Here is a 57,369-nt window from a genome sequence, read left to right on the forward strand (position 1 = left end):
GCTGCTGGCCGATTTTTAGAGATGGGTTCAGGGGTAGGCCGTTCCAGGCTTCCAGGTCGCGGGGGCTGATGTGGTAGAGGCGGGCAATACCGTAGAGCGTTTCCTTGGTGCGTACCGTGTGTAGGCCGTTCGGCGGAATGGCAGCAGGTGTGGCAGGCGCCGCCATCACGGGGTAGGGGGCAGCGGCCGGCGCAGCGGGAGCCTCCTCAGTAGCTGTTGCCGTAGCAGGGGTAGGGGAGTTGCTGGCTACCGGCGCTGGAGTGGTAGGGCGGGCAGGAGCCGGCCGGTATACGTTACGCGGGGCTGCCGGAGCTGCTGGGGCTGAGCTGGCTGCGGCGGGCATGACCGCGGTATCTGCTACGCCAGTGGTAGCAACTTCGTCGTTCAGCATAGCAGCCGTGTCGGCGGGAGCAGACGCAACTACGGGTGCTGGTGCTGGAGCCGGAGCGGCGGGCTGGGTAGAAGGTGGGAACGTTTTGGTAGACGGCACAGGGGCTGGACCAGGTGCGGCCAGGGTAGCGCGCGTTGGGCGGGCAAAAGCTGCCAGTGCCGCTTCGTTCTGTACCGTTTTGTACTCCACGGGCACGTCGCGGGGGCGGGTGTGCTGGAGCCACAGCACACGGCCAGGGCGCAACTCCTCGTTGCGGGCCATGCGGTTTTTGCTCAGAATAGAACGCACCCGTATGCCGTATTGCTGCGAAATGGTGGTGATGCTCTCGTTGGGCTGCGCTACGTGGTATTCTACGGCCGCTTTATCGCGCTTTTTCTGCACGAAGTAGGGCTGGCCAGCCACCACATTATCAAACGCATAGAGGTCATTATAACGCATGAAGCGGCGCAGCTTCATATCGGCACGCTGAGCCAGGGTCTCCTTGGTTTCGCTGGGTAGGGCAATGAGAGCCCGCAGCCCGTTGATGAGCACAAAGCCGGGGTGGCGCGGGTCGGGGGTAGGCTGGGCCGAAAGAGGGGCCGTGGAGGCCACCGGCTGCTGGGCGGCCAGGGTAGCCAGCTGGGTAGGGTCGGTGATGGGCACCAGCACGGTATACACTTTGTCCGACGGCACGGCCGAGGCTAGCAGCCAGCGGTTGTGCTTGGCTAGTTCCTCGGGCGTAGTCTGAAAGCTGGCGGCCATAGCAGCCAGCGGCTGACCCGCAACAGCCGGAAACTCCTGCAACGCCAGCGCGGGGTTGCCATTCAGCCCCACGGCCTGCTCAAAGGCTATCTTATGCGCCAGAAACGTGATGATGTACGGGTGCGAGCGTTCAGTCACCTCCATCTCGGTGGCTGCGGCGTCGGTGGGTAGGGTATAGGGCTTGGTGCCTCCAATGCCTAGGTTGTAGCTCAGCAGCACATCCAGCCAGTTATGGAAAGCGTTGTGGCTGCGTTTGAAGTACTTGGCTGCCGCGTGCGAGGCCGTGACAATGTGCTTGCGCTCGTCTACCTGGTCATTCATCAACAGGCCGAAGTCCGTGGCTGCCTCGCGCTTGAACTGCCAGTAGCCCACCGCGTCGTGGATGCTCTGCGCATCGCCCTGCAAGCCGCTTTCCTGCAACGCCAGGTAGCGAAAATCCAGCGGCACGCCTTCCTCCTGAAATACCCGGTCGATGATGGGAAAATACGCATCGGCCAGCAGCACGCGGGCCTGAAACGAGGCGGGGTGGCTGCGCAACGCATCTACTTTCTGCTGCACGGCGCGCTGGCCGCCGTTGCTGAGGCGCAGGGTAAGGTTGGCAAACGGTAGGGTAGCGGGCACCGAAGGGCTACCCGACTGTGCCGCCACCAGCAAGGGCAACAGGCACAGCAACAAAGCAAAAAGTCGTTTCATGGGCTACTACAGGGGCGCGCCGGACTGGTGGCGGCCCATCCAACCCCAAAATAGGCGAAAAAATCCGGGTTGGATGCAGACAATGGTAGTGCCTGTATCGAAGCAAGCAGGCCCGAAAAAAAACGGTGGTCATACAAACCACCGTTTTTCACGCAACTATTAGTTCGATGGCCTGCCACCACCGCCGGGCGGCCGACCACCAGCAGGACGACTACCGCCACCCGACGGACGACCACCTCCGCGGAAATCACCTCTACCCTCGCGGCCGCCCTCAGTAGGCATGTTCACGTTGCCACGGCGCAGGTTGTAGGTAAACATCAGCATGAAATACTGTTGCAGGTTGTTGGTTACCACCCGCTCGTTGTAGGCCACCGTGATGTTGTTTTGAATGCTCTGGTTTTGCTTCAGAATATCAAAGGCATACAGCTTAATCTCGCCGCGCTGGCCGGGTAGGATGCGCTTGCCGATGCTGGCATTCCAGAGCAAATACTGCTGGCTGGCCGCCGACAACCCCTGGTTGTACTGATGCGTCACGTTGGTTTGCAGGTTGATGCCCGGCCCAAACGTCCAGCTCAGGCGCACCGAGCTATTTTGCACATAATAGTTGGTGTTGAGGCGCACGTTGGTAGTGTTGCGTGCATACGTCAGCCGGCCATCCGTCGAAACCGTGAAATCGAGCGTGGTGCTGATATTGCTGCTCAGCGTGATGCCCAGTCCTACGTTCGGCGACTTTGAGTAGTTCAACACCCCGTTGTTGATGCCCGGCGTGCGCGAGTAGCCCACCGAGCCGTTGAGGTTCAGGTTGGTTTTGATGAAGTTCAGCGGCAAACCATAATTGCTGAACGCCCGCACCGAAAATTGTTGACCCAGGTTCACGGGGCGCGTGAGCTGCCCGCCCAGGGGTAGGGCCACCTCGCCACCGTTGATGGTCAATACCGTGTCGCGGGGCGTTACGAAGGTGCTGTTGGTGATGTAATCGTCGGTAATGGTGCCAAATATGCCAGCAAAAAAGGAGGTCGATTTTTCGGGCTTCGAGGCTGAGTAGCGTAGCGCCAATACGTGCTGGTATTGCTGGCGCAGGTTGGGATTACCGGTGGTCAGCTGGAGCGGATTGGCGTTGTTTACTACCTCCTGTAGCTGCCCAATGCCAGGCGCCGACGTGCGGCCGTTGTAGTTCAGGCGTAGGTTTTTCTCCCGCGAGAAGCGATACCGCACCTGCGCGTTGGGCAGAATATTATAGAACGTGCGGTTGATGCCCGGCCCGGCCGGAAACCGCTGGTCGCTGTCGAGGTCGGCCTTCTGGGCCGTTACGCCCGCCGAGGCTTGCAGCGTTTCGGTCTGGTGGCGGTAGCTGGCGCCTATTCCCTGCGTGAGGTAGGTATTGGTGAAAACGTTGCTCAGGCCTGCATTGATGTCGGAGTAAGCATTGTCGGTCTCCGAGAAATCGTAGGTTTTCTTGTCCGAGTCGTTGGGCGTGTAGGCCACGTTGTAGTTGAACTGCAACAGGTCCTTTTTGCTCAGCGGCTCCGTGTATGATACGCCCGAGTTTAGCTCCCAGCCTTGCTGGTTGAGGGTAGCATACTGGTCCAGCACCGTCGTATCCGAGAGGGAGTAGAGGTTGCTGTTGCCGTCTTTGCTGTTATAGTTGGCGTTGAGGTCCAGCGAAATCGTGCGACCGGCCTTGGCAAAGCGGTGGCGATACAGCAGTTGGTTGGATGAGTTGATGCCGGTGAGGCGCGAACGATAATCCGTCGATACCACGCCCCGCGGCACGTCGCCTACCAGGGTCTGGCCGTCCAGCGTACTATTGCCGGTGTTCTGCTGAAACGACAGGCGCGGAATAAACAGAATAGAATTGGCTGAGTCGATCTTGTGCTCCAGGCGCAGGTTTGCGCGGTGGTTGATGTTGCGACTGTTGACGAAAGAGTTTTCGAGGTAGCGTTGGTTTTGGGTAGCGTACTGGCGGTCGGTGCTGCTAGTAATGCGGTTATTAGTCTGATTGAAAAAGTAGCTGCCCGTCACCTGCGTTTTCTTACCCCATTGGTCGGAGTAGTTGAGGCCCACCGCATTAGTCGTGGAGATGCCCCCGCCTTGCGGCACCAGAAAATTTCCCCCGCCACCACCGCCGCGGCCCCCACGCCCGCCACCGCCGGCCCCTACCAGATCGGCCGAGGCAAAGTTCTGCATGTTGATGTTGTTGGACTGCGCCACCAGCGAAATGCGCTGGTCGCCGTTAAAGCTGTTCACGCTCACGCTGGCCTGGTAGCGCTCCGGTCCGGCCCCCAGCACTAGGCGTCCAAACTGCCCCTTGCGGTACTGCGGCTTGGTTACGATGTTGATGGTTTTCTGCGTGTTGCCGTCGTTGAAGCCCGAAAACTGCGACTGCTCACTCTGGCGGTCAAACACTTCAATCTTATCAATAATCTCAGCCGGAATATTTTTCATGGCCGCGTCGGGGTCGGTGCCGAAAAACTCCTTGCCGTCCACCAAAATCTTCTGCACCTGCTCGCCCTGCGCGTTCACCTTGCCATCTTGCACCGTAATGCCGGGCATTTTGGTCACTAGGTCGCGGGCGTCAGCGTCGGGGTTGGTCTTGAAGGCGTTGGCATTGTACTGGGCCGTGTCGCCTTTTTGCACGGCGGCGGGCGTTTTGCCTACCACTTCCACGCCCTTCAGCGTAATTCCACCGGCCTGTAAGGGTAGCGTGCCCAGCGTCCGGTTTGTTTGCGTAAGCTGCACCTGCCGCCGGATGGTCTGATAGCCCAGAAACGACACGGCCAAAATGTAGCGCCCGGCAGGCACATCGGCTATGCTGAAGTTGCCTTCCGTATCTACGGCCGCGCCGCGCCGCACCGAGTCGGGCACCTGAATCAGCACCACGTTGGCCCCAATCAGCGGTGATTTGTCGGCGGCATCTTCCACTCGGCCGGTTACTGGCAAGGTGGTCTGGGCCAAGGCGGAGCCGCTGAGCAGCAATAAGATAACGAAGAGAAAAAGTCGTTGCATATAGAGTAGGTAGCGGCTTATTGGACGAAGGTAGAGGGGGCGGGTTTAAGCCTTTGGCCTGTACTCTGCTGGAACTCTGCGGTTCGCCCGGAAATATCTATTAACTGGCAAAAGAGGCCGACGAAATATTCTGCTGAAACATCAGTGCTGAAGCAGACTCCGAAGCGTGCCGGAAGTTGCAGAGCGGTTTCTTCGAAGCACTCCTTTACTTTACATCTATGCCCGATTTTCGCCTTCGCGTTTTCCTGACGGTTGCCCGCCATTTAAGCTTCACCAAGGCTGCCCAAGAGTTATTTATTTCTCAGCCTGCCGTTACTAAGCACGTGCGGGAATTGGAGCGTGCCTATGGGCAACGATTGTTTGAGCGGCGCGGCAGCCGCATTCGCCTCACCGAGGCCGGCCAGGCGCTGCTGACCCATGCTACCGCCGTGGAACAGCTAGACGAACAGCTCCATCAACCCCTCCTAACCCTGCGCGATACTGAAAGTGGCCGCTTGCGCCTAGGCGCAAGCACTACCCTCATGCAATATGTGCTGCCACGCCTGCTGCCCAGGTTCCAGGCGCGCTACTCCAATGTGATGCTCAGCCTGCGCAACAGGAACGCCGAGCAGATTGCCGAGGCCCTACTCGATGGCCAAATTGACCTGGGCTTTGTGGATGGCCGCAGCAAAAGCCGCGACCTACATTTATAGATGCCTGATGCGCTTGTGCTGCACGAACACGCTTGCTTTAGAATAGCATAATGGCACTCAGCAACTACCTGTTTCAACAAATTCCTTTTTCTAAAACGTTGGTAAGCAGGGGTATTTGCTTAATGAGATTGTCTGCCAGTCTGAAATAGAACAGGGCCTTTTCGGTCTAGTCCTGTCTTGCAGAAAGGGGCCAACTTCTGTGTAGTAAAGTCGTTATAGTCTCTACTGTGTTATATTTGTATAATAATGGTTATAAAAAATATAATTATTACATTAATTCACCAACGTTGGCATTTGAACGAATCCAGCGTTGCACCAGCATAGAACAAGCATAAGCATCTTCGGATAGAAGAATTCCTGTTTTGCCTGCTGGTTGAAAAAACTCCTACATGATAAATGTTACAAAGCCTTTTCTGCCGCCTCAAGAGGAATACGACCACTACCTGCGGGGAATTTGGTCGAGAAAATGGCTGACTAACAATGGTCCGTTAGTCAATGAGCTGGAGCTTACGCTAAAAAACTATTTTGGCGTGCCACACTTGTTCTACGTGACCAATGGCACCATTGCTTTGCAGCTGGCTATTAAAGCGTTAGATCTGCAGGGGGAAGTTATTACCACCCCGTTTTCTTTCGTTGCCACCACCAGCAGCATTGTGTGGGAGGGGTGTACCCCGGTCTTTGTCGACATCGACCCCGCCACGTATAATATTGATCCAGCGCTGATTGAGGCCGCCATTACGCCCCAAACCACGGCCATTCTGGCTACGCACGTGTTTGGCAATCCGTGTGCCGCGAAGGAAATAGGCGCAATAGCCGCCAAGCACAAGCTGCGCGTGATTTACGATGCAGCCCACGCGTTTGGCACCCAGTATCAGGGGCGCTCTGTACTGCATCAGGGCGACATCAGCACCTTGAGCTTCCACTCCACCAAATTGTTCCACACCATTGAAGGTGGCGCGCTCATCACGCACGACGCGGGCTTGGCCAACAAAATTGCGCACATGCGCAACTTCGGCTTCCATGGCCCCGAAACGTTCCAGGGGGTAGGCATCAACGGCAAGAACAGCGAGTTTCACGCCGCCATGGGTTTGTGCAACCTTAAGTACGTGCAGCAAATCCTGGATCGGCGGCATGAACTGACCGAGGTCTACCACCGCATGCTGAAGTCTTTGCAGGTAGGCAAGCCTTTCCTGCACCCCAATGCCGGCTTCAACTACGCCTACTACCCGGTTGTGTTTGAAAGTGAGGCGGTTTTGTTGCGAATGATTGATGCCATGCACGGCGTGTACGTCTACCCCCGGCGGTATTTCTACCCCTCCCTGGAAAAGCTGAGCTACGTGCGGCCCGGCCAGGAGATGCATGTATCTTCCGATATTGCCTCCCGCGTGCTGTGCCTCCCGCTGTACCACGAGCTATCGGTGGAGGAAGTGAAGATGATTTGTCGGGCCATTCTTCGCGCTGAACGGTATTGAGGGCGGCCTACCCAAAACGGCGGCGGTTAGCTAGGCCAACTTCCCCGGCGCTTTTACTGGTTGGTAGCAAACTTTCCGCGGCTTTATGAAGGAAAAAACCCTAAAAGACCGCGCGGCCGTCAGCATGGTATGGCTCACGGGGGAGCGATTCGGGAGCCTGATCAGTGATTTTCTGATTTCCGTTTTCCTCGCCCGAATCCTGGGGCCCAGTGAGTTCGGCCTGATAGCCATGGTAGCGGTTTTCATTGCCCTGTTGCAGCCGTTTACGGATGCGGGCCTGGGTAGCGCGCTGCTTCGGAAAAAAGACGCCACTCCCGAAGATTACGACACCGTGTTCTGGAGCAATCTGGGCTTGTCTGTTGCCGCCTACGCCATTGTGTTTGCCTGCGCGCCGCTGGTGGCGCAGTTTTACAAGCAGCCGTTGCTCACGGACATTATCCGAGTATTGGGCATCAGCTTGATGCTGAACTCGTTGAACATCGTGCAGAACATCCGGCTGACGAAGCTGCTGGATTTTCGCACCATCAGCCTCCGCTCGCTGGTCAGTAATATTCTCTCCGGCGGTATTGGGTTGTATTTGGCCTATCGTGGGTGGAGCTACTGGGCACTGGTGATGCGGCAACTGCTCAACGCGCTCATTACCAATGTGCTGTATTGGGCGGCGCGGGCGTGGTTTCCGTCGTTTAATTTCTCTACGGCTTCGTTCAAGGATTTCTTCGGGTTCGGCTCCAAAATGCTGCTTTCCAGCCTGCTCGATACGGGTTTTCGCAACATATATCCGTTGCTGATCGGTAAGTTCTACTCGGCTTCTGCGCTGGGGTTCTACAACCGCGCCGTGAACCTGAAAGACATTCCGCAGACCCTGGTTTCGCAGGTCACCGGCCGGGTTTCCTACCCCGTTCTGATTGAGTTGCAGGACGACCCGCCCCGGTTGACGCAAGCCTACAAGCGCCTCATGCAGCTAGTGTCGTTTGCCTACTTCCCGATTCTGATGGGCCTGATGGGCCTGAGCAAGAGCGTGATACTGGTGCTGTTTACGGACAAATGGGCCAGCGCCATTCCCCTGCTGCAAGGCCTTGCGTTCGTGGGCTTGCTCTACCCCATTCACGCCCTGAACCTGAATATCCTGACGCTCAAAAAACGGTCTGATTTATTTCTCGTTCTCGAGATAATCAAGAAGGCATTGACGGTGGTGTTCCTGCTGCTCACCTATCGGTGGGGCGTGATGGGCCTGATCTACGGGCAAATTGCCTTGTCATTCGTGGCCCTGATAATCAATACGCATTACTCCAAGCAGCTGATTGCGTACGGCTTTGCGCATCAGCTGCGCGACTTGCTACCTAGTTTCTGCACATCGCTTGCTATGGGCATGGCCCTGCTGTGGGGTAGTGAGCAGCTACAGGTTTTCACTTGGTGGACCTTACTGATGTGGGTCGTAGTGGGCGGGGCCATTTACCTCACGCTGTCGGCCATCTTCAACCGGAAAAACCTGCGCTACCTATACGATTTCTCCAGGGAGAAGTACCTCACCATGCGGATGGCCGGTTGAAGGCTGCTTCGCTCCACCGCCAGAAGTCGCCCGCCTACCTACCCAGCCCAAATTAGTCTAGCCTATGAAAGTCGCCATCATGCAGCCGTATTTATTCCCCTACATCGGGTACTTCCAGCTGCTGGCCGCGGCCGACTTATTCGTGGTGTACGACGACGTGCACTACATCAAAAAAGGGTGGATCAACCGCAACCGCATTCTGCTACACGGAGCCGAGCATCTATTTACGTTGCCCTGCCTGAATGCCAGCCAAAACAAGCTCATTAATGAGGTAGAGGTAGACTGGGCAAGCAAAGAGGTGCGCAAAGTGCGCCTGACCATGGAAACGGCCTATCGGAAAGCGCCTTTTTTCGAACAGGTATACCCGTTGGTGCAACACGTATTGGAGGGTAGCGGCCCCGCTACCATTGCGGAGGTAGCTACCCACAGCATCCGGGCTGTGTGCGCCTACCTTGGCATTGATACGCCGATTGTCACCAGCTCGCAGCAGCCCTACCACAACACCCACCTCAGCAAAGGTGCCCGGCTGGTGGATATCGTGCAGCAAGAGGGCGGCGACCAGTACCTGAACCCCATCGGCGGCGAGGCGCTCTACACCAAAGAGTTATTTGCTGAGCACGGCATTGCGCTGCACTTCGTGAAATCCCTACCTATCCGGTACGCGCAACCCGTGCCAGACAACGGGTTTGTGCCCTGGCTTTCCATCCTGGATGTGCTGATGTACAACGAGAAAGAGACAGTTACAGCCTTTATACAAGACTACGAACTCCTATGAAAAACGTACTAATACTAGGCGGGCAGGGTAATGCCTCCGTTATTGGCAATGCCATATTGGATGCGGCCCAGCGGGGTAGCCAGGAATACCAGTTTTGCGGCTACGTAAACGACCGGGACGGTTGCGAAGAAATAGAAGGCTACCCCGTGAAGGGCGGGCTTCAGGACATTCCGCGTCTGCTGGAAGAAGGCTACTATTTCCTCAACACGATTTATAAGATAGACGGGCAGCGCGAGCGAATTGCGTTGTTCGAGTCGCTGAACATACCGGATGACCGGCTCGCTACCTTCGTGCACCCGACGGCTTATATCGCCGCCAACGTAGAGTTGGGGCCGGGGTGCGTGGTGATGCCCCACGCCATTATCTCGACCAGCGTGAAGCTGGGCAAGTGCACCCGCGTGATGATTGGGGCCATTGTCAGTCACAATTGCACCATTGGCGCCCACACGTTTGTGGCGGCCGGCTCTTGCTCGGGCTCCAACTTGCAGGTAGGCGAAGGCGTGCACATCAGCATGAACGCCACGGTGCGGGAGTTTCTGACCATCGGCAATTACTCTACCCTGGCCATGGGCAGTGTGCTGCTGAAGGATGTAGGCGAGCTGGAAATCTGGGCCGGTAACCCAGCTAAAATGCTGCGCAATGCACAGTGAGGTGCCGCTGGTAAGCGTGCGGGTCATTACCTACAACCACGGGCGCTTTCTGCGGGAGTGCCTGGATGGGATTATGGCCCAGGAAACGTCCTTCCCCTTTGAAGTGGTAATCGGGGAAGATTGCAGCACCGACAACACCCGCCAGATTTGCCAGGAGTTTCAGGCGCGTTACCCTGATACCATCAGGCTGCTGCTGCACGCGCAAAACGTAGGTGCGCAGGCCAACGCCCGGCTGGCCCGCGAGGCCTGTGCCGGCAAATACATTGCGTTCTGCGAGGGTGATGACTACTGGACCGACCCCACCAAGCTCCAGCAGCAGGTAGACTTCCTGGAGGCAAATCCGGCCTACGTGCTGTGCTTCCACAACTGCTGGATGAAGTTTGAGCAGCAGCCAGACCGGGAAATGGAGCTGTTTCATGACTACACCAAAGCCGACTACGCCATTCCGGACCTCATTGGAAAGTGGCTTATCCCTACTGCTTCCGTTGTATTTCGCAACCACCTCTTCACCGAGTATCCCGAGTGGCTGCGCAACGCGGTGGTAGGCGACACACCCTTTTATATTCTACTAGCTTCTTTTGGCTCGCTGAAACTAGTACCAGGTATTATGGCTGTATACCGTCGGCACGATGGGGGCGCCACTAACTTGCTACACGGATATCGCTACTGGGAGCGTATGATAGAATTGTATTGTGCTATAAATGAACATTTTAAACATCGGTACAGTAAAGAGATAATACCCGTTCTAAAGTGGTTTCACTACAAGCTAACTCAACTGGCCTTGCAAGACAACGACTTTGAAAAATATCGACATTATGCACAGCGCTCTTTGCTCTTTAACACAAAGATGTTGCTACGTTACCAGCATATCGGCATATTTCACTATCGTATTGCTTTCATGGGCCTGACAGCTATAAGTCCTCTATTTTTCAAAGTACGTGTCCAGCGACAAGTGCAAAATAAAGCGTAATAAAAGGCCTGGAATGCTCTGAAAGCAGTGATAGTCAGGACTAACTTTCATTGCTAGAGCTGACCTCAGGTTTCGACCTGCTTTTACGTCCATAAACTACCGCTTGCGCACTAGCAGGAGCCCGTCGCGCAAGGGTAGGAACACGTTTTCCACCCGCTCGTCCTGCTGCACCTTATCGTTGAAGGCACGCACGGCCCAGGCGTCTTTGTCGCCGGCCTTGATGGGGTAGGAGGATAGGACCTTGCCGCTCCAGAATACGTTGTCGATCAGGATAAAACCGCCCGGCCGTACTTGTGGGAGCACCAGCTCGTAATAGGCGTCGTTATTGATTTTATCGGCGTCGATAAACACCATATCCCACTCGCCGGGTAGGGTAGGGAGTATTTCCAGCGCTTTTCCGATGTGCAGGTGTACTTGGTTGCTGAGGCCGGCCTCGGCCACGTAGCGCCGAATGCGAGTTTCCAGCTCGGGGTTTTGCTCCACGGTGTGCAGCTCGCCGTCGGCGGGTAGGCCCTCGGCCAGGCAGAGAGCCGAGTAGCCCGTAAACGTGCCCAGTTCCAGCACCCGCTGCGGCCGGATCATGTGGCTGAGCATACTCAGCAACCGGCCCTGCAAGTGGCCTGACAGCATCCGGGGAGCCAGCACCTGCACGTGTGTTTCGCGGTTGAGGCGAGCTAGCAAAGGCGTTTCGGGGGAGGTGTGGGCTTCGGCGTAGAGGTCGGTTTCGTCGGTCATGAAGAAGGATAGGCGGTTTGCTCGGCGGGCCAGTCGTTGCGGAGTAGCCGTACGAAGGCCGAAGTAAGCACCACGGCCAGCACACTCGCGCTGATGCTTCCCACCAGCCCCGAAATAATGAAATTCATGCCGTAGTGATGGTGGCTGTACCAGGCAAAAATCAGCACAAACATACTGAACAACGTAGCGGTAATCAGCCAGAAAACAGCTTGCTGGCGGGTAGACACGCGCGGCGGCCGACGCGTAACCGGCAGCTGCCACACAAACCACAGCACTATCAGCACGCCTACCAGCGACGAGCCGTATTGCAGCCACACAAACAGCGGCCGGTTGTGCACAGTATCAATCAGAAAGGGGAGTTGGTGGGCAATGCGACCCCGCGTGTGTGTCACGCCATCCCACACCAGGTGCGACCCGGCACCAGTAATAATAGCCAGAAGCAAACGCAGACTCCATAGGTTGCTGAGCGGCCAACGCTGGGCGGCAAAGCGCCCAAATCGGCGGCGCAGAAAAACCGGCATGCTGCGTACTAGCGGCCGTTTCACCAACCCATGAAATAAGCTGGTGAGCACCAGCGCTAAGGGCAAGTCAAGCACAAAAATGCCCACCGTAGAGTGCCCAAACCCGCCGCCCGGCCGCAGCCGCAGGAAATATTCAAAATCGGGCGACATGCTGCCCAGAATCAGGCCCGTAGCAGACAGCCAGCGGCGGCTTTTATACAGCAGTGGTACTACAATAGCCGGGTGAGCAAGGGTAAACGGCATACAGGCGGAGGGTAGGACAGCAAGGCTGTAATAAGCCCGCAAAGTAACACGCAATCAGGTAGGGAAGGGGACCAGATGAAATTTCAACACCTGAAAGCCGGCTTTGCCTTGGGCGAAATAATGCTTTGTGACGCGGAATAATCCCTCGTAGCGAAACATCTCCCTACCCTCGTGCCTCACCTTATGTAGCACCCGTACGGGCCGGCCGGTTTCTTGGCTGCGACGCAGGGCTAGGTTACGCCCTGTCATTTCCTGGTTGGTCACCTGTCGACCAGTGCGTAGGTCGCGTCCGCCGCTGCCGGAATAGATGATTTCCTCCTCCGCAAACTCATCATCCTCGTACGCGCCAGCCAGCACAATCGAGTCAGCGCCTTCGGCTTGCGTGCCGCTTACGCCCGCCCGCCGTGGCCGGTGCATTCCTACCAGCGACAATGCTAAGCGGTTCTCAAATAAGTCGCCCGGCCGGTAGGAAGCAATGTGGCCGAAAATAGGCATGCTAATAAGTTGGTAAAGGGGTAAAAAGGTGGCTGTCTTAAAACGGCTGTCATCCTGAGCTTGCGAAGGACCTTATCACGCTAGAACGATAGACGTCCTGCCGTGATCACCCTACTCAGGCACGTACTGCAACACGCTCAAGTTATCCTCTCGCAGCACATCGTTGGCCATATCCAGCAACTCCGTAGCGGTGATAGTGCGCACCCGATCAAAGATTTCGGTGATGGGCTCCACGCGGTTCAGGTCCAGCGTACTCTTGGCGAGGAGCTGCATCAGGCCGCCGTTGCTTTCTTCGGCCATGGCCAATTGGCCCATGAGCTGCTCTTTGGCAGTGTGTAGCTGCAAGCCGCCGAGCGGCTTTTCACGCAGCCTTTTCAGTTCCTTTTGCACCAAGCCAATAGTACGGTTTACCTGCTTTTTCTCGGTGCCGAAGTAGATACCGAACATGCCCGTATCGGTGTAAGGCGAGTAAGTGGAGTCGATGGCGTAGACCAAGCCGAACTTCTCGCGCACACCCAGGTTCAGACGTGAGTTCATGCCGGGACCGCCCAGCACGTTGTTGAGCAGGAAAAATGGAATCCGGCGGTCATCATCAATAGCATAGGCCGGGCCACCAATGAGGCAGTGCGCCTGCGTGATAGGCTTACGCTCCAGCAGCTCGCGGCGCTGGTAGCCAGCAAAGCTGGTGCGGGGCCGGTCGCCCAGTTGGGCAGGTAGGGGCGCCAGGTATTTCTCGGCTAGGCGCTTCACCTCCTTAAATGGCAGGTTACTCACGGAACTGAACACCAGCCGGTCGGTGCGCACATTTTCGCTCAGGAACTGCCGGAAATCAGCCTGCTGGAAGCTGCTCACGCTCTGGCGTGTGCCTAGGATGTTGTGCCCTAGGGCATGCTGCCCAAAAATTACCTCGTCAAAATCATCAATAATAGCATCGTCGGGCGCGTCGAGGTACATCGACATTTCTTCCAAGATCACGCCGCGCTCCTTCTCGATTTCTTTCTCAGGGAATACTGAGTGGAAGGTGAGGTCAGTCAGCAGCTCGAAGGCCCGCTCGAAATGCGTGCTGAGCAGCGAGGCGTAGAAGCAGATTTTTTCCTTGGTGGTGTAGGCATTCAGCTCGCCGCCAACGGTTTCAAGGCGGTTGAGAATGTGGAAGCTCTTGCGGCGCTCAGTGCCTTTAAAGGCCATGTGCTCCCAGAAGTGCGCTAAGCCCTGCTGCTCGGGGCGCTCATCGCGCGAGCCAATATCAAGCAGAAAGCCGCAGTGCGCGATTTTAGTGTGAGGTACCTGTTTATGGAGTACCCGAATGCCGTTGGGCAGTTCGAGCAAATCGTAGTCGAGCATTCGTCGGGAAAAGCAGAAAAGTAGAAAGGCAAAAACCCCGGCGGGCCGGGGTAGGGGCCGGCCGGGCTACTATAACAGCCAAGCCCGGTGCGTAGTTGCAAAGGTACGTGCTGCATGAGGGCAACGTACAAAAAGAGCAACAAAAGCCAACGAAATACGCCGCTGCCTTAAGCCCGCATCAACTCGCGATATACCACTTCCTGGGGCGCGACCATACGCTTCAGCCGTTCTGCCTCGGCCAGTGGGGCCAACAGTTGGGCTGTGCCGATGCCCCGGCCGCACAGAAAATGCGTGAGCGGGCATTGGGCATACCCCGTCACGTCGCAGGAGCGGCACTCTAGGTCTGCTGCCGACTCCACCACCCAGGCCTGTGGGCTGAGCGGCCCGAAGCCGAAGGTGGGTGCCGTAGAGCAGTACACCGCGCAGGTAGGCGCCGCCACCGCCGAGCACAGGTGCAGCATGGCCGAATCGAGCACGTAGTTGAGTACGGCCCCGCGTAGCAGCGCCGCCGTAGCCAGCACCGATAACCGCCCGGCCAGATTAACAACTCCCGAACGGTGGCTACGTGCGGCTAGCTCCGCGCACAAGGCGGCGTCGTCGGTAGTACCTACCAAGTATACTGGGTAGCAGGAGGGTAGGGCGGCCAGCAGCTTCAGCCATTGCTCGGTGGGCAGCTGCCGGGTGCGCTGGTCGGCGCCGGGTGCCAGGCACAAGTAGTTACCCGACAGCGTATAGGGCATGGCTGCCTCCACATCGGCGAGGGTAGGGTAGAGGCGTGGCAGCGTGAGGGGCGTGTAGGCGGGTGGAGCCAGCAGTTGCAGGTTGCGCGCCACCTCGTGCGTATCAGTTGCAATGAAATACGGAACGGCCCGCGTGAAGCCCGTAGATAACGGATTTTTAGTAAATCCAATTCTTTCCTCGGCGCCAGAAAAAGCGGTTAGCAAGCCTGTGGCTGTAGAGTGCTGTAAATTAATGACCCGGTGGTAGTTAACCGCCCTGATCTGCCGCAGTAGCTGATGGGCAACGGGTAGTTTAATCTGTGATTTTTCTACTGTAAGTATCTGATTTATAAAAGGATGATTTTGTAACACATTAGTGTGTTCTTGCTGAATCAATACATCTAAAATACTGGTTGGTTCTATCAGGCGAAGGTATTCGATTAGAGCTGTGAGCAGAATAACATCAGCTAACGAGCCAGTTTGAATAAGTAGGGTAGAGCGGTTAGGGAGCATTGCTGTATCGGAAAAAGCCAACTGTATAGAAAAGCAACTTTATTGGTATAGTGCAAAATGACGGCCAAATTTTATTCCTTCCCTTATAACCCGTAACATCGATAGGCTATGCGTATTCCTGTTCGGCTTCCAAACTAGCTGGGCAACATGTTGATGCGTGCCGGTTTTATGCTCTCCTTGCGCCCATTTTACTCCCTCTACTCATCTGCATTTCGTTACAAAAGCCGAGGTGGCGTCACTGGTGCTACTGCTGTTGCCGGTTGGTGTATCTGCTGTTGTGCATTCTCTGCCTAAGTCTATGTGGGAAGGAGAAGTGGGCGTTTTAGTCGGTGGCTCCGGCGGCGGCACGGGCCATTTGCTGCCTACTACAACCTGCCTACTTCTTCTGCTACCCTATTAGGCGTTGCAAGCGCTGGCGGGCACCGCTTGCAACCCCCACGTGCATGCTCTCCTACTTCCATTTGGCCAGCACCGCGCCGACGAATACCTAGCACTGCTACCCCACCCGCCCTGCCTTATGCACCTCAGCAATGCCCAACTGGTGGCAGCGGCGTAGCGCTTGCTGGTGGGGTAGGGAATAGCTTTTCGGGACAATCGCCGGCTCAATCTGTTAACTTGCTGCGGCGCTATTTTGGCGTCGTCCTCATCTTCTATCCTGTCTTTTCCATGCGCTACGGCCCCATCGACCCACAGTTATTCATCGAAAACCGCCGCCATTTCAAGGTCTTATTACCCCCGGCGTCGCTGGCTATTTTCAATGCCAACGACATCATGCCCACCAATGCCGACGGCACCATGGCGTTTCGGCAAAACAACGATTTGTTCTACCTGTCCGGCGTCGATCAGGAGGAAAGCATCCTGGTAATATTCCCCGATGCCAAGTTGCCGCAGTACCGCGAAATTCTGTTCCTGCGCGAAACCAGCGAGCATATTTTGGTGTGGGAAGGCTACAAGCTCACCAAAGACCAGGCCCGCCAACAGTCGGGAGTGCCCACCATCATGTGGCTCGACTCGTTTAAATCGGTGCTGCCGGCCTTGATGAATGAGGCTGAAAATGTGTATTTAAACACCAACGAGCACATTCGGGCTGTGGTGGAGGTGGAAACTCGCGATGCTCGCTTTGGCAAGTGGTTGCGCGAAGCCTACCCCCTGCATCAGTACCGTCGCGTGGCTCCACTCATGCACCGGCTGCGCGCTATTAAAAGCGATGAGGAAATCCGGCTGATGCGCCAAGCTGCCGACATCACCGATAAAGCGTTTCGCCGCCTACTGGGCTTTGTGAAGCCGGGCGTGATGGAATACGAGATTGAGGCCGAAATCTTTCATGAGTTCCTGCGCAATGGCTCGCGCGGGCCAGCCTACAGCAGCATTATTGCCTCGGGCGAAAATGCCTGCATCCTGCACTACGTCAGCAACGAGCGTGAGTGCAAAGATGGCGATGTGCTGCTAATGGACTTTGGGGCTGAATACGCCAACTACGCCGCCGATTTGTCGCGCTCCATCCCGGTGAATGGCAAGTTCACCAAGCGCCAGCGCGATGTGTACGAGGCTGTGTTGAGCGTGATGAAGTTTGCCACCTCGCAGCTAGTGGCTGGCAACAACATTGAGGAGTACCACGCCGCCGTGGGGCGCCGCATGGAGCAGGAGCTGATTAAGCTGGACCTGCTCAACGCCAACGACGTGAAGAACCAAGACCCCGCCGCGCCCCTGTATAAGAAATACTTTATGCACGGCACCTCTCACTACTTGGGCCTCGATGTGCACGATGTAGGCGATAAATACCGGGTGTTTGAGCCGGGCATGGTGTATACCTGCGAGCCGGGTATTTACATCCGGGAAGAAGGCCTTGGCATACGCCTGGAAAATGATATTCTCATCACGGAAACCGGCAACGATGACCTGATGAAAAACATCCCGTTAGAGGCAGATGATATTGAGCGCCTGATGCAAGCCGGACGCTGATACAGCGCTATCACCAGCGTTCAACTGAAATTCCCGCCGTGCTGCCAACGTGTAGCATGACGGGAATTTTAATTTCTGATCGGAGTTTCTGAGGCTCTGTTTGTTATATTCAATGAATAAAATATATTTTTTTATGCTGGGAAATAAGGCCTAAAATGCGGTCGATTTGCTTGAAAATGGGCTTTATAGGGTAGTAAATCAGTGTAGGGTATACGTGACCGAATACGCACTTACTACAACTTTATTCTCCCTAGAACGGTATAGGCAGCATATTCCGCCTCATACTCTCTCCCATATTGAGCGGATCTACTACAAGTTTTACCCAATTTTTTCTCTTCTATGAGACACCTTTTAACCACAACGGCGGCACTCGGACTAGCCATGTTCGCAGCCGCCCCCAAAGCCCAGGCACAGACCTCTGACCACAAGACGGTGATTGGCCTCTCAGCCAATGCCTTCCAGTATAAAGGCAACCTGGGTTCTGATTATTGGGACTTCAGCCGCTCCAAGTGGGGCCCTGGTATCTCTATCAACCAGTACATCGCTCCCGGCCTCAGCATTGGTCTGCAAGGCAGCTATGCTGAGTTGAAGAAGTCCATCGGTACCAACAGCAGCACCTTCGCCACGAACATTGTGAGCGCCAATGTGCCGATTAAGCTGATGCTGAACAATGGCTGGGCCTTGAAGGAAGATGCCTTCGTGCAGCCCTACATCTTGTTGGCTCCTGGCATTCTGTACTACAGCCGTGAAGGTCAGTACCGTTCCAACAACGTAAATACCAACATCAACGCTGACGAGACCAAATTTGCTGGTCAGGCTGGCTTGGGTATCAACTTCCGCATCAGCGACAACATCGGCATCTTCGTGCAGACTTCGCAGGTAGTAGGCTACAAAGCCAACCTCGACGGTAGCGTAGGCGGCGACAATGATGGCTGGGATGACCGTTTCTTGCAGCACTCGGCTGGCCTGAACATCGCGTTTGGCAAGCCGAAGGATGAGGACATGGACGGTGTTCCAGACCGCAAAGACAAGTGCCCCGGCACTCCTGCTGGTGTAGCAGTAGACGAAAACGGCTGCCCACTTGATGGCGACGGCGACGGTGTTCCAGATTACCAAGATAAGTGCCCCACCGAGAAAGGCTTGGCTTCGCTGGAAGGCTGCCCCGACCGTGACGGTGATGGTGTACGTGACTCAGAAGACGAATGCCCCGACCAGGCTGGTCTGCCCGCACTGCGCGGCTGCCCTGACTCTGACGGCGACGGCGTAGCTGACAAAGATGACAAGTGCCCCAACACCCCTGCTGGTACCCAGGTTGACGCAACCGGCTGCCCAGTAGTAGTAGACTCTGACGGTGACGGCGTGAATGACGACGTGGATAAGTGCCCCGGTACTCCGGCTGGCGTAACGGTTGACTCGACTGGTTGCCCGCTGCCTATCCCCGCTGAAATCCGCAAGCTGGAGCAACCCATCCGCTTCGAAACCAACAGCACAGTAATCCAGCGCAGCTCGTACACCACCCTCGATAAGATGGTACAAGTACTGAACGACCACCCCGAGTATAGCCTCCGCATCTCGGGCTACGCTGACAGCCGCGGTACCGATGAGTACAACCAAGGCCTGTCGGAGCGTCGCGCTGAGTCGGCTAAGACGTACTTCACTGGCAAAGGCATCGACACGAACCGTATTCCAACGGAAGGTTTCGGCGAAAGCAAGCCAGTTGTTCCGAACACCTCGCGTGCTAACATGGCGAAAAACCGCCGCGCCGAGTTCAAGTTCGAATTCTACATCCCTAGCCAGCCGCAACCCTAATCCTGCACTGCGCTAAAGCAAAAGGGGCGAACCATTGGTTCGCCCCTTTTTTGTGTTGATTGAATTATCAGATTACAGTGCGGTTTCGCGTACCACATTGGGTAGGAACTCAGCCAGTCGCTCGGCCTGTGCCCGCGTAAAGTTGCCGCTTACATCGAGCAGCACAAACGAGTCGGGGGCGCTGTTGAGGTGGCCGGTGGCTACCATCTCCTGCACTTGGTCGCCCTGCTGCCGAACGGCGTAGCGCAATGCCGTATCGTTATCAGGGGCTGATACGGCCAAGGGGGTGTACCGCTCGTTTTTTAGCAAACCGTCTACTTCCTGGCTCAGCCCTTCGTCGGTAAGCTTCAGCGCCCCCGATGAAGTAGGTGTAAAGGCCAACACCTTACAGCTTCGGATAGCCGTCAGGGCCTGCGCTAGGTCGTTGTCGCCGCCTAGCTTGCCCAGGCGGCCTAGCAGTAGCCGCGTAGTCAGCCCCGCCGACCACTCGGTGGTGCGGAAGCCGGGGCGGCTATCGTACTTGCGAAAAAACTCGGCCACGGTACGGGCCGGCGTGCCGGGGCCACTGGCCCGGCAGCCACTTAGCAGCAGCGCCAGCGCGGCTACTAAGGAAAAAGCATAGCGTTTCATGCGCCTAAATTGCGCCAAATTCCGCTGCTATGCTTTGGGCAACTTACTTCGCAGTCATTTTGTCGAACGCCACGGCATTCAGGAAATACACGTCGCGGTTGGTACCATTGGTGGCTCTAATGTGCTGGTAGCCAAAGGCCAGAAAGCGGCTGCCGTACCAGGCCAGCATGCCTTGTTGGGTGGCGTTGTTGGCCTTTTCCTTATTGTCGCTGAGAGTGGTTTGCACGGGCACCATCAGGTCGTTGGAAGAGGCATTGGCACCGTCGATCAGCTTGTAGCGAATGCGATACTCATCGAGGTAGGCCAATACAAACCGCCGGCCATCGGGTAGGGGACGCAGCTGCACCATCTCCACCAAATCATAGCTGCGAGCATCTTTCAAGACAAACGTATTGTCCCACAACAGATTGCCCTCATGGTCGAAGCCGCAGACGATGGCGTGGGTAGTATAATAGCCCTCGGTGTTGTTGCCGTAAGCGCCCAGCGGAACACCTGAGTTGGGCTGGTAGGGCACCGTGTTGCGAAAGCGCTGATTGTATACCTCGCCTACCAGCACATACCCATAGGAGGTGGGCAATAGTTCGTGCGTGAGCAAACGGTAGTGCAGGCGGAGGTTGCGGTTGGTGGCGCGCATTTGCTCGCCACGTACTTTCAGCCGCACTGCTCGCTTGGGCGACACAAAATCGAAGAAGTGCTTCAGGTTCAGGAAATCGTAGAAGCGCAGGCTGCGGCGGCTGCCCGTGAGGGTAGGCGCCTCGTTCAGATCAGCCACAAACAGGCCCTGGGCGTAGCGCGTGTCGCGCAGGCTGTAGGTGCCCAGCAGCAGCCGGTCGCGGAGGCCAGGGCTGAGTTGGGCCATAAGCAGGTTCCGGTCGCTTTCGGCCTGCACAAACTCTGAGCGTAGCAGCTGGCCTTCCGCCGACAGCTCTTTCACTTGCAGGCGTGTTTTGTAACCGTTGGTCTGGCTGCTGATGAAATCGACGCGCTGCGCTAATGGGTCGACGGCAAAGGTGAAGTTGGTAGGCAGCTGCTCGTAGATGGCGGGCAGCGCGCTAATGCGGTTGCGGCGCAAGTTCAGCAGCAACGCTGTCAGATGATTTTCAACCATCACCGTCAGGAACGCCTGCCCGCGCAACACCCGAAAATCGTAGATACTGCGCACATCTTCCGCCTCAAACATGTGCGCGTACAATACGCCCGTCTGAGCATCCAGCTCGGCTATCCACAGCTGCTTGCCCAGCAAATCGGGCCGGAACAGCGCGTAGACTGTCATGCCATCGGAGGTGAGCCGATCAAAGGAAAAGCCCTTGGGCACCTCCAACGGCGACGACCACACGGGCCGCAACTGGTAGTCGTATTTTTGAAAGCTGAGCGTAGTAGTGAAAGCGCCGGGCTTCAGTTGCTCCACCAGCAACACCACACTACTATCGGCGGGTAGGGGCTGAATGCTGACTTCGCTGTTGTAGGCATCCAGGGGTAGCTCCAGACGGGCGGGCTGCGTGGGCTCCTCGGCGGCCAGCGCCGAGCCTATACACAGCCAGAGCAAGGGTAGTAAAAATAGCTTCATCGATAGGTGTAGAAAGGGCGTAGTGGTAGAATTACGATAAATCAACCAGAAAAGCCAGCGCCCACGGGTTGGTTTATTACTACCTGATGCTAATCGACACCGTTTTCCACAAAAAAGCCGGCCGTACGTGAAGTAAAGCCGGCTTAGATAACAGCTGGAAGGGCCTAGAGAGGTAGGTCTCTTACCTTGCGCCTAGCTCTAATAAGGTGTCAAACTCCTCGGGCCGAAGCGGCATCACCGACAGCCGCGACTGACGCAACAAGGCTATTTGAGTTAGGCGCTCATCGGCCTTGATTTGGGCCAGCGACACGGGTTGAGGTAGGGCCTCGCACGGGGCTAGGGCTACGGCTACCCACGGGCTGCCCGTTTCGGCAGTAGTGTCGGGGGCGGCGGGGGCTACTACTTCGGCTACGCCTACTATTTCTTTGTCGGATACGCTGTGGTAGAACAGCACCAGATCCTGAGGCTGCATCTGCTGCAAAAAGTTGCGGGCCTGGTAGTTGCGCACGCCCGTCCAGTCGGTGCGGCCTTCTTGCAAGAAGTCCTGCCAGGAGTATTTTTCGGGTTCAGATTTGACGAGCCAGTAGTTCATAGAAAGCAAACGGAAAATGAGAACTACAAACTTATAACAAAGCGGCCTACCCGGATTATGCCAGGTAGGCCGCTTCAGTAGGGTAGCAGTTGCTATCTTAGGTAGCGGGCGCGCAGCAACTCACTGGTGGCCGACACAATCTGCACCTGAAAATCGGGCCTGGAGTTGTCGTTGAGATGCACGTAGAAAATCGTTTTATCATCATTCTGCGACCAAACGCCCTGGTGTTGGGTAGGGCCAGGACCAATACCGGGCGCGATGTAGAGCAGGGTGCCATCTTTCTCAAAACGGAAGCCATCGCCACCTTCAAATGGCACGTTGTAGCGCACTGGTTGCTCAACCCACGTGTAGTCCTTCAGGCGGTAGGTAGGCGTTTCGTCCGACTTGGCCTCGTAGGAATTCAGCCACAGTTGCCCAAACAAGTACGAATTCACTGCTTCCGGCGACACGGTATCATCATCCGTGGAGCAGGCACTGAAGAATAGGTTGGCAAGCAGAAAGCAGCCGAGGAGTGCTAAAAAGCGCATATATAGTAGTGAATCTAGACAAGCAATGGTGTAACGTAAAAAGGAGCTGCATCTTGCCCCAAACGTTGCATGCTACTTTTCCAGCCGTCGTATTTTCAACACATTATTCTCTAAAGAGACGATTTCCAGGCGGTAATCCGGTTCTTGTTTATCTTCCAAAGAAATGAGCACAGTGTTGTCGCCGTCCATTTTCCAAGTGCCTTCGTGGCCTTCCAACCCATCGGTGGGGGCAATGTCGTATTGCGTGAACAAGCCGGCGCGGTCGAAGGCAAAGCCAGTGCGGCCCCGTGAGGGCGGAAACGCATAGGTGTTGGGCCGGTAGACCAAGACGCCCTCCTGGTCTTCCTCATGGGCGTGGAGCCAGGTGCCTTCCAGTTTGCGCAGGTTGATACTGGACTGCGTGCAGGTAGCGGCCAAAAACAAGATGCTTAGGAAGGCAAGGAAAGTAAAAAGACGCATAATACTCAGAGCAAGGAGATGAAAACGGCACGGGCAACAAAAAACGCAGCGCCCGGCTCGAAACCTACGTAGTGTTGTATACGGTAACTACCGCGCTGGGGTCCGTTGGAGCAAAACCGGGCTTAAGCTACCAGTTTGCCCGTATCTTTACCGAGCTGCGTTCTGCCTGGCACCCGGCATCCGGCGCGACCCAAACTCCTAAGTTCCCTACCCCGTGACCAATCGTGACCTGATTCGGGCTTTCAAACTGGCGGCCCAGCTGCTGGAGCTGCACGACGAGAATCCGTTTAAAATCCGCGCCTACGAAGGCACCGCCAATGCCCTTGATCAGCTCAACTTTCAGGTGGCCGACATGGACCGCACCGGTCTGCCCGACCGCACCGGCCTGAGCAAAAGCGCCGCCGCCCGCGTGGCCGAGCTACTTGATACGGGCTCGTTCGATGAGCTGACGCGCTTGCTAGCCATTACGCCACCCGGCGTAGTGGAACTGCTGAACATCAAAGGCATCGGCCCCAAGAAAATCCGTCAGTTGTGGCGCGAGGCTGGTATTGAAAGCCCCGAGCAACTGCGCGAAGCTGCCGAGCAGGACCAAATCAGCAAACTGAAAGGTTTCGGTAAAAAGACCCAGGACCTGATTTTAGCCGCGCTGGAATTTACCAGTCAAAGCAAAGGCAAGCTGTTGTTTCCGCAGGCCGAGGCCCTGGCCACCGACCTGCAAGCCCGCCTCCGCGAGGCGCTACGCACCGAGCAGGTGGCCGTGGCCGGGGAGCTGCGCCGTTGCCTCGAAACCATCGAAACCATTGTGCTGGTGGCCGCTACCTCTACTCCCGACCGCGGCCACGATGCCCTGGATGCGCTAGAAGGCTTGGCCGCCGAGCCTGCCCAGTGCGGGGTATATTGCTGGCGCGGCACCACCACCGAATCGGGCGTGAAGGTGGAGGTGCATTTCGTGACCAAGGAAAACTTCACCAACCAGCTGTTCCTGCTTACTGGCAACGAAGCACACCTCACCGAGGCCCTACCCAGCGCCATGCCCGGTCAGCCGGCCACATTGCGCCAAGTGGTCAAGAAAGAGCGATTTTATCAAGAGGAAGCCATCTACGAGAAAGTCGGCCTGCAATACGTGGTGCCCGAATTGCGTGAGGGTAGGGGGGAGCTAACCCTAGCCAAAGAGCAGAAAATACCGCGCCTGCTGGAAGACACCGACCTGCGCGGCTCCCTGCACAACCACAGCAACCACTCCGACGGTGCCCACACCCTGCGCCAGATGGCCGAGTGGCTGCGCGACCACCAGTACCAGTACCTCGGCATCTGCGACCACTCGCAGGCGGCGCACTACGCCAATGGCCTCTCACCGGAGCGCGTGCGCCAGCAGCAACAGGAAATTGACCAGCTGAACCAGGAATTAGCACCGTTTCGCATTTTCAAAGGGATTGAGTGCGATATCTTGAGTGATGGGGCGCTGGACTACACGCCCGACGTGCTTAGCTCGTTCGATTTTGTGGTGACTTCCGTGCACAGCAACCTGCGTATGGATGAGCGCAAGGCCACCGAGCGAATGCTGCGCGCCATCGAAAACCCGTATTGCACCATGCTGGGCCACCCCACCGGCCGGCTGTTGCTGCGCCGCGAGGGCTACCCGCTCGATTTCAAAGCCATTATTGATGCCTGTGCCAAGCATGGCGTCATCATCGAAATCAACGCCAACCCCTGGCGCCTCGACCTGGACTGGCGCTGGGTGCGCTACGCCCTCGACCAAGGCGTGCGCCTCAGCATCAACCCCGACGCCCACCACACTGACGGCTACGCCGACATGCGCTACGGCGTGCTGATGGGGCGCAAAGGCATGCTGACGCCTGACATGACCTTTAATGCGTTATCGGTGGAAGAGGTAGCGGCATATTTCGCCGAGCGAAAAGCTAACATCAAACCGCCCCTGGAATATAAAAAGTCGTTGTTTGAGTAGGGGCGCGTGGCCCGCACCTATCGTTGCTGAGGTTGTTTTTCTAGTTTGATAACGTTGCCCACACCGTCGTTCAACGACGGGCGCGTGTAGCGCGTCCCTACCGCATGAAAATTCTGGTTCTGCGCTTTTCCTCCATCGGCGACATTGTGCTGACTACCCCCGTGGTGCGCGCCATCCGGCAGCAGGTGCCCGGTGCGGAGGTGCATTTCTGCACCAAGCCCGCCTACCGCGGCTTGGTCGAGTCAAACCCTTACATCAAGAAGGGGCACTACCTGACTGGTTCCCTGCGTGAGTTGGCAGCAGAGTTACGCGCCGAACGATTCGACTATATCGTTGATCTGCACAATAACCTGCGTACTAGGCTGTTGAAACTGCAACTCAACGTGCCCAACAGCAGCTTCGATAAGCTGAATTTTCAGAAGTGGCTATTGGTACGCTTCAAAATCAATCGCCTACCCCACCTGCACATCGTGGACCGCTACCTGGCCGCGGCCGCGCCCCTGGGCGTGCGCAACGACGGCAAGGGCCTCGATTACTTCATCCCCGAAAAAGATGAGGTAGACCTGGCCACGACGCTGCCGGCTCATTTCCAGCGCGGCTACGTGGCCTTCGCTATTGGGGCACAGCACGCCACCAAGCGCCTGCCCGTAGAGCGCATCATTGAGTTGTGCGGGCAACTAGGGCGGCCCGTGGTGCTACTTGGTGGACCCGAGGACGAAAGCACCGGCCACGTGGTGGAACTGGCTTTTGAAAAGGAAGCGGCTACAGCAGTACCGCCTACCACCCAAATTCCCGATAGCCCATACTATTTTCCTAAGACCCCAAGTCCCCAAGATCCTAAGACCCTCATCTACAACGCCTGCGGCAAGTTCAACTTGCATCAGTCGGCCTCGCTGGTGCGGCAGGCGCAGCTCATCATCAGCCACGATACGGGGCTGATGCACATTGCGGCGGCTTTCAAAAAAGAGATTTTCAGCGTGTGGGGCAATACGGTGCCGGCTTTTGGGATGTACCCCTACCGCACGGAGTTTCGGGTGCTGGAGGTGGGAGGGCTGGCGTGTCGGCCGTGTTCCAAAATCGGTTTCGGGCAGTGCCCGCAAGGACATTTCAAATGCATGCGCGACATTCGCTTCGATCTGGATTTGCCGCCCGCTCGGGATGGGCGGTAGGTACAGCTTTTCGTTGTTATAAATTGATGCAATCAGCGCATTCGTGGGTATGAAAAAGAAGAGGCCCGCTCGAAGCGGGCCTCTTTGCGCAAACAAGATGAACTTAGTAGCACGGATAAATCAGGATAGTCAGCAAGAAAAGCTGGAATTACCCAATCTTGCTGAATCCGCAATACGAATGCAATACCTCCGGCAACGCAATGCCATCTGTTGTTTGATTGTTTTCCAGCAGAGCCGCTACAATGCGGGGTAGGGCCAGCGCCGAGCCGTTGAGCGTGTGCAGCAGTTGCGTTTTGCCACCTTCGGCGCGGTAGCGCAGCTTAAGACGGTTGGCCTGGTAGGTTTCGAAGTTAGAAGCCGAGCTAACCTCCAACCACCGCTGCTGGGCGGCGCTCCACACCTCTAGGTCGTAGGTGAGGGCTGAGGTGAAGCCCATGTCGCCGCCGCAGAGGCGCAGCACACGGTAGGGCAGTTGCAGCTTTTGCAACAGGCTTTCGATATGCGCCACCATTTGCTCCAGAATAGCATAGCTTTCTTCAGGCTGCGTAATCTGCACGATTTCCACCTTGTCGAACTGGTGCAGACGGTTCAGGCCGCGCACATCGGCGCCCCAGCTGCCAGCTTCGCGGCGGAAACAGGGCGTGTAGGCGGTGTTGCGGATAGGTAGCTTTTCCGTCGGAATAATCTCGTCGCGGTAGAGGTTGGTGATGGGCACCTCCGAAGTCGGGATAAGGTAGAGATTATCCTGTGCATCGTGGTACATCTGGCCCTCTTTGTCGGGCAGCTGGCCGGTGCCATAGCCTGAGGCCTCGTTCACCAGAATCGGGGGCTGCATCTCGGTGTAGCCGGCGGCGCGGGCTTCGTCGAGGAAAAAGTTGATGAGTGCCCGCTGCAACCGCGCACCCTGGTTTTTATACACCGGAAAGCCTGCGCCAGTGATTTTTACCCCTAGCTCGAAGTCGATGATGTCATACTTCTTGATTAGCTCCCAATGGGGTAGGGCATCGGCGGGTAGCTCGGGTTTGTCGCCTACCTCGCGCACCACTTCGTTGTCCTGGGCTGTGCGGCCCTCAGGCACGCTGCTGTGGGGCAGGTTAGGCAGCTTCCAGAGCACTTGTTGCAAACCCTGCTCCACCTGGGCCAGCTCGTCGGCGTGCTGTTTGGTTTGCTGCTTGAGGGTAGCGGTGCGGACTTTCAGCTCCTCGGCTTCGGCCTTGTTGCCGGCCTTCATCAGGCCACCAATCTGGCGGGCCAGCTCGTTGGCTTCGGCCTGAGCTGAGTCGTGCTCGGTTTGGAGCTGGCGGCGGCGCTGGTCGAGGTCAAGAACGGCCTGCACGTCGGCTTCGGCAGTTTTGTAGTGCTTTTTGGCGAGGGCGGCCAGCGCCTCGGCGGTGTGCTCGCGCAGGACGGAAACTTGCAACATAAGACGGAGATATCGCGAAATGGGAGAACGCAAAAGTACGCAGCCGGAACGGAAGCTACGTGCCCAGCGTTAGACTGCCAGTACCCACACTAGTCCGGGTGGTCTGGATTTTTCAAAAATCCATGTATCTCATTTGGCAAAGTGCGCGTATTACCCTAACATTGCGTTAAACAAGCCGGCCGCTGTTGCCGGGCCTACAGGTAATTTGTACTGTTGTGAGGCCCATGCCGATTTTCCAGCGCCTCCCCAGTACCTCCATTCTTTCTTAGTCTGATTTCGCGTTTCGCGCCGCCCGGCGGTTGCCTTCGTTGCCCAACGTAAGCCTACGCGGCCGCGTGTTCGGTCCCGAGCCCGCCTTTTCGCCCCTACTACCTATTATGTACACTATTGACGAGTTGAAGAACCGTCTGCTGTCCGAGTTAAAGGAAATTGCAGAAGAGCTTAAGGTTGGTAACTTCCGTAGACTCAGCAAACAGGATCTGATTTACAAGATTCTCGATCAGCAGGCCATTCTGCCCGCCGATCAGCTACCTCAAAAAAACACAACTCCTGTCCCCGCAGAAGTAACTGAGGCACCGGCTGCGCCTCGTGCCAATGGCCGTGCTACTCGGGCTGCCGCGCCGCGTCGTGGTGGTGCCAAGGCAGCGGCTCCGGCGGCCAGCGCTCCGGAAGCGGAGGTGGCTGAAGCGGAAGCACCCGCTCCCGCAGCCGTAGCTGCGGCCCCTGCGCCGGAACCAGAAGCTGCCCCAGCACCCACACTGGAAGTTGCGGCACCTGCCCCTGCGCTGGAATCGGAAGCTACTCCTGCGCCCTCCGTAGAAACCCCTGCCGGCAACGACCGCCCCATTAAGCTCTATCAGCGCCCCGAACGCCGCCCCCGCAATGGGCAGAGCAGCCGGGAAAACGCGCCGGAAACGGCTGTTGCTGCCAGCGACGTAGCAGTGGCCGACGAGCCGGCAGCCGCCGAAACAGCCGCTGCACCTACACCCATTCTCCGCGACCAGCCTACGGCTTTTGTGCGGGAGGGCCGGGAGCCGCGCCCCGAGCGCGACCGTGACCAGAACCAGAACGGCCGCGATGGTCGCGAAAACCGGGAAGGCCAGCGCAACGACACGCCCCGCGAGTATCGTAGCAACGACCGTCCTCAGCGCAACGATGCCCCGCGTACCGATGGCCGGGAGCCGCGCCCCGAACGTGACCGTGACCAGAACGGCCGCGACAACCGTGAGCCGCGCCCCGACCGCGACCAGAGCCGTGCCGACCGTGACCAGCGCCGCGAAGAGCGGTTTGCTGCCCGCGAGCAACAGCGCCAGCAGCGCCGCGAGGAGCAGCAGCAGAACCCACGTCAGCAGCAGCCCGCACCTGCCCGCAACGATCTGGATATCACCATCCAGAGCGAAGGGACGCTGGAAATGATGCCCGACGGTGGCTATGGCTTCCTCCGCTCGCCGTTCTACAACTACCTGGCCTCGCCCGATGATATTTACGTGGCGCCCCAGCAGGTAAAGCAGTTTGCCCTGAAAGCCGGCGACACGGTGAAATGCACCATTCGTCCGCCCCGCGAAGGTGAGAAATACTTTGCCCTGGTAAACGTGGAAAACGTGAACGGCCGCTCACTGGAAGAAGCTCGTGACCGGATACCCTTCACCAACCTCACACCGCTGTTTGCGGAGGAACGCTTGAAACTGACCACCAAGCCTGGCCAGTATAGCACGCGTATTCTGGATCTGTTTGCCCCCATTGGCAAAGGCCAGCGCGGGTTGATTGTGGCTCAGCCCAAAACCGGTAAAACGGTACTGTTGCAGGAAATTGCAAACTCCATTTCCGAGAACCACCCCGAGGTCTACCTCATTATCCTGCTGATTGATGAGCGTCCGGAAGAGGTAACGGACATGGCCCGCTCGGTGAAAGCCGAAGTGCTCAGCTCGACCTTCGACGAAACCGCCGACCGCCACGTGAAAATTGCCAGCATTGCGCTGGAAAAGGCCAAGCGCTTGGTAGAGTGCGGCCACGACGTGGTGATTCTGCTGGACTCGATTACACGTCTGGCGCGTGCTTACAACACAGTACAGCCTGCTTCGGGTAAGATCCTCTCGGGTGGTGTGGATGCCAACGCGCTGCACAAACCCAAGCGTTTCTTTGGGGCGGCCCGCAACGTGGAAAATGGCGGCTCGCTCACCATCATTGCCACGGCTCTTATCGAAACCGGCTCCAAGATGGACGAGGTGATTTTCGAGGAATTCAAAGGTACCGGCAACATGGAATTGCAGTTGGACCGCAAGCTAGCCAACAAGCGCATCTTCCCGGCCATCGACGTACCAGCTTCTGGTACCCGTCGCGAAGATTTGCTGATGAGCAAAGAAGAACTGAACCGCATCTGGGTGCTGCGCAAGTTTATGTCCGACATGACGGCCTCCGAAGCCATGGAGTTCCTGAAAGACCGCATGAAAGGCACCAAGGACAACGACGAGTTCCTGATTTCGATGAACGGCTAACTTCTTACTGTAGCCAGAGTAGAAGAACGTCATTCCGACCAGCGGGAGGAATCTCGCGTGCTGACAGAGGGTAGTATCTTACCTCCGTCCTCCGCACGCGAGATTCCTCCCGCTGGTCGGAATGACGTTCTGTTTTGTTAATAGCTTACCCTATACTTTTGCCATATGGAACAGACCGCCGACCGCCCCGAAATCCTCTACCTCTTCGATCCGTTGTGTGGCTGGTGCTACGGCATGAGCCCCGTGATTCGGCAGGCGCAGCAGGCGTTTGCAGGCCGCGTAGACGTATCGGTGCTGTGCGGCGGCATGCTGACGGGCAACGACGTGACGTCCATTGGTGAAAGTTGGGACTTCTTGAGCGGGGCGGCCGCACAGATTGGTGAAGTAACAGGGGCGGAGTTTGGTGCCGCCTACCATACGGTAGGGGAAGAGGGCACACTGCGGCTTGACTCGGAGCCACCGAGCCGTGCCATCACTGTATTCCGCCAACTAGATGGCGACCAGCAGCGCACCATCCAGTTTGCCCACGACGTACAAACCGCCTTGTTCCGCGATGGCCAGAATCTAAAGGACCTCTCTACCTACTTACCATTGCTTGAGCCATACGGCATTGATGCAGCTACTTTTCAGCGCCTGTGGGCCGCGCCTGAAACAGCCCAGGTAGTGCAACAGGAATTTGCTACTGTTAATCGGCTCAACCTGGAAGGCCTACCCACTACTGTGCTGCGCGTGGGTAACGAGGGCTATATCCTGGCCAAAGGCTATCAACCCTACACAGTATTTGCGGCCGGGCTGGAGCAGGCATTAGCTGAGAAAGCCGGAGGGTAGAGAATAGGCGCTTCTAACTACCGAAGCCGCCTAACTGCACCACCTGCTTTTTGAGGGGCGAATATGCAATGCGGCGGCGGTCTTCTTTGCCTACCAGATATTGAAACCCGATGGTATCGGCGCGGCGCTGGATGTCGGCCCACGTGTTGCGGTCGAGGGGGTTGCCGGCGGGGAAAGGAGTAGCAGTGGGTAGGGCAGGCTGATGAAAATTCTGATCGGCAAAAAACTCATCCATGCGGCGGCGCACGTAGGCCTCGCGGGCCGCAGGGGTAGGGGGCGTGGTGCCAGCCATATCATACACCATTGCCGCCTCCAGATCAGCCGCCGACAATACCTCGTGAAAGATGATCTGCCCGGTATGGTCGGTGATAGTGAAATCGAGTTGCCCACTCAGCGCATCGTTGCCGCGCAATACCAGCCTGAACACATCGGGCATGCCGGGGGTAGAAAACTCGTGGCGTTTCTGCACTACCTTCAGCGTGTCGGACTGGGCCGAGACGCTGCCGGCGCGGGTGGTGTCAGGCGCTTCCAGCGACGTGTCGGCGGCCGTTGTATCGGCAGCCAGGGGCGAGGTACCCGAATATTGGCTGTTCTGCTGATAACATGCACTAGTGAGCAGCAGGCAAGAGAGAGCAACAAGAGGGCGCATACCGTGGAGGAGAACAGGAGGAGTTAGCTAATACGGCAAGTGCTTGGCCGACGTTTTCGGCGGCGCGTTACCACCAGCGCCAGAGCAACATTACTACAAACGCGGCGCTCAGGCACAACGACGATACCTGGTTCATGCGCATGGTATGGTCGAAGTTGGCGGCGCTGGCATCTTGCCACACCAACCAAGCCCAGCGGCCAAACAGCCCCACCACGGGTAGGGTAGCCGTTAGGAACAGCAGCGCGTGCGTCCACTCGTTGCGCTGTGCGTATACGGCCACCAGCAAGGCTGCCCCTACCCCCAGCGCCACGCCCGCAAACACAAACGTACCCCGTATGCCCAGGCGCAGGCTCAGCGTCCGGTCGCCGCGGCGGGCGTCTTCCTGGTGCTGATATACCTGCGTGAGCGGGTAGGAACCGCATAAGAACAGCGTACTCACCAAAGCCAGCAGGAGGTTATCAAAGGCCAAAATAGCCGCAGGAGAAGCGCCTACCCCCACCTGCGTCATCAGAAAGGTATAGGCACCCTGAAACACCACGACTACCAGCGTGCTCACGAGCGGGTATTTTTTCAGACGAATACCCTCGTAGCTATACGCCTTCGATACCAGCAGATACACGACTACCAGCCCCGCGAAGGGTAGGGACAGAAGCGCCCCGCCCAACACAGCCAGCCCATCGAACAGCCACACCAAATGCAGCAGTTCCCGCGATACGGGCGGCGGTTGGCGCAGGCCGCCAATGCTGCCCTCGTCGCGGTCGTAGTAGCTGTTGTAGCCGTTGGATGCGGGGTAGGCCAGCAGGTGCAGCACCACAAACACGCCCGCTGCCCGCCATGGGCTGAACGGCTCGCGTAAGGCGCTTAGCCCAAACCAGAACACTGGCATCAGGTACACCGAAAACGGAATCCGCAGCAGCGGCAACGCCCGACGGTACTTATTATACAGCAAGGAAGAAGCAAAATGAGAAGCAAGCATGTAGTTGCGCAGCTTCGGGTAGGTTTCTGTTTTCTCTACGGTGGTTGAGGTAAGGAAGGCCGCACCAGCCGTAAAGTTGACAGAATCGCCTTTAATTTTTACTTCTCAATCTGTAATTGACTTTTCGGCCAGCCCGTGAGGTAGAGCACCTGCGAGCCCGACCAATGGCGCGCCTTGCCCACGCGCCACTCAAAAGCGCCGCTAGGGTCGGCACGATGGGCCAAGGCCAGGAGTTGGTTGGGTGGATAAAGCCGCAGAATCGACACGACGCCATCCCAGATGGTGCACACCGGAATCAGGGGAATAAGATAAGTGAACAGCAGCCGGCTCCAGCGAAACGGGCGAATAAAGGGCGTGATGCATAGCAGCGCCATGGGCATTACCAGGGCCGCCAATGCTACTTCGTGCCAGTGCTTGCCGGCTCCCTCAAATACGCCAATGCCTGCCCGTTGCCGCACGGCATCGGCCAGAATAGCCTCGGCTACCGCGGGAGGAAAATGATGAAAGGCCGAAAATACTACCCGAAATCCCGGCAGGGTAGCCGGCACGCGGGTAGCATCTACGGGCGTAGGCAAAAAGGCAAGTCCACCGCTTGTGCGCTCGTGCAGGTGCTGCCAGGCGGCAGGCTGGGGATAGAGGTCGGTGAGAGTGACGTGCAACTGCGGCAAGTCCTGCGCTTGCAGCGCCCGCCATACGCCTTCTGTGCCGCCGCCAGCGCCGGCACACAGCTCCAGCAACTCGGTTTGGCTGGTGTGACGCAGTGCCTCACGCAGAATGGGCACAATGGGCTGATAGATTTTTAGCCCCGAAATCATGAAGCGTAGGTAGTCCATCATGCCCGCTCGCACTACCCTCGGAAACCACGGCAAGTCCTCAAACTCGAACAGTTGCAAGCGGAGCTTCATGCTGCAATTGAGTTTTGCAGCGCGTCGCGGTTGACGTACAGGGATGCTATTGAAGGCAAAATAAACGCTAGCACAGTGCCGTGCCATAGGTGACACCAGGCGCTGGTTTGTGCCAGGTTATTCTCCTGAGGAATTGCCTCAATTGCTAAATCATCTTCCATAAGCGGGAGGCATAACAGCAGTATATATGCTTACTGCTACGCCACCCCGCCCGAAACGTTGACCTTTACATGCCTAGGCGGCGTGCTGGAAACGTGGGGGAGCCGGCTCACACAGAAAGTAAACCGCGGCCAACGCTGCCGCCAGATACGGCAGCGACATAGTGAGCAGACTGCGCAGATCAACCACTGGCAAATGATGCATGACAAAGAAGTTGGTGAGCGCATAGCAACCCAATACGGCTGCTGTGCCAATGGTACGCCGGGCCGAGCAGGTAGGCAACTGGCCTAGCAAGCTGAAAAGAGGTACGCACAAGGGCAATACTACCAACGAAACTAAAGCCGCCAGCAAGCCGCTGAACAAGCCAATAGAGAAATCGGCCGGACGGTCGAGCGCGAAGTCGAGGGTTAGCAGTATAGTGCCGCCAAGGTTGCTGAGTAGCCACAGCGAAAGAGCCTTGCGTAGAGAATAGTTGGTTAGTGAGTTAAGAAATAGCATATAACAAAGGGTAAGAAAGTTGGGAGAAGCAGTGGGAGTAAAAAAATGTTGAAATTCTATTATTTGGAAACCTAGAACAGAAATGGGAAAAGTGAAACTGTATCTCGATTTAATATACGAAATGACGGTTTTGCAGGATTTTTATCAAGTGAACTTTTTTTATAAAACGTATTTCAGCGCTGGCTACGAGATATTTTCAAACGTATTTTTTGAAAAAGTAAAAACTGTCAACTAGGCTACAGCACTTACCTTGTAAGCACTTCCATGGCAAAGCCTGGGGATGGGGGATAGCATTTCCGTAAGGCCGTCTCATTTTGGTAGCAACTATAGGCATTGCTACCGCTCAGAAATGAGCTAGTGGTCATGAAGAGTTTGCCAAAGCGTTTAACCCACGATGGCGTTGTTAGGGAGACCAGTAAGACGATCAAGTCAGCAGAAATCTTCACAATGTTTGGAAATGGCGTGATGATTTACCAGCTTTGCAACACAAAGTGCTCTGTACGCTATGAAGCCAGTTACTGATCCGCTCGCCCAACTCACGGAAATTCGCGCTATTATGGAGCGCTCGTCGCGGTTCATCTCGCTTAGCGGCCTGTCGGGGGTAGGGGCGGGGGTAGTGGCGCTAGCCGGGGTAGGCGTGGGTAACTGGTACCTCAATAGCCAGTACGGGGAAGGTGGCTTTATGCGGCTAATGAATGGCGACTATGCCAGCCGACTGGAAGCGCTGCCGTTTCTGCTGGGTTTGGCGGCTGTCATTATTGTATTGGCACTCGGCGTGGCTTTCTTCTTCACCCAGCGCCGCGCCCGGCAAAACGGCATGGCCTTGTGGGGGCCACTCGGGCGACGGCTGGCAGTCAGCTTGGCCATTCCGCTGACAGCGGGTGGGTTGTTTTGCTTGATGCTCTACCTGCGTGGGGCCGCCGGACTGGTGATACCGGGCATGTTGCTGTTCTACGGGTTAGCCCTGCTCAACGCCAGCAAGTATACCTTAGACGAAATTCGGTGGCTGGGCCTCACCCAAATTGGGCTGGGACTGCTCGCAACCTTGCTTCCGGTTTGGGGGTTACTGTTCTTTGCCTTCGGGTTCGGACTGTGCCACATCGGCTATGGCCTGCTCATGTATAACCGTTACGAACGTTCCCGCCCCGCGTGAAGTACGCCATTCATACCCTTAATAAAGCGTTCGACAACCGCGTGAGGCTGGGCGTAATGGCCGTGCTCATGACCACCGACTCGGTGAGCTTCAACGACTTGAAAGAAGCCCTGGACCTCACCGATGGCAATCTAGCCAGCCACGTATCGGCCCTGGAAAAAGCCGGCTACGTGACCGTTAGTAAGCAGTTTGTGGGTAAGAAACCCAATACTACTTATACAGCCTCAAGCGAAGGCAAGCTAGCCTTTCAGGACCACCTGAATGCGTTGGAAAAGCTGCTGAAAGGAGGGTAGGCCCTTTTTTTTGTGTATAAACTTTGAAATACAAAGTACTTTAATAAAAATAAAATATGGCAACTTATTCACCCAGCGCCGCCTACCACTCCGCAACCGCGCCCGCCGTGCCACCTTTTCCGCTCACGGCTCTGCAAAAGCTGGCTTTGCCAGTAGGCGCCATCCTATTTGATATATTGTTCTGGCATGAGCGCATGGCGCTGAACATGCTGGTATACACGCTATTTGTGCTGGGCGTGAGTGTAGCCGGACTGCCGCGCACAGCGCCACAGTGGCGCTCAGGCTACTGCTGGCTGCTACTGGCGGGTACCGTGCTGAGCGCCGGCCTGGTGGCCGTGTATGCTTCCAGCGCAGCGCAGTTAGCGGCGGTGGTATCGCTTGCCGGATGGTTGGGCTACCGCAACCAGCCTCACCTGCGCTTGGTGCTCTATGCTGTACTCACGGGCGTGCTGAACCTGGCGCCGGCCACGCAACGCCTACTCCAACTGCTGCGCCTGCCGGCTAACCTGAGCGGTAGGGTAGGGCGCGGCTGGTTCTACGGCCGGTTGCTGCTGTTGCCACTGGTCGCGCTGGCGGGCTTTCATTTGCTGTTTGTACTGGCTAATCCGAAGTATGCAGCTCTCACCACTCGCTTTTGGGAATTGGTAGGTGAAGCGCTGGATATGCTATTTAGCCGCTTATCGGTGCCGCACGTGCTGTTTTTTCTGTTGGGGTTGGTGCTCACGGCGGGCGCGCTGCTCATCCTGCCGATACACTACTTCGCAGATCATGAGTCGCGCTTCGGGGAGTTTGTGCAACGGCAGCGCGACCGGGTAGCTTCGCTGGGCGTGCGCCGCCCCGATTTCCGCGCCGACCGTTTTCCGCCCCTGGGCCTGCGCCGCGAGTACCTGATGGCCATGAGCCTACTGGTGCTGGTGAACCTGCTGCTGCTCGTGGTCAACCTCATCGACATCAGCTGGATCTGGATCGACTTCCGGCCTGCCGCCGACTTCGACCTCACGCAATTTGTGCATGAGGGCACCTATGTGCTCATCCTAAGCATCTTGGTGGCGATGGGGATTGTGCTGTGGTATTTCCGGCGCAACCTCAACTTCTACCCTAAGGGTCTGCCTACCCTGCGGTGGCTGGCTACTGTGTGGGTGGTGCAGAATGCGGTGCTGGCTGTGTCGGTGGGACTGCGCAACTACTATTATATTGTATACACGGGCTTAGCCTACAAGCGCATCGGTGTATATGGCTTTCTGCTGCTGACTTTCTTCGGCCTGCTCACGGTGCTGCTGAAAATCTGGCAGCGGCGCTCGGCCTACTCTCTGGTTCGCCTGAACGCGCTGGCGGCCTACGCGGTGGTGCTCCTGCTGGCCGCCGGCAACTGGGAAATCTGGATGGTGCGCTACAACCTGCAACCCCGTTTCCACCGCGTCGACTACGGTTTCTTGCTGGATATGCCCGACCGCGTGCTGCCCGAGCTAACCGCTGCGGCACCTACCCTCGCCGGCCGCGAGCTAGTGCAGGAAAACGACTACAGCCAGTGGGTAGCCCTACCCGAAGCTGAAGCGCAAGCCCGCCTGCGCCAGCGCATCCAGGACTTTCGAGCACTGGAAACGCAGCGCCACTGGCCTAGCCGCTCCTTGGCCGACTGGCAAGCTATTCGTTCCCTTCCACTTCACGCCACTATCCATGCTAACGAACCTCGCCCTTAGTCTGCTCGCGCTGCTGAGCTGCGGCGGCGGGGTAGTGGCCCTGGCCGTAGTACTCACGTGGCAGGAACACGCCGCCACCCCCGATGTGCGCTGGCGGCGCCTGGTATACCTGGTGCTACCCGTTACGGCGCTGGTAGTCGGCCTCATGCTCGGGTCGTTGACCTTGTTGTTTCGGTATTGGACGCCGGCCACGGCTGGGTAGTAGAATAGTATGAGAAATTTAGTAGGTCAAAGCGGCCAGTTTGTGTGGAGAGTGCTGTGCTTGGCACCGGCACTGGTGTGGTGGGCGTTGGTAGGGCTATTATTTGCCGCAGTTAACGAGTTACTAATCGAAGAACTATGGCCCGGTACGCCCAAGGCCGGGATGTTTTTTGTGATGGTAGCCTGTATATGCGGCATCTTGTTCATCTGGTCGATACCACTAATGGTGCGTGCGCTCTACCGTACAGCTACTCATTATGTGTGGCGTGCATTATTGTGGTGGTTATGGGTCGGAAGTATAATAAGCGCGATTGGAGCAAGTTGCGTATTGGTATTTGGACTATTGCTCAGTTTTGCAGAATGGACAGTTAAGGGATCTTGATAAGACTGTGGCATGCGTAGTCGTTATAGAAATGCTTTCGCTTCCTAACAGCTCATCTTACGCCTGCCCGCGCCTAATCTGGTATATTTGTTCCTGCCAGGCCCCTGCCCGTTGCGCGGGCCGGTCCCAACGCGCTCCGCATGTCCGCTCCCGACCTTCCGAAACAAGAGAATTCTGCTCCTGCCCCGCCTCGCCGCCGTTGGCCCAACCGCTTGTCGCGCTTTATGTGGGCGCTGTTCATCATTGGGGTAGGCGTATTTCTGCTCTACCCTATTTTGGTGAGCACCAACTTCCTGTTTTTGTTCGGAAAGTCGCCGAGCCTGGAGGAGCTAGAAGATCCTAAAGTAGAGCAAGCCTCGGAGCTGTACTCGTCCGATGGCGTGCTGATGGGCACGTACTTCCGCGAAAACCGTTCGCCGGTAGCGTATAATAAAATTTCGCCTTTGCTCATCAAAGCTCTCATTGCCACCGAGGACGTGCGTTTCTACGAGCACTCCGGCATTGATGCCACCGCCTTGGCCCGCGCCGTTGCGGGCGTGCTCAGCGGCGACACCCGCAGCGGCGGCGGCTCCACCATCACCCAGCAGCTCGCCAAAAACCTCTACAAAACCCGCCGCGGCGAAACCCGCGGCGGCCTGGGCCACATTCCCGGCGTAAGCACTATCATCAGCAAAACCAAGGAATGGCTGACGGCTGTGGAGCTGGAAAAGCGCTATACCAAAGAAGAAATTCTGCGCATGTACCTCAATACCGTGGAGTATGGCTCCAATGCCTTCGGTATCAAGGTAGCAGCTAAAACCTTTTTCAGCACCTCGCCCGATAGCCTGGCGCCCCAGGAAGCGGCCATGCTGGTAGGCCTGCTCAACAACCCTACTGCTTTCAACCCCCGCTTTCACCCCGAAGCGGCTCTTAAGCGCCGCAACTTGGTGCTTACGCGCATGGGGCAGGCGGGCTTTCTGCGACCCGCTGCCGCCGATTCTCTGCAAGAGCTGCCTATTGCGCTGCAATACCACGTGGAGCGCCACATCGATGGGCCGTCTACCTATTTCCGGGGGGCCATCAGCCAGGCGCTGAACACGTGGTGCGAGCAAAACGGCTACGACCTCTACCGCGACGGCCTGCGCGTGTACAGCACCATTGACTCGCGCATGCAGGAGCATGCTGAGTATGCGGTGGAAAAGCACATGAAGAACTTGCAACGGCGCTTCGACGCATTCTGGCGCAACCGCAATCAGAATCCTTGGGTGAACGAAAAGGGCAAGGAGATTCCCGATTTCATTGAAACCCAGATGAAGCGCACCCAGCAGTACAAGATGCTGGCCGCGCAGTTCAAAGGGCAACCCGCCCGCCTAGATTCGGCTTTGCACGCCAAGCGGCCCATGAAAGTGTTCACCTGGAAAGGCGACAAGGACACCACGTTGGTGCTCTCGCCGCTGGACTCGCTGGCTTACTACAAGCACTTTTTGCAGGCCGGCATGATGACCATGGACCCCTTCACCGGTCAGGTGAAAGCCTGGGTAGGTGGCCTCGATTACCGCTTTTTCCAATATGACCATGTAAAGCAGGGCAAGCGCCAGGCGGGCTCCACGTTCAAGCCCTTCGTCTACCTCACGGCCCTCGACAACGGCTATGCGCCCTGCGACCGAATTCGGGATGAGCGCATCACCATTAAATACGTGGAAGACGGCAAGCCCATGGAATGGAAGCCCGACAACGTAACGCGCTCCTACACCGGCATGAATATGACGCTCCGCTACGCCATGGCCCGCTCCGTGAACTCCGTAACGGCCCAACTCACGGAGTTGGTGGGCTGGGATAAGGTAGCCGAGTACGCGCATAAGGTAGGCATCCGGAGCAAGCTGCTGGGTGTGCCCAGCATTGGCTTGGGCTCGGGGGGCGATGTGAGCGTGTACGAGATGGTGAATGCCTATAGCACCTTCGTGAACCAGGGTTTCCGCCCTGAGCCGCGCCTGATTACGCGCATCGAGGACCGCAACGGCAACGTCATTGCCCAGTTCGATCCGCGCCAGAAACGGGTTATTTCGGCTGAAACTGCTTGGCTGATGACGTATATGTTGCGCGGGGGTATGGAAGAGCCCGGTGGCACCTCACAGGCCCTGTGGGATTACGAACTCTGGAAAAATAACAACCAGATTGGCGGTAAAACTGGTACTACCTCCAACTATTCCGATGGCTGGTATATGGGCGTCACCAAGGACCTCGTAACCGGCGTATGGGTAGGCGGCGAGGACCGCAGCATCCACTTCCTGCATTCCGAGCAGGGCGAAGGCGGCCGCATGGCCCTTCCCATTTTCGGCCTCTACATGGAGAAAGTCTATCAGGACAAGGAACTGGACTACAAAATGGGGCCGTTTCCAAAGCCCACGGTCAAGATCAACAAGAAGTACCAGTGCGTGACGGAAGCCCCCCGCCGCCAGCGCGAAGCCGTGGACTCGCTACGGATTGACAACCTGTTGGATCAGATAAATTCTGGTAGGAGTAGCGTGCCTGATAGTTTGTAGCATCTCCATAAATCAAAAAAAGACCGTCATTTCTAGCGCAGAAATGACGGTCTTTTTTATTTATCTAGGTCTTACTCCTCCGGCTCGTAAATCTCTTCCAGTGCCTCTTGCAAGTGCGGATACTCAAACTGAAAGCCGTGTTGCAATACCTTATCGGCGCTTACGCGCTGGGAGGCTAGCACAATCTCGCTCATCTCACCCATTAGCAGTTTCAGGCCGAAGGCGGGTACTTTAGGAAGTACTAAGGGGCGGTGCAGTACCTCGGCCAGCGTTTCGGTGAACTCGCGGTTGGTGACTGGGTGAGGCGCCACGCCGTTGTAGACACCGCGCCACTCGTTTTCCTCCATGGCTTGGATGAACAGGCGGCACAGATCATCAATGTGAATCCAGGACATATACTGCTTGCCCGAACCCAGTGGTGCGCCCGCGCCTAACTTGGTGGGCTTGGCAATAGCGGGTAGGGCGCCGCCGTCGGCGCTCAACACAATGCCAATGCGAATAACAACCGTACGAATGCCCAAGGCCTGCACGCGCTGGGCTGCTGTTTCCCACTGCCGGGCCACTTCAGCCAAAAAGTCGTCGGGGTCGGGGGGGAAGTTCTCGTCTACTGTGTCGCTACCCTGGTCGCCGTAGATGCCGATGGCTGAAGCCGACAGGAACGTCTGCACGCGGTGGTTGTCGCGGGCCAGGGTGCGGGCCAGCAGGTTGGTGCCCTGCAAGCGGCTATCAATAATCTCCTTCTTTCGCTCATCCGTCCACTTTCCATCCGACACGCTGGCCCCGGCCAGGTTAATCACGTAATCAGCATAGGGAACAGCGTTTTCGTCGATATCGTCGTGGCGTGGGTCCCAATGAAAGCGGCGGAACCGCTCGGCGTGGGCCTCGCGGCTCAGTAGCGCCACTTCGTAGCCAGCATCAATCAGCATTTCGGCCAGTCGGGTGCCAATCAGGCCAGTGCCGCCCGAGATGAGTACTTTTCGCGACATGCAGAAGGGAATTGCAGAGTGTAAGGAAGGGTCGTAATACAAACAAACGGCTGTCGAGCGGCAGAGTTGTAGCCGCCCGACAGCCGCAAGCTAATCCATAGGCTGTAATTGGCAACGAGGATGCCGGCTTACTTGCCAATCAGGCGCAGAAACTCCTGACGCAATTGGGCATCCTGGCCAAAGGCGCCGCCGTACTCGGCCGTGAGCGTACCGCTGCTGGTGTCGTTCACGCCCCGGCTCATCACGCACAGGTGGTCGGCTTCAATGAGCACCGCCACGTCATCGGTGTGCAGCGCATTCTTTAGCTCCTCCGCAATCTGGCGCGTCAGGCGCTCCTGCACCTGCGGGCGGCGGGCATAGTATTGCACCACCCGGTTGAGCTTAGATAGCCCTACCACATGTTCACCGGGTAGGTAGGCCACGTGGGCTTTACCAATGATGGGCACGAAATGGTGCTCGCAGCACGAGAAAACCGTGATGTCGCGTTCTACCAGCATCTGCTGATAGTTATAACGATTCTCAAACAAGCGTACCTCCGGCCGGTGCTCAGGGTTCAGCCCCCGGAACCACTCCTGCACGTACATTTTTGCTACCCGGTGGGGCGTGCCTTTTAGGCTATCGTCGGTGAGGTCGAGGCCCAGCAAGTGCATAATCTCGCGAAAATGACCGGCAATGGCGTCAATTTTAGTGTCGTCGGTCAGCGCAAAGGCATCGTCGCGCAGGGGAGTGCGCAGCTCGGGTGCCAGATGGGTATCGGGGCCGTCGGAGTGGGACGAAACCGGCTCCGTCGGGTTAAAGTTGTCCATGATATTCTACAAAGTTGCGGTCGGTTTCGTAGAGCGTTACCGACAGGTGCAGGTCAGCGGCGAGGTGTGGGCGCAGCCGATTCCAGATAACGACGGCAATGTTTTCGGCCGTAGGATTGAGGTGGCTGAACTCTGCCACATCCAGGTTAAGGTTTCGATGGTCAAAGATACCCAGAATCTCGCGTTTCAATAGCTGGCTCAGATCCTTCATATCATACACATACCCGGTTTCGGGGTCCACCGCACCGCGCAGGCGCACGGTAAGCTCGTAGTTGTGCCCGTGGTAGTGTGGGTTGTTGCACGCGCCAAAAACCTGTTGGTTTTGCTCGTCGCTCCAGGTAGCGTTATATAAACGATGCGCGGCGTTGAAATGCTCTGTGCGGCAAACTGTGACTTGCATAGGATAGGTACAACCGGTGGGAGTAGTAGAAGTTTTGGGCTGCTTGGCCAGTAGTAAAAAGCAAATGGCGAACAAAAAGTGCTGATAAGACTAGAGTTGAATTGTTTTTGGCAGTTAAATAATATGCTATAGTATTTATTGAACAAAATTCAAGAATCACTGAAAAAATCAATTGTGGCGTAGCATTTGTAGTAGTAGAGGAGGTTAGATTTGGTCAGTTAAAATAGCTAATAACCACGTTTACAATACTGAAACCTCTTCATTTCAACATACTTTGCCGCATATGAAACGAAGCCTACTTCTCTCTTTCTTGCTATTGGCTTTGACCGTTACGGGCTATGCTCAACGCTCGCCCGTAGATGAAACGGAAATGGCTGTGAAAGGCATTCCCCGCAAAGGCCAACGCGTAACAGTGCAGTTGGACAACAAGCGGGTGGAAGATGCCTGGGCCAAACAATTAAACGAAAAGTTTGGTAGCAAGCTGAAAAACGACAAGGGTATTTACACACTTGACGGCGTAGTGATTGAGGAAATATCCAAAACACCTATTCGCGTAATCAGCAAGGTAGATGCTGCACCGACTGGTACCGCCGTGTGGTGGTCCGTCGACCTAGGCAACGCCTACCTCAGCAAAGAGTCGACCCCAGCGCAGTGGAAAGCCTCGGAGGATTATCTAAAGACGTTTGCCCGCATGCTTTACCGCCAAGACTTGGCTGTGCAGGTGCAGGAGGCTGAGAAAGCACTTTTGGCTTCGCAAAACAACCACAGCGCGGTAATTTCCAAGCAGGATAACATCAAGAAAGATATTGAAAAGAACAAAGCGAAGAAAATAGAGATTCAGCAGCAGTTGGCGCAAAACGCCGCCGAGCTGCTGAACCTCAACAACCAGGTAGACATCAACCTGAAAGAGCAGGAAGCTGCCCGCGCCGACATTGTGAATATGCGCGTAGCACTGGAAGCAGTGAAAGACCGCATGAACAAGCTGGAGTAAGCTAGTGCTACGTAAGAATATGAGAACCCCGCCTAACCAGGCGGGGTTTTTTGTTGCCCTTGCATGAGAGTACGATTCTTAATACCTAGCTTCTTGTACCTGTTGTTGCGCAAACTGCTCATCCTTCCAGCCAGCTACGCGCACGCTCCCGGCGGCGGTGCCCGTTTGCCGGAACCACTGCTCCAGCATTGGCCGCACATGGGGGTAGTCTCGCTGTATTGCTGCCCATGTAGTAGCGCCAGGTAAAATGCGCAGACTCGGGCGTGCGGGCACTGCCAGGAGTACCTGCCGGGGTATACCGCCCTCATCGAGCCGCAATAGCGCCACGGGCAAAATCTCCAACACAGTGCCAGTCGGTTGGCTTTCAGCCAGGATAAGCGCAGCGAGGGGCTGGCCGTGGGGGTGGCGTTTGGTAGGAGTAGTATGGGTACCGGGCACAAAGGCCAGATTGCCGGGGTAGGGGAGGAACTCCACCATGCGGTCGGTGCCAGCGCGCTGTACTTTGCGGAAGGTGCGCGTGGTGGGGTCGTACTGTTGTATGTGGTTGGTGCCAGCCGGAATTTCGACTACGGCTTGCAACAGGTGATGCTCAGTGGAAAAGGTGGGGAGGTCGGCGTAGTCGGTGCGGCAACTGCATAACAGGTTCAGCGTGCCCAAAAGCAAAGAAAGAAGGGGTAGGCGCATAGGCAAAGGGTAGGAAATGGTGGGTAGCCATTTGGCAAGCGAAGAAGGTCAAGTTTACGGAATACTGCTCAACTACAGTATCCCAACCTTTCCCTACCAGTCGCGTTTGCATAAGCACTTTCCACCTGCTGCCTTGGCAGCATAACGCCTACAACCCATGTCTTTTCATAAAGAACCCAAAAGCGATACTCAGCACCAAAACCACTTGGACGGCTCTACCAAAATCCTGAATTCTGATTTGCAGGAAGAAGCCAACCGCGCCGGCCTGGACAACACGCTCCAGAACTGGATTCAAGATATAAAGGATGCAGACAATCCCGAATTTCACCAGATTGTTACGGACTTACAGGATTTGAAAGCCCATTTCGGCTCGGGCACGCTCGATAAAAGCATCATCAAGCGCCTACTTAATCGCTTAGGCGAAAATACGGTGAAGGCAGCTGTATTTGCCGAAAATCCTAACACAGCCGAGCGCGTGACAAAATTAGGCGAGGCGCTGCTATCAGCTAGCAAGCAAGTGCAGAGCAACGAGAACACGCCCGCACAAGACCTGGCAGAAGATTCGGCTACCAATAAATAGTTGGTGCAAGCCCAATAAAAAAGCCTACCCCGCGAAGGGTAGGCTTTTTTATGGATGCTATACAAGCACGCCTTATTTCATGCGGCGCTCCTTGATACGAGCAGCTTTGCCCGACAGGCCACGCAGGTAGAACAGACGAGCGCGACGTACTTTACCACGACGAATCAGCTCAATCTTCTCAATGTTGGGCGACAACAGCGGGAAAATACGCTCGGTACCGATCTGGTTCGAAATTTTACGCACAGTGAACGTCTCGCCGTTCGAGCTGGCGTTCTTGCGCTGAATTACTACGCCCTGGAACTGCTGAACGCGTTCCTTGTTGCCCTCGCGGATTTTCACGTGGACGTTGATGGTGTCGCCGGCGGCGAAAACGGGGAAGCTGGCGCGGCGCTCCTGGGATTCCTGCTGGATAAAATCGAGTAGTACGCTCATGACTGAAAAAAAATCAAATGGACGGCGCCGCCGTCCGGCTAGGTTTCGGGTAAAGAGGCGCAAATATAGCCCTCTATTTTGAAGATTGCAAGTATGGAGGATAAATGACTGATTTGTTAAATGGTTGAAAGGCTGTGTGATTGGCTGTTTTGCCATTCAATAGGCAAACCAACAACTCACCTTTTCGCTGAGTAGCTATTCAATCGTTTAACAATTCAATCATTTAATTCAATAAATCGGGCCGGCGCTGCTGGGTGCGGGCTAACGCTTGCTCGTGCCGCCACTCTTCCACGCGTGGGGTATTGCCGGAAAGCAAGATATCGGGCACAGAATGTCCGCGCCACTCGGCTGGCCGGGTATATACGGGCGGCGCTAGCAGGTTGTCTTGGAAAGAGTCGCTAAGAGCCGATTCTTCATTGCCGAGTACGCCCGGCAGTAGGCGCACCACGGCGTCTACCAAAACCGCCGCCCCTAGCTCGCCGCCACTCAGTACATAGTCGCCAATGCTGATTTCGTGGGTGATGTATTCCTGCCGGATGCGCTCATCAACGCCCTTGTAGTGGCCGCAGAGCAGCAGCAGGTTCTCACCCAACGACAAACGGTTGACCAACGGCTGACGTAAGGTTTCACCATCGGGCGTGAGGTAGATGATGGCATCGTAGGAGCGCTGGGCCATCAATTCATCAAAGCACGCCGCAATGGGCTCCACACGCAGCACCATGCCCGCACCACCGCCAAATACGTAGTCGTCGATTTGGCCGTGCTTGTTGATGGCGTAGCGCCGCAAATCGTGCACGTGCAACTCTGCCAATCCCTTCTCCTGCGCCCGCTTCATGATGGAATAGGCAAAAGGACTCGTCAGTAACTCGGGTTGGCAGGTGACAATATCGATACGCATGATGAATGAATTGGCGGTTAGCTGATGGCTTTCGCTTTAGTAGAAAGCCATCAGCTAAGCTGAGCTAAGAACCCAGGTAAATATCGAGTAGCCCTTCGGGCAGGGTTACGTAGAGCTTCTTGGTGGCTTGGTCGGCGCGGGAGATGAGTTCGTCGGCCACCGGAATAAGCACCTCCTGCTCTTTGTAGCGCATACCCATGACATCCTGTTGCGGAAGCTCGTAAAAGGCCTCCACAATGCCCAGCTCGCCCAGGTTTTCGTCTACTACTGTGTAACCTATTACATCGTGGAAGTAGAACTGGTCTTCCTCCAGCTGAGGCAAATCGGCCAGCGGGCGGTAGAGCACGGCATTGCGGAGCGGCTCGGCATCTTCTACCCGCTCAATGCCCTTTAGCTTCAGCAACACCCGATCGGCGGTTTGAGGCTGCACACGCTCCACGGTGTATTCCTGGGGCTGGTTGGGAGTAGCAGGTAGAGCCAACCACACCGCTTTCAGCTTGCGGTAGTCGTTCACGTCGTCTACGTCCAGAAAAGCCACCACCATGCCGCGTAGGCCGTGGGGCTTCACCACGGTGCCTAGCTGATAATATTCGTCGAGATTCATAAGAAAGGGCTAAACGTAAAAAGCAGAAGGCTTAGAAGGAAGGTTACGCGGGAAAGCCCGTCATCACCTTCTTCCAAGCCTTCCGACTTTTACCTACGTAGCAGCGGGCAATTAGGCGCCAGCTTCTTCTGTGGTTTCGGCAGCAGCTTCAGTTGCTTCCGAAGCTTCTGCCTCAACAGCAGGAGCGGCGGCAGCAGCAGCGGCAGCCTGACGCTGACGGATAGCCTCAGCACGCGCTTCACGCACTTTGGTTTCGGCAGCTAGTTGAGCCTGACGCTTCTCGGCTTGGGCAGTACCCAGGCTCGTGCGCTTGTCCTCAATCTTGGCGTTCTTCTGCTCCATCCACTCGTTGTAGCGCTGGTCGGCAGTTTCTTGCGAGATGGCGCCTTTGATTACGCCAAGTTGCAGGTGCTTGCGGTAGAGCACACCACGGTACGAAAGCATAGCCCGAACCGTGTCGGTAGGCTGAGCGCCCTTCATGATCCAATCGAAAGCTTTGTCGCCGTCGAAGTTGATGCTGGCAGGGTTAGTGTTGGGGTCGTATGTGCCGAGCTTCTCAATGAAACGGCCGTCGCGGGGAGCGCGGGCGTCGGCTACTACGATGTCAAACTGAGCGGCCTTTTTACGGCCGCGGCGGGCGAGGCGGATTTTAACTGCCATAAACCGGGTTGGTTAAGCGACGCAACTCGTGCGTCTGGTTGAAAGTGAGGCGCAAAGGTACTCACAGATTTTGCAGATTGAAAGTATTGCGCCGAAATAGATTCTACGTCTGTAGTATAATGGCTATTGCCTCGTAATCAACACAAAAGAAAAGGCTACTACCAGAGAGTAGCAGCCTTTTCAGGGAAGGTAGCAACGCACTAAGCAGCAACGCGCAGCTTGCTTCTGGTAGGCGTTTTGCGCTTGATTTTGATGATGCGGGCCTTATCCAACGTCCAGATGAACATATAGGTAGGATCAAACTCCCACCACTTCACACCGAAGTTGACGCGCATGGGCAGCTTGTGGTGGTTGTTTTGGAACAGCTCACCGAAAGCCAGGAAGTCCAGCGCCAGCGTGTTCTTAGAATGGTCGTGGTTGTCGAAGTTCTGGTAGCCGTATTTGTGGCCGCCCCAGTTCACGATGGCACCGTGCAACGGACCCATCAGGAAGTGCAAGGGTAGGAGCAGGTACATCCACCAGGCCGTAGCAAAGTTGATGTAGAACAGCACATAGGCCGTGCCCCAGCCCAGACGCGACATCCAGGAATCGCCGATTTTCTCGATCAGGCGCCACTCAGGATAATTGCCTTCGAAGCGCTCCGCCAGCTCGTAGTTGCGATTGAGCACGTCGTTGTAAATATTCTTGGTTTTCCACATCATCGTGAAAGCGTTCGATGAGTAGAGCGGTGAGTGCGGGTCCAGCTCCGTGTCGGAGAAGGCATGGTGCATACGGTGCAGCAGCGCATAAGCACGCGGCGACAGGAACGATGAGCCCTGGCAGATGTACGTGAACAGGAAGAAGAACTTCTCCCAGAACTTGTTCATCGTGAACATCTTGTGCGCCGCATACCGGTGCAGGTAAAACGTCTGCGTGAACAGCGACAGATAATAGTGGGCAACGAAGAAAATAAGGATCGGCATGGATCAAAAGAGTTAGAAACGCCGTGAAAAATCGAGGTGAGTTGCCCGAACAAAGCAAACGGGCTATGTTTAGTTCACATTCACTTCACAAACCTACGGCCAGAGCGTACGTTGTTCAATAATCCTGACCAAAAGGCCAAAATATTATTAAAAGGTGAAGCCGTGGAACAATAAGATGTAGAGTGTTAGGTAGGAAAAAGCGTGTCATCCTGAGCGGAGCGACGGCCCTTATGCCCGCAGAACGAGTTGTTGTTACGCTTGTCGTTCTACGGGCATAAGGGCCGTCGCTCCGCTCAGGATGACAGACGGTTTTGTCACCTAAGAGTAAACTTGCCAACCAATACGTTTCTACAAATACGCCTGGGCGGCTTCCCAGTGAGCTACATCGGGTAGGGGCGCCTGGAAGCACATAGCTTCTTTAGTGACGGGATGACTAAATTCCAGTTGCCGTGCGTGTAGGGCAATGCTGACGTCGGGTAGGGGAGCCAGGAAGCCATATTTCACATCACCCACGATGGGAGTACCTAAGCCCGTGCTCAGTTGCGTCCGGATCTGATGCGGCCGGCCGGTGATAGGGTTTACCTGCACCAGCCAGCGCGAACCGGCCTGGCCCAGCACTTGGTAGTCCAACTCCGACTTTTGGCCTTGTGGGTGCAGCTTGGGGTAAGCCTTCGTAACGTTGCGGATAGGGTCTTTCACCAGCCAGTGTGTGAGGTGCCCTTCCAGCGACTCGGGCGCTTTACCTACCAGCGCCCAGTAGGTTTTGTGCACCTTATTATCCCGAAACATCTCATTGAGGCGGCTAAGGGCTTTGCTGGTCTTGGCCAATGCTACTACACCACTCACGGGCCGGTCGAGGCGGTGCGCCACGCCGATGAAGGCAGCGCCCGGCTTTTTGTACTTAAACCGTAGGTATTCCTCCGCTTTGGCCGATAGCGGCTCGTCGCCGGTGGCGTCGCCCTGCACCAGCAAGCCGGCGGGTTTGTTGATAATCAGTAAGTGGTTGTCCTCAAATAGGATTTCACGGCCCTCGGCCCAGATATTCGGACGATTCACGGATAGGGAATTAAAAATTAATAATTAAAAATTAAAAGCTGAGGACATAGTAGATATACTGTACAGCTAATCATTTTTAATTCTTCATTCCTCATTTTTAATTGATTAATACGCTTCTTCTTGGGTAGGGAAGTCGCGGCTTTTTACGTCTTGCACATAGTGACGCACGGCGTCGCTCATGATTTCGTGTAGCTCGGCGTAGCGCCGCAAGAAGCGGGGCTTGAATTCTTTGTTGATGCCCAGCATATCATGTACTACCAACACTTGGCCGTCCACATCAGGACCAGCCCCAATCCCGATTACGGGAATGGTAAGCTGCTCGGCTACTTGCTTAGCCAGCTTCGACGGAATTTTTTCCAGTACTACCGCGAAGCAGCCGATTTCTTGGAGCAACAGGGCATCTTCAATTAGCTTTTGCGCCTCGGCTTCTTCCTTGGCCCGCACTGAGTAGGTGCCAAATTTATAAATACTTTGCGGGGTAAGGCCCAAATGACCCATCACCGGAATGCCCGCCGTAAGAATTCGCGTGATGCTGTCCTTGATTTCAGCGCCGCCTTCCAGCTTGAGTGCGTGCGCACCACTCTCCTTCATCACACGCACAGCCGAGCGTAGCGCCTCCGACGAATTGCCCTGGTAGGAGCCGAACGGCAAGTCTACTACCACAAAGGCCCGCTTTACCGCCCGTATCACCGACTGCGCGTGATAGATCATCTGATCTAAGGTGATGGGTAGGGTCGTCTCGTGGCCAGCCATCACATTGGAGGCCGAGTCGCCCACCAGCAGCACGTCGATGCCAGCGCCGTCCAGAATGGAGGCCATCGAAAAGTCGTACGCCGTCAGCATCGAGATTTTCTCGCCGCGCTGCTTCATGGCCAGCAGCTGGTGGGTGGTCACGAGCTTCACTTCTTTGTGTTGAGACATTTTAGGGTCTTGGGGTCTTAAGGACGTAGGGTCTTGCGGACGTGTGGGTAGGCAACGATGCAAACAATCTGTGGCACCAGAAACTCACGCGGCAGCAGGAACAGGGCCCAAAGCTCCTAAAAAATCAGGATTTAAGTGGTACGAGCCCACTCACCGGTCCTTAGTTGTTCAGGAAGGTCTTGTTGCGGTTTAGCTTCAAGCTCTGCAACAGCGCCGATTTGGCCGCAATGGTCACGTAGTAGCCTTGCGTGTAACCGAAAGGGCGCCAGTTGCCGGTAATCTGCCAGCAGTGCAAGTCGCGCGAAAAATCAAGTGAAGTGAACGTGACGGTGTTGTTCTTGAAATCGTAGCCTGTGTTGTAGCCCAGGCGCAGATTATCGGTGAGCTTCACAGACCCACTCAGGCTGAGCGCTACGGCCGTTAGCGGTGCCGGTCTGGTATAAAATAGGTTGGTAGCGCGGGTACCGGGGTCTATGTAGCTTGCGGTAAAGCTGGTGCTCAACTCCCAAGGTAACGTAAAGTCCACATAATCCTCGTACGGATTCACTGGAATCGGCGTGCCTAGCATGGGGTCGTTGGTAGGCGCCACGGCGCGCGGCACCGTCGATTTCTTATTGCCGGATGTTGGGTTGAACTGGTAGGAAAGCTGCACCGCAGCCGTGGTAAGGCGAGCAAGACGACGCTTGGGCTGATCGAAAAGGTAACGGTTGATCAATGTGCCTGTGGAGTCTCGCTGATACACGACGAAATTACCATTGATCAAAATATTGAGCTTGCGCGCCACCTGCGTACGGAACGTGGCGGTAATCGGCGCAAAGTTCAGCGAGTCGACCGCAAAGTTGTAACCAGTGCTAAAATCGAAGCCATCAATCAGGCTTACTTTTTTGAATGGGGTAGTGCCGGTGGTATCCTGATTATCGCGCACCTTCATTTCCACAGAGTTCTGGAGCGAGAACGTTAGGGCGCTGGTGCGGCTACCGCTGGGTACGCCGTAAGCAAAGCCGTTGTAGCGCGATAAGGCCAGTTGGTTGACAAGCGTACCGGGGGTAAGAGGAGTTAGATTGCCGCTTCGGTCTCTTATTGGTTGCCCATTATCGTCTCTTGCAAATTGGTTATACAGCAAACCCTGCGAGTTCACCAGTGTGCCTGTATTCAGCAGTGTGAAGTAGGCATCATTCGCGGCGAAGTTGGGAGAATATTGATAGTTAAGGCTGGGTGTAATCTTGTGGCGAATGGCCTCAATTTTCTTTCCCTTAATTTGATAGATACCATACAGGTTGGTGCCCATATTCACGCCACCCGAGTAGTTATACACTCGGTTAAAACCCGTGACAGTATCAATGCGCACGGCGCGGGCCTCCTCTACGTAGCTGTAATCGAGACGTTTAAAGTACCAGGTTTCGCCGTAATTGATGGAAGGCTGGACGGTCAGGTATTTTAGGAAGGCTACCCGATCGAGCAAGCCACCAAAGACTTGATCGGCAGTATAGCTGCCCAACGAAATCTGAAACTGATGCTGGATGCCGGTTTGCGCGTTGCGCAGCAGCGTATTGATATTGGACAGTTTGACAGGTAGGATTTGCGAGGTATTGGTGCCACCGATGAGAGGTATAGCTCCACCCTCCAGTACCCGCGACGGAATAGAATTGCTGATTCGGTTTCGAGCCGTGAGAGTATACGCCACTGCAAACTGCTCATAAATTTTACCCTTTGGCTCCAGCCCAAACAGGCTGTACAGATATTGACGGGCCACACCTACTGTCACGTCAGGCAAGGTGAAGTCCATCGTACCCGTGGTGGTATTCTGACTTTGGCTGGCCTGAATGGAGTAGTTGATAGGCAGGTAGCGCAGTTGCTTAGAGTAGGAAATGTTGGAGCTGAACGCCGGCGTGAGGTAGTTGCGAGCGTTGAAGTTGTTTTGGCGGTTGTAGTTGTTGCTACCCGCCTGCACGCTGGCCGAGAAGCGGCCGCCGCCGGGGCGCGCCACCGGCGTGTGCGACCAGCTCAGCCAAAACGTGCGGGGCGTGTACACGCGGCCGGCTGTACTTTCCAGCTGTATACCCCCTGGGTTCAGGATGCGTTGGGCCGGGCGCTGGTCGTAGCTGAAGCTGAACAGGCCGGAGTAGGCGTAGCGCTTGGTATACTGCGCCTCGGCCTGCCCGCGGAAGCCCCCAAAGGTTTCGGCATTGCCAGAGTACACGTCGCCGGTGAAGCGGACGCCAATATTCTGGTTGGGCACCCAGTAGTAGCCCCCATTGCGCAGGAAAAAGCCCCGGTCGGCACTCTGCCCGAAGGTAGGGATGATCAGACCCGAAGCCCGGCCCTTGCGTGGGGTAGGGAAGTAGCCAAACGGTAGGCCCAGAGGGGTAGGAATACCACCAATCACTAGGTTGAACGGCCCGGTAATTACCTTTTGGCCCGGTATCACCTTCATCTTGGCCGTGTTGATGTAGAAGTGCGGATCGGCGAGGTTGCAGGTGGTATAACGGCCATTGCGGCCGTATATCTCATCCAGGTTGTTTTTCTTGACCACCTCGGCGTGCACAAATCCCTCACCCTGCTGCGTCACTACTTCCCCAATTTTGCCTTTGCGGGTTTTGAAGTTGTAGTCAATCTTGCCGGCCTGGTAGGTGGTGGCGCCCTGCTTGAACAGCGGCTGCCCCTGCGTGCGCCCCGTAGAATCGGGTACCCCCACGGCCGACATCAGGTTTTTATTATAGTCAACGGTAATGATGGCCGCTTTCAGCGACATGTCACCATAATCAACAGTTGCCTTGTCGTATAGCTTGGCAATCTTGGCGTCGATGTCGAACTCGATGGAGTCTTTGGCAGCGTACTTAACAGTGGTTTGAATGGGGCCCTTGGGCCGGGCTGCCAATCGTAGCGAGTCGGCTACGCGCACAGAATCCGGCACGGGTTGCAGCGTTACGACGCGGGCGGTATCATTGGCATTGGGCCGAATGATGGGGCCAGGGCGAACGTCGGCGTTGGCCGGCACGGCAGTGGTTTGCGGACGCTTATTGGTTTGGGCTATTACATGCCCTGCCACCCCTACCCATAAGAGTAGCAGTAGGATAGTGGAGGGCAATAGCTGCCGGATAAAGCGTAAAAAGAATAGCGAAGACAAAGGGATGGTCCGGGCCACGTAGTTTTAATTCGTTTATTTTGTGGCTGCTTACAAAGGTAGCGGGTAGCTGCTCCAACTAACGAAAACTGTGCGGAATATTGTCATTGTCTGCACCGCTGTGCTGGTGTTTTTTGCCGGACCGTCGGTGGCCCTTGCGCCGGGTGTGGTGGCGCACACTGCTAAATTACCACCCCAAAAGTACCGGATCAGAACCGTAGTGCTCGATGCCGGGCATGGTGGCAAAGATAGAGGCTGTGCCGGCTCTGCAGCCCGCGAGGCCCAGGTAGCTCTAAAAACCGTGCTGGAACTTGGCCGCCTGATTGAGCAAAATATGCCCGACGTGAAGGTAGTGTATACCCGCAAAACCGATGTATTTGTGGAACTAGCCGACCGCGCTGGGATTGCCAATAAGCACAACGCCGACCTATTTATTTCGGTGCATTGCAACTCGGGGCCATCGGTGGCCTACGGCACGGAGGTCTGGACGATGGGTCCGCACAAAACCGAGGCGAATCTGGCCCTAGCCAAGCGCGAAAACGCCGTAATTCTGCAAGAAGACGATTATAAAGAGCGCTACAACGGTTTCGACCCCCGCTCGCCACAGAGCCATATCCTGTTTTCGCTGTTCCAGAGTGCGTACATGGTAAACAGCATACGCTTTGCGCAACACGTTGATGCAGAGTTTAAAACCCGCGTGCAGCGCCACTCGCGGGGCGTGAAACAGGCGGGCTTTCTGGTGCTCTGGAAAACGGCTATGCCGTCGGTACTTATCGAGTTAGGCTTCCTGACCAACCGCAAGGAAGAACAATACCTCAACGATAAATCGGGGCAGTCGTATATGGCCTCGGGAATATACCGTGCTTTCCGCACGTATCGTAACGAGTTGGAAGGCACCAGCGAAGGATAGTCCATCCAGCTGCTGCATCAGCCCTTTCAGTTTCCCAGTGCTTTATTATCTCATCTTTATTCTGACCGAACGTGTCAAAAGAAATAAAAGTAGCGTTGCTGGGTATCGTAGCCATAGCAATCCTGTTCATTGGGTTCAACTTTCTGAAAGGCTCTAACCTGCTGTCTTCAGACCGCACGTACTACGCAAAATACGATAACGTAGACGGTTTGGCTGTGGGCAATCCAGTGGTACTCAATGGTATCAAGGTAGGGCAGGTGAAACAGATGGAGCTGTTGCCCAGCGAGCACAACCGCGTAAAAGTGGCGTTGGAGCTTGCCAAAGATGTGGTGGTAGGCGACTCTACCACGGCCAGCTTGTCGGGCTCGTTGCTGGGCAGCAAGACCATCACGCTGTTTCTGGGCAAAAACTCCAAAGTGTACGACGGGGGCGAGGAACTACGCTCGTACACAGTAGCCAGCATCACGGATGCGTTTCAGGCCAAAGCCCTACCCGTGCTTGGCACCGTAGACTCTACGCTGATTAAAGTGAACAGCTTCCTGAGCAAGGATGCCCGTCTGAGCTTGCAGCAAACGCTACAGAACGCAGAGGGGTCGTCGGAAGCCTTCAAGAATTTGCTGCTGATGAACCAGCGCAACATCAACCAGATTACGACCAACATGGCCCGCCTCACCCACGACCTGGCCGTGACCAGCCAGAAGTTTGACAAGATTGCGGCCAACTTCAACCAGCTCAGCGACTCATTGAAACAAGCGCCCATTGGCCCTACCATGCGTAAGCTCAATGCGACCATGACTGAAGCGCAAACGGCCATGACTACCCTAAACCAAGGTTTGGCAAATCAGGAAGGCTCGCTCAACAAGCTCATGAATGACGATTCGCTCTACAACAACCTTAACGCGACGGCAGCCAGCACCAACTCCCTGCTCACTGATTTTCAGGCTAATCCCAAGCGCTACGTGCACTTCTCGGTATTTGGCGGTGGCAAAGACAAGGTGAAGAAGGAAGTAACCAAAAAGCCTAACGGCGAGGTAGAAGTTGAGACGAAGCGGGTAGATGGTACGCCCGGCGGCATTGTGCAGCCTGCCACTACCCCCGCCGGCCAATAAGCATTTATCCGGTCAGTTATTTTGATAGATTTGAAATCCGCTCGAAAGGGCGGATTTCTTGCTTTTTACGAATAGTAAAACGGTGAAATTGTGAGCTAAAAAAACGCGTGTCATCCTGAGCTTGCGAAGGATCTTATGCCAGTTGAACGACCATCGTACGAACGACGCATCCTTGCGTGATAAGGTCCTTCGCTCCGCTCAGGATGACAGGCGCTTTTGCTATTCACAAACTCACAATTTCACTACCTCAACACCCACCCTACCCCCACCCACCCATGGATATCGAATTCAACAAAAACGAAGACCACCTCAAGCAACTCACCTACCAGCTCTCGAAGCGTTTGCAGAAAATAGCGCTTGGGGGCGGCGAGAAGCGCATTGCCAAGCATAAGGAGAAGGGCAAGCTGACTGCCCGCGAGCGGATAGCCTACCTGCTCGATAAGGATGCGGAAACGGTAGAGGTAGGCGCGTTTGCCGGCGAAGGCATGTATGCCGACGAAGGCGGCTGCCCCAGCGGCGGGGTAGTGGTGGTACTCGGGTACGTGCAGGGTAGGCAGTGCGTGGTAGTGGCCAACGATGCCACCGTAAAGGCCGGCGCGTGGTTCCCCATCACGGCCAAAAAGAACCTGCGGGCACAGGAAATCAGCATTGAAAACCGCCTACCCATCATCTATCTGGTCGATTCGGCGGGGGTGTACCTGCCGATGCAGGACGAGATTTTTCCGGATAAAGAGCACTTCGGCCGCATCTTCCGCAATAATGCCGTGATGTCGTCAATGGGCCTTGTGCAGATTTCGGCCATTATGGGGCCGTGCGTGGCGGGCGGAGCCTACCTGCCCATCATGTCCGATGAGGCCATGATTGTGGAGGGTACGGGGTCGGTGTTTTTGGCGGGTTCCTACCTCGTGAAATCGGCCATTGGCGAAACCATCGACAACGAAACGCTGGGCGGCGCTACCACGCACTCCGAAATTTCGGGTGTCACGGATTACAAGTTTGCCACGGACGAAGAGTGCCTCGACCACATTCGCAACATCTTTGACAAGCTGGGTGACACGCCCAAAGCCGGATTCAACCGCGCCGCTGCTGCTGAGCCGAAAGCAAATCCGCAGGACATCTACGGCCTCCTACCCGCCGACCGCGCCAAGCCCTACGATATGATGGACATTATCAACCGGCTGGTTGATGATTCGGAGTTTGAGCCTTATAAGGACCTCTACGGCCAGACGCTCATCTGCGGCCTGGCCCGCATTGATGGTTGGGCGGTAGGCATCGTAGCCAACCAGCGCAAAATCGTGAAGTCGAAGAAAACCGGCATGCAGATGGGCGGTGTCATCTACTCCGACTCAGCCGACAAGGCGGCGCGCTTCATCATGAATTGCAACCAGAAGCGCATTCCGCTGGTGTTCCTGCACGATGTGTCGGGCTTTATGGTAGGCAGCCAGAGCGAGCAGGGCGGCATCATTAAGGATGGCGCCAAGATGGTGAATGCCATGGCCAACAGCGTGGTGCCGAAGTTCTCGGTGATTGTGGGCAACAGCTATGGCGCCGGCAACTACGCCATGTGCGGCAAAGCCTACGACCCACGCCTTATTGTAGCTTGGCCGACCGCCCAACTAGCCGTGATGAGCGGAGCCGCTGCTGCCAATACGCTCTTGCAAATTCAGGTAGCCTCGCTGAAAGCCAAAGGCCAGGAAATCACGCCCGAAGCTGAGAAAGAGCTACTCGACACCATCAAGGCCCGTTACGAGGAGCAACTCTCGCCCTACTACGCCGCCGCCCGCCTCTGGGTAGACGCTATTATTGACCCTTTGGAAACGCGTAAGGTCATTTCGCAGGGCATAGCCGCGGCCAATCATGCACCGATTGAGA

51 protein-coding genes (1 of these 51 only partly in view) are annotated in these 57,369 nt (G+C 56.2%); 22 read left to right on the forward strand and 29 right to left on the reverse strand.

The window, feature by feature from the left end; all coding sequences use genetic code 11:
- Together KYK14_RS06785 and KYK14_RS06790 are read right to left on the reverse strand one after the other, a co-directional pair.
- Positions 1-1,825 (reverse strand): LysM peptidoglycan-binding domain-containing protein (locus tag KYK14_RS06785; protein ID WP_219158006.1); only part of this gene is annotated, 1,825 nt, incomplete at its 3' end.
- Positions 1,826-1,984: 159 nt separating this feature from the next.
- Positions 1,985-4,831: a TonB-dependent receptor gene (locus tag KYK14_RS06790; RefSeq protein ID WP_219158007.1), complete on the reverse strand. Its 2,847-nt coding sequence runs from the start codon at positions 4,829-4,831 to the stop codon at positions 1,985-1,987.
- Between the two features lie 218 nt (positions 4,832-5,049).
- Here KYK14_RS06790 and KYK14_RS06795 point away from each other — a divergent pair, with 218 nt between their 5' ends.
- From KYK14_RS06795 to KYK14_RS06820, 6 genes are all read left to right on the forward strand, one after another.
- Positions 5,050-5,523, forward strand: coding sequence for a LysR family transcriptional regulator (locus tag KYK14_RS06795; RefSeq protein WP_219158009.1), 474 nt, complete (start codon positions 5,050-5,052; stop codon positions 5,521-5,523).
- A 389-nt stretch (positions 5,524-5,912) separates the two neighbouring features.
- Positions 5,913-6,995 carry a DegT/DnrJ/EryC1/StrS family aminotransferase gene (locus KYK14_RS06800; protein WP_219158011.1) on the forward strand — a complete coding sequence of 361 codons (1,083 nt, stop codon included), beginning with the start codon at positions 5,913-5,915 and terminating at the stop codon, positions 6,993-6,995.
- Positions 6,996-7,080: 85 nt separating this feature from the next.
- Positions 7,081-8,544, forward strand: a complete 1,464-nt coding sequence (locus KYK14_RS06805; protein ID WP_219158013.1) for a lipopolysaccharide biosynthesis protein — start codon at positions 7,081-7,083, stop codon at positions 8,542-8,544.
- Positions 8,545-8,608: 64 nt separating this feature from the next.
- Positions 8,609-9,319: a WbqC family protein gene (locus tag KYK14_RS06810; RefSeq protein ID WP_219158015.1), complete on the forward strand. Its 711-nt coding sequence runs from the start codon at positions 8,609-8,611 to the stop codon at positions 9,317-9,319.
- Positions 9,316-9,969, forward strand: coding sequence for an LbetaH domain-containing protein (locus KYK14_RS06815; RefSeq protein ID WP_185281157.1), 654 nt, complete (start codon positions 9,316-9,318; stop codon positions 9,967-9,969). Before KYK14_RS06810 ends, KYK14_RS06815 begins: the two co-directional genes overlap by 4 nt.
- Positions 9,959-10,939: a glycosyltransferase family 2 protein gene (locus KYK14_RS06820; RefSeq protein ID WP_219158016.1), complete on the forward strand. Its 981-nt coding sequence runs from the start codon at positions 9,959-9,961 to the stop codon at positions 10,937-10,939. The genes KYK14_RS06815 and KYK14_RS06820 overlap by 11 nt, the downstream gene beginning before the upstream one ends.
- 96 nt (positions 10,940-11,035) lie before the next feature.
- Here KYK14_RS06820 and KYK14_RS06825 read toward each other — a convergent pair whose 3' ends face one another.
- The 5 genes from KYK14_RS06825 to KYK14_RS06845 all read right to left on the reverse strand — a co-directional run bounded on the left by KYK14_RS06825 (position 11,036) and on the right by KYK14_RS06845 (position 15,509).
- Positions 11,036-11,674, reverse strand: coding sequence for an O-methyltransferase (locus tag KYK14_RS06825; protein WP_219158018.1), 639 nt, complete (start codon positions 11,672-11,674; stop codon positions 11,036-11,038).
- A complete protein-coding gene (locus tag KYK14_RS06830) occupies positions 11,671-12,438 on the reverse strand; it encodes a DUF4184 family protein (RefSeq protein WP_219158020.1) in 768 nt (255 codons plus the stop codon). The genes KYK14_RS06825 and KYK14_RS06830 overlap by 4 nt, the downstream gene beginning before the upstream one ends.
- A 54-nt stretch (positions 12,439-12,492) precedes the next feature.
- A complete protein-coding gene (locus tag KYK14_RS06835) occupies positions 12,493-12,933 on the reverse strand; it encodes a YDG/SRA domain-containing protein (protein WP_208308865.1) in 441 nt (146 codons plus the stop codon).
- A 111-nt stretch (positions 12,934-13,044) separates the two neighbouring features.
- On the reverse strand, positions 13,045-14,277 hold the full coding sequence (locus tag KYK14_RS06840) for a M16 family metallopeptidase (protein WP_208308866.1): 1,233 nt from the start codon (positions 14,275-14,277) through the stop codon (positions 13,045-13,047).
- Positions 14,278-14,444: 167 nt separating this feature from the next.
- On the reverse strand, positions 14,445-15,509 hold the full coding sequence (locus KYK14_RS06845; protein ID WP_219158021.1) for a glycosyltransferase family 9 protein: 1,065 nt from the start codon (positions 15,507-15,509) through the stop codon (positions 14,445-14,447).
- 666 nt (positions 15,510-16,175) lie between these two features.
- Here KYK14_RS06845 and KYK14_RS06850 point away from each other — a divergent pair.
- Together KYK14_RS06850 and KYK14_RS06855 are read left to right on the forward strand one after the other, a co-directional pair.
- Positions 16,176-17,471: an aminopeptidase P N-terminal domain-containing protein gene (locus KYK14_RS06850; RefSeq protein ID WP_219158022.1), complete on the forward strand. Its 1,296-nt coding sequence runs from the start codon at positions 16,176-16,178 to the stop codon at positions 17,469-17,471.
- Positions 17,472-17,810: 339 nt separating this feature from the next.
- The gene (locus KYK14_RS06855; RefSeq protein WP_185281148.1) at positions 17,811-19,280 is read left to right on the forward strand and encodes an OmpA family protein; all 1,470 of its coding nucleotides are present in this window, start codon (positions 17,811-17,813) and stop codon (positions 19,278-19,280) included.
- A 72-nt stretch (positions 19,281-19,352) separates the two neighbouring features.
- On the opposite strand, the gene KYK14_RS06860 is transcribed toward KYK14_RS06855, so the two are convergent.
- From KYK14_RS06860 to KYK14_RS06880, 5 genes are all read right to left on the reverse strand, one after another.
- Positions 19,353-19,910 carry a DUF4252 domain-containing protein gene (locus KYK14_RS06860; RefSeq protein WP_219158023.1) on the reverse strand — a complete coding sequence of 186 codons (558 nt, stop codon included), beginning with the start codon at positions 19,908-19,910 and terminating at the stop codon, positions 19,353-19,355.
- 43 nt (positions 19,911-19,953) lie between these two features.
- Positions 19,954-21,477, reverse strand: coding sequence for a hypothetical protein (locus KYK14_RS06865; protein ID WP_185281146.1), 1,524 nt, complete (start codon positions 21,475-21,477; stop codon positions 19,954-19,956).
- Positions 21,478-21,658: 181 nt separating this feature from the next.
- A complete protein-coding gene (locus KYK14_RS06870) occupies positions 21,659-22,069 on the reverse strand; it encodes an EVE domain-containing protein (RefSeq protein WP_219158024.1) in 411 nt (136 codons plus the stop codon).
- Between the two features lie 92 nt (positions 22,070-22,161).
- The gene (locus KYK14_RS06875) at positions 22,162-22,596 is read right to left on the reverse strand and encodes a hypothetical protein (RefSeq protein WP_219158025.1); all 435 of its coding nucleotides are present in this window, start codon (positions 22,594-22,596) and stop codon (positions 22,162-22,164) included.
- Between the two features lie 72 nt (positions 22,597-22,668).
- Positions 22,669-23,055, reverse strand: a complete 387-nt coding sequence (locus tag KYK14_RS06880; protein ID WP_219158026.1) for a lipocalin family protein — start codon at positions 23,053-23,055, stop codon at positions 22,669-22,671.
- A gap of 214 nt (positions 23,056-23,269) precedes the next feature.
- Between KYK14_RS06880 and polX the strand changes: the two genes are divergently transcribed.
- Both polX and KYK14_RS06890 read left to right on the forward strand, forming a co-directional pair.
- Positions 23,270-25,021: a DNA polymerase/3'-5' exonuclease PolX gene (gene polX / locus KYK14_RS06885; RefSeq protein ID WP_219158027.1), complete on the forward strand. Its 1,752-nt coding sequence runs from the start codon at positions 23,270-23,272 to the stop codon at positions 25,019-25,021.
- Between the two features lie 104 nt (positions 25,022-25,125).
- Positions 25,126-26,190 (forward strand): glycosyltransferase family 9 protein, encoded by a 1,065-nt coding sequence (locus tag KYK14_RS06890; RefSeq protein ID WP_219158028.1) that lies wholly within the window; start codon positions 25,126-25,128, stop codon positions 26,188-26,190.
- 148 nt (positions 26,191-26,338) lie between these two features.
- Here KYK14_RS06890 and serS read toward each other — a convergent pair whose 3' ends face one another.
- Complete coding sequence (gene serS / locus KYK14_RS06895; protein ID WP_219158030.1) at positions 26,339-27,613, reverse strand: serine--tRNA ligase; 1,275 nt, start codon at positions 27,611-27,613, stop codon at positions 26,339-26,341.
- A gap of 377 nt (positions 27,614-27,990) precedes the next feature.
- On the opposite strand from serS, the gene rho reads away from it, so the two are divergent.
- Complete coding sequence (gene rho / locus KYK14_RS06900; RefSeq protein WP_219158032.1) at positions 27,991-30,108, forward strand: transcription termination factor Rho; 2,118 nt, start codon at positions 27,991-27,993, stop codon at positions 30,106-30,108.
- 165 nt (positions 30,109-30,273) lie between these two features.
- Positions 30,274-30,936, forward strand: a complete 663-nt coding sequence (locus KYK14_RS06905) for a DsbA family protein (protein WP_185281137.1) — start codon at positions 30,274-30,276, stop codon at positions 30,934-30,936.
- A 13-nt stretch (positions 30,937-30,949) separates the two neighbouring features.
- On the opposite strand, the gene KYK14_RS06910 is transcribed toward KYK14_RS06905, so the two are convergent.
- From KYK14_RS06910 to KYK14_RS06925, 4 genes are all read right to left on the reverse strand, one after another.
- Entirely contained in the window at positions 30,950-31,585 is a 636-nt protein-coding gene (locus KYK14_RS06910; RefSeq protein WP_185281136.1) for a hypothetical protein, read from the reverse strand.
- A 67-nt stretch (positions 31,586-31,652) separates the two neighbouring features.
- Positions 31,653-32,561: a UbiA family prenyltransferase gene (locus KYK14_RS06915; protein WP_219158034.1), complete on the reverse strand. Its 909-nt coding sequence runs from the start codon at positions 32,559-32,561 to the stop codon at positions 31,653-31,655.
- A 98-nt stretch (positions 32,562-32,659) separates the two neighbouring features.
- Positions 32,660-33,466 carry a class I SAM-dependent methyltransferase gene (locus KYK14_RS06920; RefSeq protein ID WP_219158036.1) on the reverse strand — a complete coding sequence of 269 codons (807 nt, stop codon included), beginning with the start codon at positions 33,464-33,466 and terminating at the stop codon, positions 32,660-32,662.
- 234 nt (positions 33,467-33,700) lie between these two features.
- Positions 33,701-34,123 (reverse strand): hypothetical protein, encoded by a 423-nt coding sequence (locus tag KYK14_RS06925; protein ID WP_219158038.1) that lies wholly within the window; start codon positions 34,121-34,123, stop codon positions 33,701-33,703.
- A 505-nt stretch (positions 34,124-34,628) separates the two neighbouring features.
- On the opposite strand from KYK14_RS06925, the gene KYK14_RS06930 reads away from it, so the two are divergent.
- The 5 genes from KYK14_RS06930 to KYK14_RS06950 all read left to right on the forward strand — a co-directional run bounded on the left by KYK14_RS06930 (position 34,629) and on the right by KYK14_RS06950 (position 40,374).
- Positions 34,629-35,276: a hypothetical protein gene (locus KYK14_RS06930; RefSeq protein ID WP_219158040.1), complete on the forward strand. Its 648-nt coding sequence runs from the start codon at positions 34,629-34,631 to the stop codon at positions 35,274-35,276.
- Positions 35,273-35,569, forward strand: coding sequence for a winged helix-turn-helix domain-containing protein (locus tag KYK14_RS06935; RefSeq protein ID WP_185281131.1), 297 nt, complete (start codon positions 35,273-35,275; stop codon positions 35,567-35,569). Before KYK14_RS06930 ends, KYK14_RS06935 begins: the two co-directional genes overlap by 4 nt.
- Before the next feature lie 56 nt (positions 35,570-35,625).
- A complete protein-coding gene (locus tag KYK14_RS06940; RefSeq protein WP_219158041.1) occupies positions 35,626-37,269 on the forward strand; it encodes a DUF4153 domain-containing protein in 1,644 nt (547 codons plus the stop codon).
- On the forward strand, positions 37,247-37,471 hold the full coding sequence (locus KYK14_RS06945; RefSeq protein WP_219158043.1) for a hypothetical protein: 225 nt from the start codon (positions 37,247-37,249) through the stop codon (positions 37,469-37,471). The genes KYK14_RS06940 and KYK14_RS06945 overlap by 23 nt, the downstream gene beginning before the upstream one ends.
- 521 nt (positions 37,472-37,992) lie before the next feature.
- Entirely contained in the window at positions 37,993-40,374 is a 2,382-nt protein-coding gene (locus KYK14_RS06950) for a penicillin-binding protein 1A (RefSeq protein ID WP_246601717.1), read from the forward strand.
- 71 nt (positions 40,375-40,445) lie between these two features.
- Here the strand turns inward: KYK14_RS06950 and KYK14_RS06955 are convergent, their stop codons facing one another.
- From KYK14_RS06955 to KYK14_RS06965, 3 genes are all read right to left on the reverse strand, one after another.
- Positions 40,446-41,360: a TIGR01777 family oxidoreductase gene (locus KYK14_RS06955; RefSeq protein ID WP_185281126.1), complete on the reverse strand. Its 915-nt coding sequence runs from the start codon at positions 41,358-41,360 to the stop codon at positions 40,446-40,448.
- 128 nt (positions 41,361-41,488) lie between these two features.
- On the reverse strand, positions 41,489-42,166 hold the full coding sequence (gene folE, locus KYK14_RS06960; RefSeq protein WP_219158045.1) for a GTP cyclohydrolase I FolE: 678 nt from the start codon (positions 42,164-42,166) through the stop codon (positions 41,489-41,491).
- Positions 42,153-42,566 carry a 6-pyruvoyl trahydropterin synthase family protein gene (locus KYK14_RS06965; protein WP_208308890.1) on the reverse strand — a complete coding sequence of 138 codons (414 nt, stop codon included), beginning with the start codon at positions 42,564-42,566 and terminating at the stop codon, positions 42,153-42,155. Before KYK14_RS06965 ends, folE begins: the two co-directional genes overlap by 14 nt.
- A gap of 283 nt (positions 42,567-42,849) precedes the next feature.
- Between KYK14_RS06965 and KYK14_RS06970 the strand changes: the two genes are divergently transcribed.
- Positions 42,850-43,557: a hypothetical protein gene (locus KYK14_RS06970; protein ID WP_208308891.1), complete on the forward strand. Its 708-nt coding sequence runs from the start codon at positions 42,850-42,852 to the stop codon at positions 43,555-43,557.
- Positions 43,558-43,635: 78 nt separating this feature from the next.
- Here KYK14_RS06970 and KYK14_RS06975 read toward each other — a convergent pair whose 3' ends face one another.
- On the reverse strand, positions 43,636-44,241 hold the full coding sequence (locus tag KYK14_RS06975) for an inorganic diphosphatase (protein WP_208308892.1): 606 nt from the start codon (positions 44,239-44,241) through the stop codon (positions 43,636-43,638).
- 157 nt (positions 44,242-44,398) lie between these two features.
- On the opposite strand from KYK14_RS06975, the gene KYK14_RS06980 reads away from it, so the two are divergent.
- On the forward strand, positions 44,399-44,821 hold the full coding sequence (locus KYK14_RS06980) for a hypothetical protein (protein ID WP_208308893.1): 423 nt from the start codon (positions 44,399-44,401) through the stop codon (positions 44,819-44,821).
- A gap of 72 nt (positions 44,822-44,893) precedes the next feature.
- Here the strand turns inward: KYK14_RS06980 and rplS are convergent, their stop codons facing one another.
- The 8 genes from rplS to KYK14_RS07020 form a co-directional block, all read right to left on the reverse strand.
- Positions 44,894-45,253 (reverse strand): 50S ribosomal protein L19, encoded by a 360-nt coding sequence (rplS, locus tag KYK14_RS06985; protein WP_185281119.1) that lies wholly within the window; start codon positions 45,251-45,253, stop codon positions 44,894-44,896.
- A 223-nt stretch (positions 45,254-45,476) separates the two neighbouring features.
- On the reverse strand, positions 45,477-46,151 hold the full coding sequence (trmD, locus tag KYK14_RS06990; RefSeq protein ID WP_219158047.1) for a tRNA (guanosine(37)-N1)-methyltransferase TrmD: 675 nt from the start codon (positions 46,149-46,151) through the stop codon (positions 45,477-45,479).
- 64 nt (positions 46,152-46,215) lie between these two features.
- The gene (rimM, locus tag KYK14_RS06995) at positions 46,216-46,755 is read right to left on the reverse strand and encodes a ribosome maturation factor RimM (RefSeq protein ID WP_219158049.1); all 540 of its coding nucleotides are present in this window, start codon (positions 46,753-46,755) and stop codon (positions 46,216-46,218) included.
- A gap of 111 nt (positions 46,756-46,866) precedes the next feature.
- On the reverse strand, positions 46,867-47,415 hold the full coding sequence (locus KYK14_RS07000) for a 30S ribosomal protein S16 (RefSeq protein ID WP_208308896.1): 549 nt from the start codon (positions 47,413-47,415) through the stop codon (positions 46,867-46,869).
- A 200-nt stretch (positions 47,416-47,615) separates the two neighbouring features.
- Entirely contained in the window at positions 47,616-48,377 is a 762-nt protein-coding gene (locus KYK14_RS07005; protein ID WP_185281115.1) for an acyl-CoA desaturase, read from the reverse strand.
- A 348-nt stretch (positions 48,378-48,725) separates the two neighbouring features.
- Positions 48,726-49,433 (reverse strand): RluA family pseudouridine synthase, encoded by a 708-nt coding sequence (locus KYK14_RS07010; RefSeq protein WP_219158050.1) that lies wholly within the window; start codon positions 49,431-49,433, stop codon positions 48,726-48,728.
- Between the two features lie 105 nt (positions 49,434-49,538).
- The gene (gene panB / locus KYK14_RS07015; RefSeq protein ID WP_185281113.1) at positions 49,539-50,354 is read right to left on the reverse strand and encodes a 3-methyl-2-oxobutanoate hydroxymethyltransferase; all 816 of its coding nucleotides are present in this window, start codon (positions 50,352-50,354) and stop codon (positions 49,539-49,541) included.
- Between the two features lie 160 nt (positions 50,355-50,514).
- Complete coding sequence (locus KYK14_RS07020) at positions 50,515-53,481, reverse strand: putative LPS assembly protein LptD (RefSeq protein WP_219158052.1); 2,967 nt, start codon at positions 53,479-53,481, stop codon at positions 50,515-50,517.
- Positions 53,482-53,626: 145 nt separating this feature from the next.
- On the opposite strand from KYK14_RS07020, the gene KYK14_RS07025 reads away from it, so the two are divergent.
- From KYK14_RS07025 to KYK14_RS07035, 3 genes are all read left to right on the forward strand, one after another.
- Positions 53,627-54,388, forward strand: coding sequence for an N-acetylmuramoyl-L-alanine amidase family protein (locus KYK14_RS07025; RefSeq protein WP_258049129.1), 762 nt, complete (start codon positions 53,627-53,629; stop codon positions 54,386-54,388).
- Positions 54,389-54,459: 71 nt separating this feature from the next.
- Positions 54,460-55,497: an MlaD family protein gene (locus KYK14_RS07030; RefSeq protein WP_185281111.1), complete on the forward strand. Its 1,038-nt coding sequence runs from the start codon at positions 54,460-54,462 to the stop codon at positions 55,495-55,497.
- A gap of 275 nt (positions 55,498-55,772) precedes the next feature.
- Positions 55,773-57,369, forward strand: the 5' portion of a protein-coding gene (locus KYK14_RS07035) for an acyl-CoA carboxylase subunit beta (RefSeq protein WP_219158055.1). It continues 32 nt past the right edge of the window; only the first 1,597 of its 1,629 coding nucleotides appear in the window; its start codon is at positions 55,773-55,775; the stop codon falls past the right edge of the window.

It is taken from the genome of Hymenobacter profundi, assembly GCF_019334315.1.
In the GTDB taxonomy this organism is placed as follows: Bacteria; Bacteroidota; Bacteroidia; order Cytophagales; family Hymenobacteraceae; genus Hymenobacter; species Hymenobacter profundi.

Excerpts from the sequence above, each read along its gene's own strand:
- KYK14_RS06790 (WP_219158007.1), bottom strand. The coding sequence starts at position 4,831 with ATGCAACGACTTTTTCTCTTCGTTATCTTATTGCTGCTCAGCGGCTCC.
- KYK14_RS06795 (WP_219158009.1), top strand. The coding sequence starts at position 5,050 with ATGCCCGATTTTCGCCTTCGCGTTTTCCTGACGGTTGCCCGCCATTTA.
- KYK14_RS06800 (WP_219158011.1), top strand. The coding sequence starts at position 5,913 with ATGATAAATGTTACAAAGCCTTTTCTGCCGCCTCAAGAGGAATACGAC.
- KYK14_RS06805 (WP_219158013.1), top strand. The coding sequence starts at position 7,081 with ATGAAGGAAAAAACCCTAAAAGACCGCGCGGCCGTCAGCATGGTATGG.
- KYK14_RS06810 (WP_219158015.1), top strand. The coding sequence starts at position 8,609 with ATGAAAGTCGCCATCATGCAGCCGTATTTATTCCCCTACATCGGGTAC.
- KYK14_RS06815 (WP_185281157.1), top strand. The coding sequence starts at position 9,316 with ATGAAAAACGTACTAATACTAGGCGGGCAGGGTAATGCCTCCGTTATT.
- KYK14_RS06820 (WP_219158016.1), top strand. The coding sequence starts at position 9,959 with ATGCACAGTGAGGTGCCGCTGGTAAGCGTGCGGGTCATTACCTACAAC.
- KYK14_RS06825 (WP_219158018.1), bottom strand. The coding sequence starts at position 11,674 with ATGACCGACGAAACCGACCTCTACGCCGAAGCCCACACCTCCCCCGAA.
- KYK14_RS06830 (WP_219158020.1), bottom strand. The coding sequence starts at position 12,438 with ATGCCGTTTACCCTTGCTCACCCGGCTATTGTAGTACCACTGCTGTAT.
- KYK14_RS06835 (WP_208308865.1), bottom strand. The coding sequence starts at position 12,933 with ATGCCTATTTTCGGCCACATTGCTTCCTACCGGCCGGGCGACTTATTT.
- KYK14_RS06840 (WP_208308866.1), bottom strand. The coding sequence starts at position 14,277 with ATGCTCGACTACGATTTGCTCGAACTGCCCAACGGCATTCGGGTACTC.
- KYK14_RS06845 (WP_219158021.1), bottom strand. The coding sequence starts at position 15,509 with ATGCTCCCTAACCGCTCTACCCTACTTATTCAAACTGGCTCGTTAGCT.
- KYK14_RS06850 (WP_219158022.1), top strand. The coding sequence starts at position 16,176 with ATGCGCTACGGCCCCATCGACCCACAGTTATTCATCGAAAACCGCCGC.
- KYK14_RS06855 (WP_185281148.1), top strand. The coding sequence starts at position 17,811 with ATGAGACACCTTTTAACCACAACGGCGGCACTCGGACTAGCCATGTTC.
- KYK14_RS06860 (WP_219158023.1), bottom strand. The coding sequence starts at position 19,910 with ATGAAACGCTATGCTTTTTCCTTAGTAGCCGCGCTGGCGCTGCTGCTA.
- KYK14_RS06865 (WP_185281146.1), bottom strand. The coding sequence starts at position 21,477 with ATGAAGCTATTTTTACTACCCTTGCTCTGGCTGTGTATAGGCTCGGCG.
- KYK14_RS06870 (WP_219158024.1), bottom strand. The coding sequence starts at position 22,069 with ATGAACTACTGGCTCGTCAAATCTGAACCCGAAAAATACTCCTGGCAG.
- KYK14_RS06875 (WP_219158025.1), bottom strand. The coding sequence starts at position 22,596 with ATGCGCTTTTTAGCACTCCTCGGCTGCTTTCTGCTTGCCAACCTATTC.
- KYK14_RS06880 (WP_219158026.1), bottom strand. The coding sequence starts at position 23,055 with ATGCGTCTTTTTACTTTCCTTGCCTTCCTAAGCATCTTGTTTTTGGCC.
- KYK14_RS06890 (WP_219158028.1), top strand. The coding sequence starts at position 25,126 with ATGAAAATTCTGGTTCTGCGCTTTTCCTCCATCGGCGACATTGTGCTG.
- serS (WP_219158030.1), bottom strand. The coding sequence starts at position 27,613 with ATGTTGCAAGTTTCCGTCCTGCGCGAGCACACCGCCGAGGCGCTGGCC.
- rho (WP_219158032.1), top strand. The coding sequence starts at position 27,991 with ATGTACACTATTGACGAGTTGAAGAACCGTCTGCTGTCCGAGTTAAAG.
- KYK14_RS06905 (WP_185281137.1), top strand. The coding sequence starts at position 30,274 with ATGGAACAGACCGCCGACCGCCCCGAAATCCTCTACCTCTTCGATCCG.
- KYK14_RS06910 (WP_185281136.1), bottom strand. The coding sequence starts at position 31,585 with ATGCGCCCTCTTGTTGCTCTCTCTTGCCTGCTGCTCACTAGTGCATGT.
- KYK14_RS06915 (WP_219158034.1), bottom strand. The coding sequence starts at position 32,561 with ATGCTTGCTTCTCATTTTGCTTCTTCCTTGCTGTATAATAAGTACCGT.
- KYK14_RS06920 (WP_219158036.1), bottom strand. The coding sequence starts at position 33,466 with ATGAAGCTCCGCTTGCAACTGTTCGAGTTTGAGGACTTGCCGTGGTTT.
- KYK14_RS06925 (WP_219158038.1), bottom strand. The coding sequence starts at position 34,123 with ATGCTATTTCTTAACTCACTAACCAACTATTCTCTACGCAAGGCTCTT.
- KYK14_RS06930 (WP_219158040.1), top strand. The coding sequence starts at position 34,629 with ATGAAGCCAGTTACTGATCCGCTCGCCCAACTCACGGAAATTCGCGCT.
- KYK14_RS06940 (WP_219158041.1), top strand. The coding sequence starts at position 35,626 with ATGGCAACTTATTCACCCAGCGCCGCCTACCACTCCGCAACCGCGCCC.
- KYK14_RS06945 (WP_219158043.1), top strand. The coding sequence starts at position 37,247 with ATGCTAACGAACCTCGCCCTTAGTCTGCTCGCGCTGCTGAGCTGCGGC.
- KYK14_RS06950 (WP_246601717.1), top strand. The coding sequence starts at position 37,993 with ATGTCCGCTCCCGACCTTCCGAAACAAGAGAATTCTGCTCCTGCCCCG.
- KYK14_RS06955 (WP_185281126.1), bottom strand. The coding sequence starts at position 41,360 with ATGTCGCGAAAAGTACTCATCTCGGGCGGCACTGGCCTGATTGGCACC.
- folE (WP_219158045.1), bottom strand. The coding sequence starts at position 42,166 with ATGGACAACTTTAACCCGACGGAGCCGGTTTCGTCCCACTCCGACGGC.
- KYK14_RS06965 (WP_208308890.1), bottom strand. The coding sequence starts at position 42,566 with ATGCAAGTCACAGTTTGCCGCACAGAGCATTTCAACGCCGCGCATCGT.
- KYK14_RS06970 (WP_208308891.1), top strand. The coding sequence starts at position 42,850 with ATGAAACGAAGCCTACTTCTCTCTTTCTTGCTATTGGCTTTGACCGTT.
- KYK14_RS06975 (WP_208308892.1), bottom strand. The coding sequence starts at position 44,241 with ATGCGCCTACCCCTTCTTTCTTTGCTTTTGGGCACGCTGAACCTGTTA.
- KYK14_RS06980 (WP_208308893.1), top strand. The coding sequence starts at position 44,399 with ATGTCTTTTCATAAAGAACCCAAAAGCGATACTCAGCACCAAAACCAC.
- rplS (WP_185281119.1), bottom strand. The coding sequence starts at position 45,253 with ATGAGCGTACTACTCGATTTTATCCAGCAGGAATCCCAGGAGCGCCGC.
- trmD (WP_219158047.1), bottom strand. The coding sequence starts at position 46,151 with ATGCGTATCGATATTGTCACCTGCCAACCCGAGTTACTGACGAGTCCT.
- rimM (WP_219158049.1), bottom strand. The coding sequence starts at position 46,755 with ATGAATCTCGACGAATATTATCAGCTAGGCACCGTGGTGAAGCCCCAC.
- KYK14_RS07000 (WP_208308896.1), bottom strand. The coding sequence starts at position 47,415 with ATGGCAGTTAAAATCCGCCTCGCCCGCCGCGGCCGTAAAAAGGCCGCT.
- KYK14_RS07005 (WP_185281115.1), bottom strand. The coding sequence starts at position 48,377 with ATGCCGATCCTTATTTTCTTCGTTGCCCACTATTATCTGTCGCTGTTC.
- panB (WP_185281113.1), bottom strand. The coding sequence starts at position 50,354 with ATGTCTCAACACAAAGAAGTGAAGCTCGTGACCACCCACCAGCTGCTG.